Here is a 49762-nt window from a genome sequence, read left to right as displayed (position 1 = left end):
GTCCTCGCCAAGCGCGTCGAACCCGCCCTGACCGAAGGCGCCGACGTGCCCGGTCTCGACCCGTCCACGGCCGCGCTGGTGGCCGCCTACCGTGAACTGAAGGAAGTGCACTGACATGCAGATCGGTCTCGTGGGTCTCGGCAAGATGGGCGGCAACATGCGCGAGCGCCTGCGCAACGCCGGCCACACCGTCGTCGGATACGACACCAATCCGGAGAAGGCCGACGTCGCCAGCCTGGTCGAGCTCGTCGAGCAGCTCGAGCGGCCGCGCGCGGTCTGGGTCATGGTCCCGGCCGGTGCCGCCACGCAGCACGTCATCGACCAGCTGGCGACGCTGCTCAAGCCCGGCGACACCGTCATCGACGGCGGCAACTCCCGCTGGACCGACGACGAGAAGCACGCCGCGGAGCTGGGCAAGCGCGGCATCCACTTCGTCGACGCCGGTGTCTCGGGCGGTGTGTGGGGCCTGAAGAACGGCTACGCGCTGATGGTCGGCGGCGACAAGGAGTGCGTCGACGACCTCATGCCGGTCTTCGACGCGCTCAAGCCGGAGGGCCCGTACGGCTTCGTCCACGCGGGCAAGGTCGGCGCCGGTCACTTCTCGAAGATGGTCCACAACGGCATCGAGTACGCCATGATGCAGGCCTACGCCGAGGGCTGGGAGCTGCTGGAGAAGGTCGACTCCGTGGAGAACGTCCGCGAGGTCTTCCGCTCCTGGCAGGAGGGCACCGTCATCCGCTCCTGGCTGCTCGACCTGGCGGTCAACGCCCTCGACGAGGACCACCACCTGGAGAAGCTGCGCGGCTACGCCGAGGACTCCGGTGAGGGACGCTGGACGGTGGAGGCCGCGATCGACAACGCGGTGCCGCTGCCGGCGATCACGGCGTCGCTGTTCGCGCGGTTCGCGTCCCGGCAGGACGACTCGCCGCAGATGAAGATGATCGCCGCGCTGCGCAACCAGTTCGGCGGGCACGCCGTGGAGTCGGCGAAGAAGTGACACCCCGCTCGCACGCCCCCGTCCGGCCCGTCGGCCGGGCGGGGGCGTCGGCGTGAGGGGCCGCCGTCAGCCGCCGGTGAATCCCCGTACGGCGTGCTGCGCGGCCAGCCGGACCGGGGCGTTCGCGGCGCCGTAGCCGCGGTAGCCGCCGTCGCGCTGGACGAGTTCGAAGAAGACCCGGCCGACGGTGTGCGTGTAGCAGTGCCGGAAGGTGCCGTGGGCGTCGCGGTCGTGGAGGACGCCCAGTTCCCGGTACGTCTCCAGCTCTCCGTCCGCGAACTCGAAGCGGGCCGCGAGGTCGTCGTAGTAGTTGGCCGGGATTGGCGGCAGCGGACCGCCGACGGCGCGGTAGCGGCGGGCGGCGGCGACCACGTCGTCGGTGGCCAGGGCGATGTGCTGGGCGTGTGTCGGCGAGCATCCGCACGGCGTCGGGTTCCCGCCCGGTGAACAGCCGGAACGCGTCGGCGGCCTGGAAGACGGCCATGCCGCCGCCGTCGAGGGTGGCGCAGCCCAGCGCGCGGGCGGTGCGGTGACGATGTTCCTGTACCTGTGGGCGGTCTCGACCGGCTCCTACCCGCTGACGTTCCTGACGGGCGTCGTCGCCTTCGGCGTCGTCTACAGCGCCGCGAACGGCGTGTGGCCGGCCTTCTACGGCGAGATGTTCTCCACCCGGGTCCGGCTGTCCGGCGTGGCGATCGGCACCCAGATCGGCTTCGCGGTGGCCGGGTTCGCGGTGACGTTCGCCGCGCGGATCGCGGGTCCGGACGGCGACGACTGGTTCGCGGTGGCCCTGTTCACGGCGGCGCTGTGCGTGCCGCCGGTGATCGCCGCGCTCTCGGCGCGCGAGACCCACGACGTCCCGACGGAGGACCTGGGCGAGCGCTCCCGCCGCACGGCGTCGCGGCCGGAGAAGGAGACGGTGACGGCCTGACCGGCCGGGGGCGTGCGTCGCCGGGCCGTGATCCGCCGGTGCGGTTCACGGCCCGGTCCCTCACGACGACGCGTTCGCCACCGCGTCCAGGTGGGGCAGGTGGTGGTCCAGGCGCTCCCGTTTGGTGCGCAGGTAGGTGATGTTGCTCTCGCACGGCGGTATCAGCAGCGGCACCTGTTCGGCGACCTGGATGCCGTGCCGCACCAACGCCTCGCGTTTGCGGGGGTTGTTGGACATCAGGCGCACCGACCGCACGCCCAGGTCGTCGAGGATGCGGGCGGCGACGCCGTAGTCCCGGGCGTCCACCGGCAGGCCGAGCGCGAGATTGGCCTCGACCGTGTCGAGTCCCTCCGCCTGCAGCGCCATGGCGCGCAGTTTGGCCAGCAGGCCGATGCCGCGTCCCTCGTGCCCGCGCAGGTAGACGACGACGCCACTGCCCTCGGCGGCCACGGCCCGCAGCGCGGTGGCCAGTTGGTCGCCGCACTCGCAGTGCCGGGAGCCGAACGCGTCCCCGGTGAGGCACTCCGAGTGCAGCCGGGTCAGGACGCGGTCGGCGCCGGGATCGCCGTACACCAGGGCCACCTGTTCGTCACCGCGCTCGTGGTCGAAGTAACCGACCGCCCGGAATTGCCCGTACGCGGTGGGCAGCGGCACACTCACCACCCGTTCCACATCCGTGCATCGGGGTGAATTCTTGCCGAGTACGCCAATGTTTTCTGTCATGATTCTCGAGTTCCTCAGCCGGGGTTCTGAGCGGAGACGAAAGGCCGTGCGGGAATGGACGTTTCACTGGTGCCGGCGGACACGACGGAAGACGTGCGCAGGCGGGGTGCCGGGCTGGCGCGGCAGGTCGCCGTGCTGCCCGTCGGGAGCTTCGAGCAGCACGGGCCGTACCTGCCGCTGGCGACCGACACCCTCGTCGCCTGCGCCATCGCCCGGGAGATCGCCGACGCGTACCCGGTGCACCTCCTGCCGCCGGTGACGATCGGCTGCTCGCACGAGCACGCGGACTGGCCGGGGACGGTCAGCATCTCCTCGGTGACCCTTCACGCGGTGGTACGGGACATCGCGGCCTCGCTGCGCCGCTCGGGCGTCGACGCCCTGGTGCTGGTCAACGGGCACGGCGGGAACTACGTCCTGGGCAACGTCGTCCAGGAGTCCTCCGCGCGCGGCGAGCGGATGGCGCTGTTCCCGGCCCCGGAGGACTGGGAGGCGGCGCGGGAACGGGCGGGCGTGGCCACGTCGCTGCTCACCGACATGCACGCCGGGGAAATCGAGACGTCGATTCTTCTGCACACGCATCCCGAATGTGTCCGGCCCGGTTACGAGACCGCTGATTTCGTCGCCGACGACCGGCGTCATCTGCTCTCCCTCGGCATGTCCGCCTATACCGATTCCGGTGTCATCGGGCGTCCTTCGCTGGCGTCGGCGGAAAAGGGCAGGGAACTGCTGGCCGGGCTCGTGGAGTCCTTCGGCGAGTACGTGGCGCTGCTGACGTCGGTGACGGTGACGGTTCCCCCGCAGGGCGGCGAGCGCGGGTAGTGCCCGCGGGTGCGTGGTGCGGCTCGGGGCCCTCCGGTACGACGGGCCCCGGGGCGGTCCCCGAGGGGGTGCGCCGGCGGACGACGAGGACGACGGCGCCCGGCAGGGCCGCCGCGAGACCGAGCATCCCGTAGACGACGGCCACGCCCAGACCGCTGTCCGCGCCCAGACCGGCCGCGCCGAACGCCCAGACCGTGACGCCCTCCCGGGGACCCCAGCCGCCGACGTTCAGCGGCAGGCCCATGGCGAGCAGCGCCAGGACGGCCAGCGGTGTCAGCACCGCGACGGAGGCGGTGCTCCCGGCGACCCGGGCGGCGAGCACGAACGTGGTCAGGTGCCCGGCGAGGACCACGAGGGACGACAGCGCGACCCCCGGCCCGTCGCGCCGGGACAGCAGCGCCCGGCGCGCCTCGCCGAACGCCGCCCGCAGGGCCCGGCCCCGGTGCGAGGGGGCCCGGTTCATCCGCAGGGCGAGGCCGACGGCGAGCGCGCCCAGCGCGGCCAGGCCGAGCAGGGGGGCGGTCTGCCGGGCCCCGGCCCGCACCGGGGAGGGCATCGTGAGCAGCACGACCGCGCCGACGCCGAGCAACGCGAGCTGTCCGGCGGCGCGTTCCAGGACGACGGCCCGCACGCCCCGGCCGAGGTCACCGGCGTCGCGCCCGTGCCGTACCGCGCGGTGCACGTCGCCGAGGACGCCGCCCGGCAGGGCCGCGTTGAGGAACAGGGCGCTGTAGTAGTCGCCGACGGCCGGGGCGAGCGGCAGCCGGATGTGCAGCGCCCGGGCCACCAGGACCCAGCGCCAGGCGCTGAACACCGTGGTCACCAGCCCGATGCCGAGCGCCGCCAGCAGGGTCGGCCCGTCGATGCGGCGCAGCCCGTCCAGGAGCGCGCCGGTGCCCAGCCGCCACAGCAGCACGGCGAGGATGCCGGTCCCGGCGAGACTGCCCAGGTGGGCGCGCAGGGCGCGGGGGACGCGGGGGGCGGCTCCGCGGCGCGGTGCCAGCGGTGCGGCGGCCGGCGCCCGCACCGCCGGTGCGCTCACGAGGTCCCGCCCGTCGGCCGGCACAGCACCAGCAGGTCGTCGTGGTGGACGACGACCCTCAACCGTCCTTCCGCGCAGGCGGCGAGGCGCTCCGCGAGGTACCGCTCGGCGGGCTCCCGCAGCGCGGGGCGCTGTTCGACGGCCGCGCCGACCCAGCCGCGCAGCCACTGGGCGGTGAGTTCGGCGTCGTCGGGGCCCAGCCGCCAGGGGCTGGGGTGCGCCCGTACGGTCGCGCCGTGCTCGGCGAAGGCGTCCGCGGCGGCGCCGGTCGCGTCCGGGCCGAGGAGGCCGGAGCGCCGCTGGTGGCCGTTGAAGGCGTCGGTGATCCCGGCGTCCAGGGGGTGCGCGGGGGCGAGGTCGACGCGTCCGGCGACGGACAGGGTCAGCAGCGCCGCGCAGCCGGCCCCGGCGCAGGCGGCGGCGAGGGCGCGGACCTCCCGGGCGGTGAGGACGTCGAGCAGCGCGGACGCCGTCACCAGCGAGGCGCCGGCCAGCGCGTCCGGGGTGAGCCGGGCGATCTCGCCGCGCCGTGTCTCCACGGTGACCCGGCTGCCGTCGGCGGCGCGGCTCGGGGCGGCGGCCGCGGCGAAGTGCAGCAGGTAGGGGTCGCGGTCGTGCAGGACCCAGTGCTGGGCGCCGTCGAGCAGCGGGGCGAGCCAGCGGCCCATCGAGCCGGTGCCGCAGCCCAGGTCGTGCACGACCGGCCCGCCGGCCCGTTCCGGCAGGGCGGCGAGGTGGGCGCGCAGGGGGTCGAGCAGTTCGCGTGCCCGCGCGGCGGCGTCGGCGCCCTCGCGGAGCCGGAGCCACTCGGGGGCGTAGCGCGGGGGGTCGGGGGTGGGTCCCGCGCCCGGGACGGCTCCGGGAAGCCCCCGCGGCATGGTGTCGGGGGCGTCCTGCGGGCCGGGCTGGACCGGGATCACGCCCCCCGGTGGGTGCCGTCCTCCTCGTCGTGCCGCCCTCCCCGGTCATGCCGCCCTCTCCGGCCGGGCCGGCAGCCGGCTCAGCACCCCGGCCAGGCCCCGTGCCGTGGCCGCCCAGCCGTTCAGTGCCGCTCGCCGGCCGCGCGCCGCCGCCTTCAGCCGGCGCCGCACGTCCGCCTCGCCGAACCAGCCCCGCAGTTCGGCGGCGAGCGCGACGGGGTCCTCCGGCGGGACGAGGATGCCGGGCACCCCGCCGTCGGGGGCGCGGCCCACTGCCTCCGGGAGGCCGCCGACGTCCGTGGCGAGCACGGGGATGCCGCGCGCGAGGGCCTCCGTCACCGCCATGCCGTACGTCTCGGCGTACGAGGTGAGGACCATCAGGTCGGCGGCCGCGTAACTGGCGTCCAGGCCGGCGCCGGACCGGGGCCCCGCCAGCTCGATCCGGTCCTGGAGGCCGTACCGTCCGATCAGGGCCCGCAACCGGCCGACGTACGCGGGGTCCTGGCCGAGTCCGCCGACGCACACGCACGACCAGGGCAGGTCGGCCACCGCCGCCAGGGCCTCCACCAGCCGGTGCTGCCCCTTGCGGGGCGTGACGGCGGCGACGCACAGGAGCCGGGAGACCCCGTCGGTGCCGGGCGCGAGCGGCGCGATGTCGGCGCCGGGGGCGGCGACGTGGACGCGGGCCGGGTCGAGGCCGTGGTGGGAGACGAGGCGGCGCACCGCCCAGTCGCTGGTGGCGACGACGGCCGGGACGGCCCGGAGCACCGCGCGTTCGCGGGCGTCCAGTGCGGCGGCCACGGCGGGGTCGAGGCCGGTCTCGTCGCCGAGCGGCAGGTGGACGAGGACGGCCATGCGCAGCCGCCCGGCCTCCGGGACGACGACCTCCGGCACGCCGCAGGCGACCAGCCCGTCCAGCAGGACCACGGCTCCGTCGGGCAACCGGCGCAGGAGGCGGGCGAGTTCCGCCCGCGCGGCCTCGTCGGGCCGGGGCCAGTCGCCGTCCACGGGCAGTCGCCGCACCCGCCAGCCGAAGCCGGGCAGGTCCAGTGCCACCCGCCGGTCGTAGGCGTTGCCGCCGCTCGGCGCGGCCGGGTCGTCGACGCCGCCCGGCAGGACGAAGTGCACGGAGCGCAGGGACATGGGGACGATCCCGCCGTTCCTCGGGGCCGGCCTCTGCGCGGGCACGTGGGCGAGCCGGGCGCGGTCGGCCGTCGTTTCGCGGCCGGCCGTCGTTTCGACGGTCGTGTCGGTCACAGCGCACGCTCGTAACTCGCCCAGGCGACGTGCGACTCGTGGAGGGTGACGGTCAGGCCGGCCAGGCCCTTGGCGCCCTCGCCGAGGGCGCCCTTGTGGACGCGCTCGGCGAGCCGGTCGGCGACGACCTTGGCGAGGAACTCCGTGGAGGTGTTGATCCCGGCGAAGTCGGGTTCGTTGTCGAGGTTGCGGTAGTTCAACTCGCCCACGACGGCGGCCAGTTCCTGCCCGGCCAGACCGATGTCGACGACGATGTTGTCCTCGTCCAGCTGCTCGCGCCGGAAGGTGGCGTCCACCAGGAACGTCGCTCCGTGCAGGCGCTGCGCGGGCCCGAAGACGTCGCCGCGGAAGCTGTGGGCGATCATGATGTGATCGCGGACGGTGATGCTGAACAACGGACGACCCTCCAGGTGTGGCGCGTCTGGCCCCCCGCCGGTCACCGCGCGGGGTGCCGTCTATTACGGCCGGGTGACCTCCCTTGTTCAACGGCCCGTCCGTCCGGTGGCCGGTCCTGCCCGGGCAGGCGGCCGTCACGTGCAGGCGGCCGTCACGTGGATCCGGTGCTCGTGCGAGCGGGCGACGACGTCCCGCTCGTCCCGCTGTTGTCGCCCGGAGCCGCGCCGGCCGGTCCGGGCAGCCCGCCGGGACCGCCTCCCGGCAGCGGCCCGAGGGCCGGCTCGGCGCTCTCGCCGAGGAAGCCGCCCGACTGGTGCTGCCACAGTTTGGCGTAGGCACCGTTCGACGCGAGCAGCTCCTCGTGGGTGCCCTGCTCGACGACGCTTCCGCGGTCGAGGACGACGAGACGGTCCATGCCGGCGACGGTGCTCAGCCGGTGGGCGACCACGAGGGCCGTACGTCCGTCCATCAGCCGCCACAGGGCGTCCTGGACGAGGAGCTCGCTCTCCGAGTCCAGCGCGCTGGTCGCCTCGTCGAGCAGCAGGATCGGGGCGTCGCGCAGGATGGCCCTGGCCAGGGCGACGCGCTGGCGTTGGCCGCCCGAGAGCTTGACCCCCCGCTCCCCCACCAGGGTGGCGAAACCGTCGGGGAGGTGGGCGGCGAACTCCGTGACGTGCGCGGCCTCGGCCGCCGCGTGGATCTCGTCGTCGGTGGCGCCGGGCCGGGCGAAGGCGATGTTGTCGCGCAGGCTGCGGTGGAACATGGCGGGTTCCTGGGGGACGTAGGCGATCAGCGAGCGCAGGTCGTGCTGGCGCAGCCGGCTGATGTCCTGGCCGCCGATCAGGATGCGTCCGCCGTCGATGTCCGACATCCGCAGCAGGAGGCGGGTGAGCGTGGTCTTGCCGCCGCCGGACCTGCCGACCAGACCGATCCGCGCGCCCGCGGGCACGTCCAGGTCGAGTCCCCGGAAGATGGGTTTCGCGCCGGCGTGGGCGAAGGTCACCGCCTCGAAGCGGACGCCGGTGTCCCGCGGCAGGAGCGGTTCGGGAACCGGCGGGTCGAGCACGGTGGGCGGATCCAGCAGCAGCTCCGTGAACTGCGCGGCCTCGGTCATCGAGCTTTCCAGGCGCCGGTAGATCTGGTTGAACTCGAACATGATCTGGGTCGCGTTGGAGTAGTAGGTGAAGGCGACGACGACCTCCTCCACCCCCCGGCCCGGGCCGCCGAAGGCGATGGCGACCAGGAGACCCAGCACGTTGGTCAGCACGGACATGGGGGCGATGAGGGTGTCGACGCGCAGATTGCCGTAGTCCCAGGACCTCAGCGTCAGGCGCCGGGAGTCCGCGACACGGCTGCGGTGTTCGTCGGCCTCCCGCCGCTCGGCCGCGAACGCCCGGATGGTCTCCATGTTGGTGAGGCTGTCGGCGACGTGGCCGGAGACCCGGGCGATGGCCGCCTCGCGGTCGTTGACGAGCCGTTGCCGGCGACGGATCAGAGGTGTCGCGGCGAGCACGGTCAGCGTGATCATCACCACGAGGCCGACGACGAGCATCGGTTCGTAGCCCCACAGCACCACGGCACCGAACACCAGGGGCACGAGACTGCCCACGATCCGGTACGTCACCGTGTCCACGAAGTCCTCGAAGCGCTTGCCGAAGCTCAGCACCCGCTTGGTCAGGGAGCCGGAGAAGTTGTCGTGGAAGAACGCCGCGTCCTTGGCGAGGAGTTCGTCCATGCCCTCCACGTACAGGTGCTCCATGCCGAGGGCGTCCACCCGGTTCAGGCAGTGCAGCCCGACCCGCCACACGGCCTCGGCGAGCAGCAGCGTCGCCCCGAAGCCCAGCACGTACGGCAGCGCCGAGGCGAGGGTGAGGCCGCTGTCGTCGGCGGCCTGCCCCGCCAGTTTGGCGATCAGCAGCGGGGCGACGTAGCGGATCCCGATGTTGCCCACGGCCGGCAGCAGCAGCGCGGGCAGGGCCAGCAGGCGTAGGCGCAGCAGTTCCCGGCCGTAGCGGCGCAGTGCCAGCACGACCGCGCTCCTGCCCGGCGCCGGCCCTCGCGTCTGTGTGGTGTCCATCACGCTCCTGGAGGTTCGGAAGTCGGAAGTCTCCCGTCGAGCGAGGTGCTCGATCAAGGCATTTACCGCGGACCGGCGACAACCGGACACCGCTGCTTCCGTCTTCGCGCTCCCCCGGGGACACGGGGCCGGGGCGGGAGGGGACGGTCAGTCGTCGTCGCCGTACCGGATGCGGTGGCACAGGGCGGGGAGGTCCCCCGAGGCCAGCTTCGGCAGGATGTCCGGGAGTTCCGCGAAGGCCGACTCGCCGGTGACGAGGGCGTCCAGCGCGGGGTCGGCGAGCAGGTCGAGGGCGAGGGCGAGCCGGTCGGCGTAGGTGCGGGTGCCGGCGCGCGCCGGGGAGACGGTGCCGACCTGGCTGCCGCGCACGGTCAGGCGCCGGGAGTGGAAGGCCTCGCCGAGCGGCAGTGCGACGCGCCGGTCGCCGTACCAGCTCAGTTCGACGACCGTGCCCTCGGGCCGCAGCAGTTCCAGGGACCGGGCGAGGCCCTCCTCGGTGGCGCTGGCGTGCACGACGAGGTCCCGGTCGCCGAGGGCGTCGGCGGGGGACGCGAAGCCGACGCCGAGTGCCTCGGCGACCTCCGCCCGCGCCGGGTCGGCGTCGACCAACTGGACGCGGACGCCGGGGAAGCGGGCCAGCAGCGCGGCGACGGAGCAGCCGACCATGCCGCCGCCGACGACGGTGACCCGGTCGCCGACCAGCGGCGCGGCGTCCCACAGGGCGTTGACGGCGGTCTCGACGGTGCCGGTGAGCACGGCGCGTCCGGCGGGGACGTCCGGCGGCACCGGGGTCACGGCCGCGGCGGGGACGACGTACCGCGTCTGGTGGGGGTGGAGGCAGAAGACGGTGCGCCCGAGGAGACCTTCGGGTCCCTCCTCCACCACGCCGACGCTGAGGTAGCCGTACTTCACCGGCCCGGGGAAGTCGCCCTCCTGGAACGGCGCGCGCATGGCCGCGTACTGGTTCTCGGGCACCCGGCCGTCGAAGACGAGGGTCTCGGTGCCGCGGCTGACTCCGCTGAAGAGCGAGCGCACCAGCACCTCGTCGGGACCCGGTGCCGGCAGCTCCACCTCGCGGATCGCGCCCCGCCCCGGCGTTTCGAGCCAGAACGCATGTGCCCTGCGTGTCATCGGAAGTCCTCCTGAACGATCGGCGAACCACTCACGTACCGAGGGATGCACGAGCCGCGCACAAGGTAGCGGCGTTGATCGACATCTGTCACACGGCCGGAGGGTGTTCGGTGGCCCTGAACCACACGTACGACGCGAGGTCCCCGCAGCAGGAGACCGCGGTGGGGGCGGGCGCGCAGGTCCTGCTGGTGGTGCTGCTCGGTACGGCGCTCGACATGGGTACGGCGGGCTGGCTGACCGGCCTCGCGTTCGCGTTCGGGACCTGGGCGGTGCTCACCCGGGCCCTGCACCGTTCCCGGCCGCCGTCGTTCGGCCCGGCCAACCGGGTCACCCTCGGCCGAGCCACCCTGGTCGGCGGGGTCACGGCCCTGGTCGCCGACTCCTTCCGCAGCGCGCCGCCCGTCTCCCTCCTCGTCGGCCTGACGGCCGTGGCCCTGGTCCTGGACGGCGTGGACGGCAGGGTCGCCCGCCGCACGGGCACGTCGACGGCCCTGGGCGCGCGCTTCGACATGGAGGTCGACGCGTTCCTCATCCTGGTGCTCAGCGTGTACGTCGCGATGGATCTGGGCCCGTGGGTGCTGCTGATCGGCGGCATGCGGTACGTCTTCGTCGCCGCGGCCCGGGTGTGGCCGTGGCTGACGGCCCCGCTGCCGCCGAGCACGGCCCGCAAGACGGTGGCCGCGTTGCAGGGGGTGCTGCTGCTCCTCGCGGGCGCGGGGCTGTTGCCGGACGCGGCCGGCGTGGGGGTGGTGGGGCTGGCGCTGGCGCTGCTGGTGTGGTCGTTCGGGCGGGACGTGGCGTGGCTGTGGCGGACGTCGCGGACCGGCACGGCGGCACGGGCGGCGGCGTCGGCGCGGGCATCGACGTTGGCAGCGGCACCGGCACCGGCGTCCCTCGAGGCGTCGGTTCAGGCCCCGGAGCCGGATCTGCTGGCCCGCTGACCGCGGGGCAGCAGGGCGAGGGCGGCGAGCGGTACGGCGGCCAGCGCCAGCCACGGCACCGCGACCGGCAGCCCGGCGTCAAGGAGCAAGCCCGTCGCGGAACTGCCGGCCAGCACGATCAGCCCGGAGACCGAGGACAACGCCCCCGTGTACAGTCCGAGCCGCCCGTCCTCGGCGAGGTCCGGCACCCAGGCGCGGGCGACGGGCGCGACCAGCATCTGACCGAGCGTCAGCAGGACGACGAACCCGGCGGCCGGCACCAGCCCGCCCGCCCCCGTCCACCCGGCGGGCCGGGCCAGGGCGACGACGGCGAACCCGCCCGCGATCAGCCCCAGCCCCGCCGCCATCGACCGGCGCGGCGCCAGCCGCTCCCCCGCCCACCGCGTCACCGGCAACTGCGCCGTCACGACCAGCAGCGAGGACAGCGCGAACAGCCAGGCCAGCGGCGCCTGCGAACCGGCGGCCCGCTCCACCTCGGCGGGCAGGGCCAGGTAGAGCTGGTTGTAGGCGAGCAGGTAGGCGCCGTAGGCGCAACACAGGGCGAGGAAGCGTCGGTTGCGCAGCACGAGCCGCGCCCCGCCCTTCATCTCGACCCGGGCCCGTCCGGGAACGCGCTGCGGCAGCAGCCACGCGTGCCCGGCGAGGACCAGCACGAACACCCCGGCCCCGGCGAGGCAGACGGCCCGGAAGTCGACGGCGAGCAGCAACGCGCCCAGCAGCGGCCCGACGAAGGCCCCGGCCTGCCCGGCGACGGTGAACAGCGCGAGCACCCGCGTCCGGTCGCCGCCCCCTTCTTCTTCGAGCAGGACGGCCTGCCGGGCGACCTCGGACTCGACGGCCGGCGAGAACAGCGCGGCGGCGAACCCGATGAGCAGCACCGCGCCGACGACGGCCCAGGTCCGCTCGGCGAACCCGAGCCACGCGAATCCGGCGATCCGCAGCACGCACCCGGCGAGCACGACGGGCCGGATGCCGTAGCGGTCGGTCAGCACCCCGCCGACCACGAACAGCCCCTGCTGGCTGAAGGTCCGCAGCCCGAGCACGAACCCGACCAGCCATCCCGCCATGCCGACGGACTGCCCCAGGTGCTCGGCGAGGAAGGGCAGGACAGCGAAGAAGCCGATGTTGAAGGCGAGTTGGGTGAGGATGAGTAGCCGGAGCAGGGGCGAGAGAGACGCGAGCGGGGCGGTGCGGTGGCGGCCGGAGGCCGGCGCGGAACGCCCGCTGGAGGCGGGTACGGAGGTCATGTCAGCACACGTTCCTTCTCCGCCCCCGCGACGGACCGCCGCCCGCCACCGTCGGCCGTGTCGGCCCCGTCCCCGACCCGGGTGGGCCGTCGCCGGAACGGCAGCGACGGCCGGCGCAGTCCGCCCGCCGCGGTGACCGCGAGCGCGCCGAGCAGGGCGAGTACGGCGGCGGGTGCGAGGACGGCCCAGGGGGCGCGTTCGGCGTAGGGCTGGTTCTCGGCGAGGAGCAACCCCCACTCGGGGGACGGCGGCTGGGCGCCGAGGCCGAGGAAGCCGAGCGAGGCGAGCGCGAGGGCGACGCCGGGCAGCCGCAGCAGGGTGTGCCGCAGGACCGGCGGCAGCACGGCGGGCAGCAACTCGTAGCGCAGCAGATGGATGCGCCCCGCGCCCAGCCCCTTGGTGGCGGTGATGTGCAGCGTGGCCCGTTCCTGCCGCAGCAGGGAGGAGGTGTGCGCGGCGAGCGGCGCCCAGGCGAGGGCGCCCACGGCGAGCGCGGGGGTGGCCGTTCCGCTCCCGGCGACGGCGGTGACGAGCAGCGCGACGAGCACCGGCGGTACGGCGTTGACGGTGTCGACGAGCGGCCCGGAGACGCGGGGCACGAGACCGAGCAGTACGCCCACGAGCAGGGAGGCGGCGCTGATGGCGGCGGCGAGGAGCAGCGTGTCCAGCGCCCCGTGGCCGACGCGGGCGAGCAGGTCACGCCCGAGGGCGTCGGTGCCGAAGGGATGGTCGAGGGAGGGCGCCCGCAGCCGTTGCCCCGTGTCGAGGGCGAGCGGATCGCGGGCCAGCCCGAAGCCGACGACGGCGAGCAGGAGGGCGCCGTGGAGGAGCGGGAGCAGTCCGCCGGCGGGCGGGGTGGGTCGGTGCAGCGAGGACAGGGCGCCGTCGCGTACCGCGGGCCCGGTGAGCAGCCGGGCGGCGAGACGGGTGGCGCCGGTGGCGAGCGCGGCGAGCAGGACGAGGGCGAGGGTGCCGGCCTGGAGGACGGGGAGGTCCTGCGCGAGGGCGGCCTGGAGGGTGCTGCGCCCCAGCCCGGGGATGTCGAAGACCTGCTCGACGGCGACGGCCCCGCCGGTCAGCCCCACGACGAACAGCCCGAGGTTGGGCAGCAGCGCGGGCACACACCGCCGTACGGCCTGGCGGGCGATGGACCGCCCGGTCAGTCCGCGGGCCGCGGCGGCCAGCGCCCAGGGCTCACCGAAGGCGCCGGGCAGCAGGTCGTCGAGCAGCCGCCCCAGGACGGCCCCGGCGGGCAGCCCGAGGGCGAGCGCGGGCAGCACGGTCCACTGGGGCCCGTACCACCCCAGCGCGGGCAGCCACCCGAGCTGCACCCCGACGACGGTGGCGAGCACGGAGGCGACGAGGAACTCGGGCAGTGCGGCGAGTACGGCGGACCCGCTGCCGCCACGACGCCGCTCGTCGAGCTGCCGCCGGGCGCCCAGCCGCAGGGTGCGCGTGCAGACCGCCGCCGCGGTGAGGGCGGCGACGAGCAGCGCGACGCCCATGAGCAGGAGCGAGGCGCCGAGGGCCTGGAGCAGGCCGGGCAGCACCTCGCTCCCGGAGATCCACGACCGCCCGGCGTCCCCGCGCAGGAGTCCGCCGAGCCAGCCGGTGAGGACGTGCAGGGGCCCGCCGTCGATGCCGAGTTGCCGCCGGATGTCGGCGAGCACCTCGGGGGTGGGTTCGCGTTCGGCGGACCGTGCCTTGAGGACGGTGTACGCCGGGTCGGTGCGGGTGAGCCAGGGCAACAGCCCGATGCCGCACACCAGTCCACCCGCGAGCAGGAACCGCCACGCCGGAGTGGCCACCCGCTGCCGCACGGTCAGCGCCGGGTGCCGGTGCCGACGAGGGTGCGCTCGTACGGGTCGAGGATCACGCCCCGCACGGAGTCGGCGACGCCGGTGATGATGCGCTGGTGCACGAGCGGTACGACGGTGTCGCTGCCGAGGATGCGGGCCTCGGCGGCCATGGCGGCGTCCTGTCGCTTCGCGCTGTCGGCGGTCTTCTCGGCGGCGGCGACGGCGCGGTCGACGTCCTTGTCGCACAGTTGGGCGATGTTGAAGCCGCCGTCGCAGGTGTAGTCGCTGGCGAGGACTGCGACGGGGTCGCCGGTGTCGAGGAACGTGTTCCGGGCGAGCACGAAGGCGTCGAACTTCCCGTCGAGGGCGTCGCCTTCGAGCCGCGAGTACTCGCGCACGGTGAGCTTGACGGTGAACCCGGCCTTCTCCAGTTGCTGCTTGACGACCTGGGCGACCTCGGGCAGTTCGGGCCGGTTGTCGTAGGTGGCGAGGGTGATGGTGTCGCCGTCGGCCTTTCCGGCCACCGCCCGCCCGACGGGCGCGGTCCGCTTCCCTTCCGCCCAGGTGACGGCGGGCCCGTAGACGCCTGCGCCGGGGTCGCCGTAGCCCTCGTAGACGTCCTTGGCGAAGACGGAGGTGTCGAGCGCACCGCGGGCGGCGGCCCGCAGCGCCGGGTCCTTGAAGGGACCGGTGGAGGCGTTGAGCAGGAGGCTGGTGGTCCGGGTGGTGGCGGTGTCGCGCCGGCTCTTCTCGTCGAGCGACGCGGCCTGGGAGACGGGAACGGCCTCGGCGATGTCCAGTTCGCCGGTGCGCAGGGCGTTGGCGCGGGCGGTGCCGTCGGCGATGAAACGGGCGTCGATCCCGGAGGCCTGGGCGCGTCCGCCCCAGTAGTCGTCGAAGCGGTCGAGGGAGGCGGAGGTGGCGCCGTTCACCTTCGTGATCTCGAAGGGCCCGGTGGCGGTGCCGACCGGGTCGACGCGGCCGGTCTTCTCGTAGGCCTTCGCGGAGAGGACGGCGAGGCTCGGGCTGGACAGCCGCAGCGGGAGGACGGGGTCGGGCGCGGCGGTGGTGATCCTGAGGGTCCGGTCGCCGTCGGCCTTCGCGGTGAGGGTGACGCCGGCGAGGGCGGCGGGCGCGGGCTCGGCGGCGGTGGCGCGGGCGAGGGAGCCGGCCACGGCGGCGGGGGTGACCTCGGTGCCGTCCTGGAAGGTGGCGTCGCGGAGGGTGAACTCCCACGCCCTGTCCCCGTCCCTGCGCCAGGACTCGGCGAGCGCGGGGGCGGCGGACCCGTTGGCGTCCAGCGCGGTGAGGCCCTCGGTGACGCCGAGCCGGCTGAGGAGGGTGGCGTCGGCGCCGTAGGGCGACAGGTTCTCGGCGGGCGGGAAGGCGAGACCGACCCGGAGCCGGTAACCGCCGTCGCCGTCACCGCCCTTGGCCTGGTCGTCGCCGCCGGACGCGAAACAGCCGGCCGTCAGCGGGAGCAGCAGGAAGGGGGCGAGCAGCCGGGAGCGGCGATGGGAGCGCATGGTCCTCGGATCGGTCGGGGTGGAGGAGGTGGTCGGGACGACGCGGGGAAACTCTACATGAAAATGATTTCCATGAAACCTCCGGGCGCCGCCCTCGCGACAGGGCTACGGCAGGGCTACGACTGGGCTGCGGCAGAGCTACGGCAGGGGCACGTCGAAGTGCACGACGTTCTGCCCGCCCCCGGCGTCCTCCCGCTCGTCGTGCACGACCTTGGCGAGCGACCGCCAGAACGGCTCCGCCCCGGTGACGGACGGGTCGGTGTGCAGGTACACGGCCCGGTACCCGCCGTCGGCGGCGGCGAAGGCCAGCAACTCGTCGACGAGCCGCCGCGCCAGCCCGCGCCGACGGTGCTCGGGCCGCACGTACACGCGACGCAGCTGCGCGGTGACGCCGGAGGGATAACGCTCGGCGACGTGGCGGGGGTTCGGCGGGTGCGCGGGACCGCGGGAGTCCAGGGCCCCGGTGGCGACGACCTCGCCGTCCCGCCCGTCCACGGCGACGAGGAGGGTGTGCCGGGCGGGCGTCAGGTACGCGCCGGCCGGGTCGATGACGTCCCGGTGCCAGCGGGGCACGTACCCGGTGCCGAAGTCGCGGTAGACGGTGTCGAGCATGACGGCCCGGGCGGCGTCGAGGTCGGCGGGGGTGGCGGGCCGGATGGTGTAGTCGGTGGTGCGCACTTGCACATCATATGCAACAAGCCTGGTGGGTCATGACCGGCACGATCGGGGCGCTACCGCGGCGAGGGAGCGGTCACCCTCCCAACTGCACCAGGATGTTCGTGAGTTCGCGGACGCGCGGGTGGTCCGGCCCGTGTGTGCTCCGGTAGCCGTCGATCGCGTCCCGCAGCAAGGGAACCGCCTCCTGTGCGCGGCCCTGGTTGGCCTTCGTCGCCGCCAGGTCGACCTGCACGCCGAGGGTCGTGGAGTGCCGCGGCCCGAAGACCCGTCGGCAGCCCTCGAGGGCTTCGGTGAGCCGCTGCTCGGCCTCGGCGAGGCGGCCGAGCCTGGTGAGCACGGAGGCGTAGTTGCGCCTGGCCCGCCATGTGCTCCGGTGGTCGTCGCCCTGTCGCTGCGAGCGGGCGTCGACCAGGTGACCGTACATCTCGAGTGCCTCGGCGTGCTTGCCCTGGTGGGTGAGTACGGCGGCCAGGTTGTGCTGCACGGTCAGGCTCATGTCGGTCGTGCCGTCGATGTCGGCCAGCATCGCCCGGTACATGCCTTCCGCCTCGGCGAGCCGGGCGGGTGACCCGCGCAACGTTCCCGCCAGGGTGTTCCTGCTGCTCAAGGTGTCCGGATGGGCTGCGCCGAACGCGCGGGTACGGCGGAAGACCGTGTCCCGCATCAGCCCTTCCGCCTCCTCCCTGCGGCCGAGGTCGAGCAGGACTTTCGCCAGGTTGGACGCGATCTGCAGCGTCTGTTCGTCGTCCTGGCCGCGCAGTCGCTCCCAGCCCGCCAGGGCCTCGCGCAACCACTCCTCGGCGCGGGCGGGGTTGCCGCCGTCCTGCAGGATCCTGGTCAGGTCGTTCAACGTCAGCAGTCTGTTCTCCTGGTCGTCCGCGCGGGCGGCGGCCAGCCACTCCAGCAGGGCGACGGCCTCGTCCTGTCTGCCGGGTTCCTCCCCCAGCGTGACCGCGTACACGTGCAGGGCGTGCAGCGTCTCCGGGTGGTGCAGGCCGAGTTCCTCGCGTTTCTGCTGGAAGTCGAGCCCGCGGGCGTACTCCTCCGTCACGGACAGCTTGATCTCGACCAGGGGCGGCTCGCCCCGCCGCTCGGTCACATCGACCTCGACGCTGCCGAAGTCCCCGACGTAATGGTCGGTGGTCTTCGGCTTCTTCCTCCAGAACGGCATGTCCCTCCCTGTCTCGGTCACATCCCGCCGCGGGCACGTCGCCGGTCACCGGCCGGAGTGGAGATACGCGGCCCACAGTGTCGGGGTCTTGTCGAAACGCTCGCGGCAGCGGTGTACCGCGTGGTGCAGCGCCGTCGCGACGTCCTCGCCCGCCGAGACGCCCTCGTGCAGGTCGACGGCGACCGTCCGGGCGACGAGGTCGTTGACCTGCCACAGCGTGCCGACGACCTGCGGGTAGCCGGCGAGCTGGAACGCCGACACCAGGTGCAGGCTCTCGTCCGGGACCCGGTGGGCGCCCAGGGACGTCTCGCACGCCGACAGCACCGCGAGCCGGACACCGGTCAGGTCGAGCGCGGACACGTCCAGCACCGAGAGCGGCCCGTCGTGCAGCAGCAGGTGCCCGGCCGACGGATCGTCGGGGTCGCTCGCCGCGTGACAGGCGAAGTGCGCCGACGTGTGGGACGTCAGTGCGGCGCGGACCGCGTCGGCCGTCGCCTGCGCGCCGTCCAGCCGCGTGGCCCGGGTCAGTGCCGCGATCCTGCTCGCCTCCCGGCCCACACCGCGCAGGGGTCGCGCTCCCCGCGCGTCCTCCACCGCCACGACCACCAGGTCGTCGTCCGCTCGCGTGTGCCGCGCCCTGGCGTGCCGCAACGCCCGCACCGTCGGCGTGTACGACGACATCACCCGGTCGAGGACGGACGCGCCGTCGGGGAAGCGGCCGGCCGCGTGGATCGGGAGCAGCGCCAGCCGCCCCACCGGCGACCACCAGACCCGCGGCCAGGCGTCCGCCGGCCGGGAGGTGTACCCGAGTCGCCTCAGCACGGGTTCGGTGACGAAGTCCCACAGCCACCCGAGCACCTCCGCCGCGGTGGTCTGGGCACCGGTCTCGCCCGCGCCCGGCCGGGCCGACGCGGCCAGCGCGGTGCCGAAGGCGGCGGCCCGGTCCGCCACGGAGTCCGGCGTCACGCCCGGCAGTTCGACCACGGTGACCCCGGACGGGCGGATGACCAACGCGTCACTGCGGTACCCGCTCACGTTGATCAGCACCACCGGCCCGTCCGCGGCGGTTTCCAGCAGCTCGTCGAGGTCCGGCGGGGCGAGGAAGTCCGCGAACCCCGGCAGCGCCCGTGCTTCGTCGAGCAGGTGCCGCAACCGGATGTCCAGGTCGTGCCGTTCGTCCGCCGCGGCACCCACGAGGTGCCCGGCCGGGGACAACCGGTCGAACGCGGCACCCAGTCGTTCCGCGAGCTCGGGCGCCACCGCGTGCAGGCGGGACAGATCGCCGCGGCTCTGCAGCACCTGCCCGCCGAGCACGCCGCGGCCGAGTTCGAGCAGACGTACCGCCGTCTCCGGGTCGTTCGCCTGCACGGCGCACGCGGCCGCGTCGGCGGCGAGGCCGTCGAGTTCCGCCAGCAGCCGCTGCTGGTCCACACGGGCGAGGCGTCGTGGCACCACGAACGGCAGCAGACCGACCGCCACCGCGTAGGCGTCCCGGGCCCGGTCCCACCGTCCCGCCTCGGCCTCGGTGCGTGCCCACCGGCGTGCGGCCTTGGCCCGCGTCAGGGGCTGCAGCGCCTCGGTCTCCGCCGCCTCGCGGAGGGCGCGGCCCGCGGCGGCCAGAACCCCGGGGTCCCGGGTGAGTTCGTACTGGGCGTACAGAGCGCCACCGTGGTTGAACTGGGTCTCGGCGCGCTCCGTCGTACCGGGAGCACTCGCCCGGGCCGCGCTGCCCAGCGCCGTGACGGACCGGCGCAGCGCCTCGGGGCTGCCGTTGGCGTCGTACGCGGAGAACCAGACCCGGCCCAGGTTGCCCAGTGCCACCGCGTGGGTCCGTTCGCCGTACGGCACCGTCTCGACGACCTCGGTGTACGCGGCGATCGCCTGCCCCAGGTCGCCTTCCAGCCCCGTGTGCAGGAACCGTTCGTGGTGCAGCAGTCCGAGCAGCAGAGGGATCATGCCCGGCCCGCCGCCCACGCCACGCGCCGACCGGCCCGTCTCCACGGCCCGGTCGAGCACGTCGATCTCGCCGGTCTGTTCGACGAGGTCCTGCACGGCGATCAGGTAGTTCTCGCAGCGGTTGTCCCACGCGTGGTCGTCCGGCCGGGTCGCCTCGAGCACCTCCCGCAGCAGGGCCACGCCCTCCCGCAACGCGGCGACGTCACCGGTCCTCCTGCCGCGGTCCCGCAACGCGGCGGCGAGGTCCACCTTGTGGGACAACCGTGCGGGAGAGGTGCTCGGCGTACGCGCCACCGCCTCCCGCAGGTACCGGACGGCCCTCTCCCGCACGGACTCGTCGCCGGTGTGTTCCGCGGACCGCTGCAGCACGTCGCCCAGCTGGTTGAGCCGCAGCGCGTGGTCCAGGTCGTCCACGGGCGTCGCGCGGACGCTCTCCTCCAGCACGCGGGCCGCGGTGACGAGGACGGCGTGGTCCCGGGTCAGCTCGTACTGGATGTACAGGGCCTTGCCCAGCACGTACCGGGCAGCCGGTACGCGCGGCAGCCGTGACGCCCACTCGACGGCCTCCGCCGCGTACGCGGGATCGCGGCCGTGCTCGGCCAGCAGGATCAGCGTCTCCCCCCGCACCATCGCCGCCACCAACCGGTTCTCCCCGTCCAGCAGGGGGAGCGACGCGTCGCACCCGGCCAGGGACTCGTGCAACGCGGACACGTCGCCGAAGGACAGGAAGTGGTCCTGCAGCAAGGAGCACAGGCCGACCTGCAGGACGTGCCTGACCGGGTGGTCCGGCACGTACCCGATGGCGGTCCTCAACTGGGCGATCCCGTCCAGCAGGTCGGCCGGATCGCCCAGGAGCCGGTAGCGGTCGTACAGCCCCATGGCCAGGTCGTACATCGCGTTCACCGAACCCTGCGCCGCCCGGCGCCTGTTCCTTTCGATCATGCTGTCGAAGGATGTCGGGTTCGTCACTCCGCAAGTATCCTCACTGAGATGACCGCTGACCAACTGGCCGTGTTGTGCCGCCGTTTGGCCGACGATACCGACGCGGTACGGGCCTCGCCAGAGGTCGGGGCGCTCGCCGAGTCGATCCTCGCCCGGGTGCGTGAGGGCACCCCGCTCGAGGAACTCGCCGACGAGTTCGACGAGTTGGAGATGCTGCTCCTGAGGGCGGGGCACGCGGCGGGGCTGAGCCCGGCCCGTTCGTACGAGCGGTTCTTGGGCGCGGGCGACGGTCACCGCGTGCTCGAGGTGCTGGCGTGCCCCGCCGGTGTCTGCACGCGGGTCGAGGCGCCGGGCGCCGAGCCGGTGCTCTGCGTGGCGCTCCGGCAGCGGATGAGGGTCACGAGGCTGCGGTCGTGACCAGGTTCCTCGAGGCACTGGGCGGGAAGCTGGCCGAGCGCTGGATCGCCCTGATGCTGGGGCCCAGTGTGCTGTTGCTGAGCGTGGCCGCCGTCGGCGTGACGCTCGGGCACCGGCGCTGGTACGACATCGGCCTGCTGCTCACCCGGCTCAACGAGTTGTCGGCCGAGCCCGCGTTGCGCAACACCGGGACGCTCGTCCTCCTCCTGGCCGGCCTGCTGGCCGCTTCGGCGGCTCTGGGCCTGGCCGCCACCGGGCTGGGCGTGGCGGTGGAACGGCTGTGGCTCGCGACCCGGCCCCGCCGGCTCGCCGACCGGCGCCGACAGCGCTGGGACGAGGCCCACGCGGCGTTCAACCACGCCCTGCTGGCGGCCGCCAGGGCCGAGGGCACCCCCGGCGCGGCGGCGGCCGCGGCACGGGCCCGGGAGCTCAACGCCCGGCGCAACCGGATCGGTCTCGCCGCGCCGGACCACCCGTTCTGGCTCGGCGACCGTGTCGCCGCCGTCGACACACGCGTCTGGCAGACCTACCGGCTCGACCTCACCTCCGCGTGGCCCCGCATCTGGCTCGTCCTGGCCGAGGACGTGCGCGCCGAGATCGTCGCGTCGCGCACCAGGTTCGCCGCCGCGGCCCGGCTGACGGCGTGGGCCGTCGGCTATCTCGCCGTGGGCGTCGTGTGGTGGCCGTCGGCGGTGGCCGGTGCCGTCACGGCCGTCACCGCGTGGCGCCGGGCGCGGATCGCGGGCGTGGCGTTCGCGGAGCTCTGCGAGGCGGCCGTCGACCTGCACGGCCGCCGGCTCGCGGAAAGCCTCGGCATCGCCTGCGAGGGGCCGCTCACCGAGGACGTGGGTGCCGAGATCACGACGGTGTTGAGGAAACAGACATGAGCTTGTTCCGTCGCACGTCCGAGCCCACGCCGGCCGACGAGGTGGTCCTGGTGATCGACCAGCACGCGCTGCCCTACCGGTCCCCGGACTGGTACGGCCACGCGAACTACCACGTCCGGGTCTTCCGCCCCGAGAACCTACGGAAGCCGGTCGTCGTCATGGGCGACCTGGGCAACGCCCCCGTCGCCTCGATCACCAACAAGTGCCCGGAGGTCACGGCCATCGTGACGACCCTGGTCCTCGGCCGGCCCGGGGTCCACCCCAGCCGGCTGGACGACCAGGCCCGCTGGATCACCTACTTCCCCGCCGCCGCGTCCAACGAGTCGTTCACCGAGGTGCACGGTTTCGACGTGGTGCCCGGCTACGAGCCGCAGCTCGTCACCAACAGGTACAGACACCTGCGCCGCGAGGAGGCCGAGGAGCTGGTCGGCGGGCCCCTCCGCGCCTGGCAGCAACGCCACTACACGGTCGCGAAGCTCCAGCGCCGTGGCGTCCGCGTGATGCGGGTGCACGGGGCCGGGTAGCACCGGCCGGTCCTCGTTGCGGCGGAGCGGCACGCGGCGCCTCCGCCGGTGCCGCCTCCAGGGCCCGTGAGGTGGCGTGGCCCTCGGCGTCCGCGTACCGACCGAGCAGGTCCTTCACCGGGCGCAGCCTCGGGTTCACATCGTTTCCACGGGTCCGTACAACCTTTTCACCTGGTGGGCGGTCGCCTTCTGTGTGCACACGTACGTCTCGCACGGGCAGCCCGATCCGGGTCGGCTCGTGGCGCAACCGCTCCTGCTCGTCACCTCCGAGCGCGAGCGCCCGCACGTTCCCGTCGAAGACGTGGTGCGGGACGACGCCGTCCGCGGCCGCACTCCGAAACCGCGCCAGCAGGTCCGCGACCGCCGCACGCAGGCCGGACGACCCGCTACCGGCGGTAACCGGCTGAGTCATCGCGCCCACCCCCAAACTTTCCACCCCGACCGCCAGAGATGACGCGTTGATGCTGTCAACAGATGAGCATCTGTCAGGTCACGGTTACTTCGTGTACGGTAAGGCTGGCGCGTCCGACTCTCTGCCACAGTGAACGGGGGCGTCGCCAGGTCAGGGGGCGTTCCGGCGAGTCGGCGCGAGGACACGACGCGGGAACGCGGGCGAGGGGCGAAGGAGCGGCAGTGAGCCACGAGCTGGTCGACGGCAGGTTCCGCGTCGGGCGCGTCATCGGCAGGGGCAACATGGGGGAGGTCCACCAGGCCGAGGACCTGCACGCCGCGGAGGGGTCGCCGGAGCGCACCGTCGCCGTCAAGACGGTCCTGCGCAGGCGCACCGGCACCCGGATCGACACCGGCGGGGACACCAAGGCCGTGCAGCGGTTCGACCGCGAGGTGCGGATCATGCGCCGGCTGCGGCATCCGAACCTCACGCGCCTCGTGGCCGGCGGCATCGCCGAGCACACCGGCGTCCCCGGGGGCCTGCCCTACCTGGCGATGGAGTTCCTGGACGGCGAGACGCTGCGCGACCTCGTCGAGGAGGAGTCCCAGCTGCCCGTCTCCTGGGCCGCCGCGATCGGCGCCCAGATCGCCGCCGGACTCGCCGCCGCGCACGCCGCCGGCGTCGTGCACCGCGACCTGAAGCCGGCGAACGTGATGCTCACGCAGGGCGGCACGGTCAAGGTGCTGGACTTCGGCATGGGCAGCATCGCCGACGACCCGGACCAGACCCGGCTGACCAGCACCGGCGTGAGCGTGGGCACCGCCCGCTACATGGCCCCGGAGCAGTGCCAGGCCAAGCAGGTGACCCAGGCCGCCGACCTCTACGCGCTGGGCTGCGTGCTGTACGAGATGCTGGTCGGCGTTCCCCCCTTCACCAGCGAGTCCGCGTACGAGCTCGCCGACCGGCACGTGAACCAGCAGCCGGCCCCGGTCCGGGCGATCCGCGGCGAGGTCCCCGTCGAGCTGGCCCGGCTGGTGGAGCGTCTGCTGGCCAAGGACCCGGCGGACCGCCCCGCCGACGCGGTGACCGTCCGGGAGGCGCTGCTGCCGCTCGCCGTGCTCGACGCCGGGGCGTCACTGCTGCCGCACTGGGCCGCGCTCGACCCGACCGTGCCCGTGCGCGAGGCGGCGCCCGCCCCGGCCTCCGCCCCCACCACCGCCGACGACGACGCAGAGGAGCCCGCCGCCAGGCAGGATCCTGCCGCCGGAGCCGGCATGGACGTCTTCGGCGTCCACCGCGCCCTCATCAAGGACTACCGTTCCTTCACCGAGGGCGGCACCGTCATCCGTGACGACCGTATCGCCGCCTTCGTGGAGAAGGACCTCGACGACAAGTCGCAGTGGCCGGACCCCTGGCTGTCGCTCAACCCGTTCTTCCAGGGCGGCGGCACCGTCGTCGAACTCGCCCAGGAGAAGGTGCTGCACCCCGAGTGCGCCCGCATCTTCCAGGCGAAGAAGACCGAGGGCGGCACCGTGTGCGACGGCCGTCCGCTCACCCTGCACCGCCACCAGCGCGACGCCATCGACGCCGCCGCCTCCGGCGCCTCGTACGTGCTGACGACCGGTACCGGATCCGGCAAGTCGCTGTCGTACATCGTGCCGATCGTCAACAAGGTGCTGCACGAGCGCGACCAGGAGGGCCCCGACGCCCCCAAGCGGGTACGGGCGATCATCGTCTACCCGATGAACGCGCTCGCCAACAGCCAGCTGCGCGAGCTGGAGAAGTACCTGCGCGACGGATACGGCACCGGCAAGGAGCCGGTCACCTTCGCCCGCTACACGGGCCAGGAGGACGACGAGAAGCGCAGGGAGATCCGCGACAACCCGCCGGACATCCTGCTCACCAACTACGTGATGCTGGAGCTGATGCTCACCCGCCCGGCCGACCGGGCGAGCCTGATCCGGATGGCGCGGGGCCTGGAGTTCCTGGTCTTCGACGAACTCCACACCTACCGCGGCCGTCAGGGCGCCGACGTGGCCCTGCTCATCCGCCGCGTCCGTGAGGCCTGCCAGGCCGGGGACCTGCAGTGCATCGGCACCTCGGCGACCATGTCGACCGAGGGCGCCTGGGAGGACCAGCGCCGCGTGGTCGCCCAGGTCGCGAGCACCCTGTTCGGCACGAAGGTGCGGCCCGAGCACGTGATCGGCGAGACCCTGGTCCGTGCGACCCGTGAGGCACCGGACGCCGTCCCGGCCGAGCGCCTCACCTCCCCCGCCGCCCCGCGCGCCTACGACGACCTCGTCCGCGACCCGCTGGCCCGCTGGATCGAGAGCCGTTTCGGCCTGGTCGAGGACGCGGCGTCGGGCCGTCTGGTCCGGCAGCGGCCGGCGAAGATCGAGATCGCCGCGAAGGAGCTCAGCGAGCGGTCCGGCGTGCCCGAGAAGGACTGCGTCGCCGCCATCCGCGCCACCCTGGAGGCGGGTTCGCAGGCCCGCCACCCGCTGACCGAGCGCCCCCTGTTCGCGTTCCGGCTGCACCAGTTCCTCTCCAAGGGTGACACCGTGTACGTCACCCTGGAGGACAAGCTCTCCCGCCACCTCACCCGCTCCTACCAGCTGGAACAGCCGGGCAGTGGCGGCAAGTTGCTGATGCCGCTGGCGTTCTGCCGGGAGTGCGGCCAGGAGTACCTGACGGTGTGGCGCACCGAGAAGGACGGCGAGGTGCGCTACGAGGCCCGCCGCGACACCTCGGCGACCGGCGGCCGGCAGGGCGACGGCTACCTGTACGTCGACCACGAGCGGGAGTGGCCGTCGAACGTGCAGTACGCCGTCGACGACCGCCGGCTGCCGGAGTCCTGGCTGGAGGTGGACGACCGGGGCCAGGAGGTCGTCAAGCGCGCCTACCGCGACCGGGTGCCCCGCGCGGTCACCGTCGACCCGTACGGACAGGAGGGCCAGGGCGAGCTGAAGGCCGCCTTCATCCCGTCCCCGTTCCTCTTCTGCCTGCACTGCGGGGTGGCGTACGAGCAGACGCGCGGCCGCGACTTCGCCAAGCTGGCCACGCTGGACCAGGAGGGCCGCTCGTCGGCGACCTCGCTCGTCTCGGCCTCCATCGTGCGGTCGCTGAAGTCGGTGCCGGAGGAGGCCCTGGACAAGGAGGCACGCAAGCTCCTCACCTTCGTCGACAACCGGCAGGACGCCTCCCTCCAGGCGGGCCACTTCAACGACTTCGTGCAGATCACCCAGTTGCGCGGGGCCCTGTACCGGGCGGCGCTGGACGCCGGCGAGGACGGCCTGCACCACGAGGAGCTGGCCTCGGCGGTCACCAACGCCCTCGCGCTCGCCCCCGCCGACTACACCGGCGACACCGACCTCTCCCCCGGTCTGGCCCGCAACGCGGCCCGCACGCTGCGCGACATGGTCGCCTTCCGGCTCTACCTCGACCTGGAGCGCGGCTGGCGCATCACCATGCCGAACCTGGAGCAGACGGGCCTGCTGGAGATCGACTACGAGGACCTGCACTGGGTGGCCGGCAAGCAGGACCGCTGGGAGACCACGCACCCCGCGCTGCGGGACGCCGACCCGGCACTGCGCGCGGAGATCGTCAAGGCGCTCCTCGACGAGATGCGCCGCTCGCTGGCGATCGACGTGTCCTACTTCCGCGACGACACCTTCGAGTCGCTGCAACGGGCCACCGAGGAACGGCTGGTGGACCCGTGGGTGCTGTCCTCCGGCGACAAGCCGAAGGTCGGCACGGCGTACCCGCACCCGTCCCGTCCGGGCGCCGACCGGGCCAGCCTGTTCCTGTCGGCGCGCGGCAAGTACGGCAAGTACCTGAGGCGCACGGACACTTCCTTCGCCGGGCTGGACCAGGACGACCTCCAGCTGATCATCGCCCAGCTGCTGACGGTGCTCGCCAAGGCGGGCCTGGTGAAGGAGGTCGAGACCGCACCGCAGCGCCCCGGCCGCTTCCGCCGCCCGTCCGGCCCGACGACGACCGGCTACCGGGTCGCGGCCCAGTCGCTGGTCTGGCGGGCGGGCAAGGGCGAGTCCGGCGCGCACGACCCGCTCACCCGCACCTACCAGAGCGGCGACGGCCCGCGCATCAACACCTTCTTCCTCAAGCTGTACCGGGAGACCGCCGACGCGCTCGCGGGCCTGTTCGCCCGCGAACACACCGCGCAGGTGGCGCCGGAGGACCGGGAGAAGCGCGAGGAGGCCTTCCGCAAGGCGGAGCTGAAGCTGCTGTACTGCTCCCCCACGATGGAGCTGGGCGTCGACATCTCCTCCCTCAACGCGGTGATGATGCGCAACGTGCCGCCCACACCCGCCAACTACGCCCAGCGGTCCGGCCGTGCGGGCCGCAGCGGCCAGCCCGCACTGGTGACGACGTACTGCGCGACGGGCAACAGCCACGACCAGTACTACTTCCACAAGTCCCACCGCATGGTCGCGGGCGCGGTCGCCCCGCCCCGCCTGGACCTCGCCAACGAGGACCTGGTCCTCTCCCACCTCCAGGGCATCTGGATCGCCGAGGCGGGCCTGCGCCTGGGCCGCTCCATCCCGGACGTGCTGGACGTGTCCCACCCGGACACCGGCGACCGCCCCGACCCGGCGCTGGAGCTGCTGCCCGACATCCTGGACGCCTCGCACGACGACGGCGCGCAGCGCCGCACGGTGGACGCGGCCCTGGCCGTCCTGGGCCCGCTGCTGAAGGAGTTCGCCGACACCACCTGGTGGCACGACGACTGGATCCAGGACAAGGTGCGCACGGTCCCGGAACGCTTCGACCGCGCCTTCGACCGCTGGCGCAGCCTGTTCCGCGCCGCACTGGACGACCAGTACGTGCAGAACAAGCGCCGTCTCGACTACAGCCTCACGGAGACTGACCGCAACCGCGCCAACGCCCGCCGCCGCGAGGCGGAGACCCAGCTCAACCTGCTGATGAACGAGAGCGTCGACAGCAAGTCGGTCCTCTCGGACTTCAACCCGTACCGCTACCTGGCCTCCGAGGGCTTCCTGCCCGGCTACAGCTTCCCGCGCCTGCCGCTGGCCGCGTACATCCCGACGATCGGGCGCCGCCGCGGGGACGGCGACTACCTCCAGCGGCCCCGCTTCCTCGCCATCCGCGAGTTCGGCCCCGGCTCGCTCATCTACCACGAGGGCGCCCGCTACCAGGTGACCCGCATCCAGCTCCCGCCGGACTCCTCCGGCGAGCTGACCACGGGCGAGGCCCGCCGCTGCGCGTACTGCGGCTACCACCACGACCCGAAGGACCGCGAGGACCGCTGCGGCTTCTGCGACGAGCCGCTGAGCTCGGCGACGTACGGGCTGCTGCACCTGCACACCGTGTACACCACGCGCCGCGAGCGGATCTCCTCGGACGAGGAGGAGCGGCGCCGGGCCGGCTTCAGGCTGGAGACGTCGTACCGCTTCCACGACCACGGCGCCCGCCGGGGCCGCCTGAACGCGACGGTCGCCGACGCGGCGGGCGGGCAGCTCGCCGAGATCGCGTACGGGGACTCCGCGACCATCCGGATCACCAACACGGGCCGGGTGCGGGCCAAGAAGGACGAGCCGCCGGGCTACTGGCTCGACCTGGCGGACGGCCGCTGGATGAACGACAAGGACGCCTCCGAGGCATCGGGCGATTCCAGCGAGCTTCCGGTGATCGACGCGGACGGCAACGAGCGGCGCCGCAAGAAGCGGGTCATCCCGTTCGTGGAGGACCGCCGGAACATCCTCGTCGTCACCCTCGACGAGGCGCTGCCCGAGCCGGTCGCGCTGACGCTGATGTACGCGCTGGAGCGGGGCATCGAGGCGGCGTTCGAGCTGGAGGACGCCGAGCTGACGGCGGAGCTGCTGCCGCCGGACGACGGTCCGCGCCGCCGCATCCTGTTCATGGAGGCCGCGGAGGGCGGCGCGGGCGTCCTGCGCCGTTTGCAGGCGGAGGAGGACGCTCTGGCCAAGGCGGCCCACCGGGCCCTGGACATCTGTCACTTCGGCTCCGACGGCACGGACAAGGGCGGCAAGGAGCACCGCGGCGACCGCGCCTGCGCGCTCGGTTGCTACGAATGCCTGCTGACGTACGGCAACCAGCTCGACCACGCGCGGATCAACCGTCACACGGTGGCGGCGCTGCTGGTGCGCTTCGCGTCGGCGACGGCCACGCGGGAGGCGCGCGGGGAGTCGCGGTCGGAGCAGTACCGGCGGCTGGTCGCCGAGACCTCCGTCCCGGCCCCGGCGGAGCCGACGGTGGTGGAGGCCGCCGCGGCGGCGGAGCTGGTGGAGCAGGGCGACTTCCTGGGCTGGGTGAAGGCGAAGGGCCTGCACCTGCCCACGGAGACCGCCACCCTCCTCACCGAGGCCAACGCGATGCCCGACTACGTGTACCGGCAGCCGGGCACGCGCCTGGCCGTCTTCGTCGACCTGCCGGACACGGAGCAGACCGCCCTTCGCGACGAGGACGCCGAGGAACGCCTCTTCGACGCCGGCTGGGAGGCCGTCCGCTTCCGCCCCGGCGACGACTGGGACGCGCTCGCCGGCCGCTACGCCGACTGCTTCGGCTCCCCGACCACCAACTGACCGCCCGCACCTCTCCTTTCCGAGGATCTGACGACTGACATGGCACTCACGTACTCCGCAGGCTCCCTGGTCACCGCACGCGGCCGGGAATGGGTCGTACTCCCCGAGAGCGAGCCCGACCTGCTGGTGCTGCGCCCGCTGGGCGGTTCGGACGACGACATCGCGGCGGTGTTCCCGGCCTTCGAGACGGTGAAGGGCGCCGAGTTCGCCCCGCCGGTCCCCGGCGATCTCGGTGACCAGCGGGCGGCCGGTCTGCTGCGGACGGCGCTGCGCGTCGGCTTCCGCTCGGGCGCGGGCCCGTTCCGCTCGCTGGCCGGGATCGCGGTGGAGCCGCGCGCATACCAGCTCGTCCCGCTGCTGATGGCGTTGCGCCAGAAGACGGTCCGCATGCTGATCTCCGACGACGTCGGCATCGGCAAGACGGTGGAGGCGGGCCTGATCGCGGGCGAGTTGCTGGCGCAGGGCGAGGCGACGGGCCTGGCGGTGCTGTGCTCGCCCGCGCTGGCGGAGCAGTGGCAGCAGGAACTGCGGTCGAAGTTCGGCATCGACGCGGAACTGGTGCTGTCGTCGACGGTCTCGCGTTTGGAACGGGGCCTGGACCTGGGCCAGTCGCTGTTCGACAAGTACCCGCACGTGATCGTCTCCACGGACTTCATCAAGTCCACCCGCCACCGTGACGACTTCGTACGGCACTGCCCCGACCTGGTGATCGTCGACGAGGCGCACACCTGCGTGACCTCCGACGACTCGAAGGTGAGCACGCAGAACCAGCTGCGTTACGAGCTGCTGCGCCGTGTCGCGGAGGACGCCGAACGGCACCTGCTGCTGGTGACGGCGACCCCGCACAGCGGTAAGGAGTCCGCGTTCCGCAACCTGCTGGGCCTGGTCAGGCCGGAGCTGGCGCACGTGGACCTGGACTCGGAAAAGGGCCGCAAGCTCCTCGCCCAGCACTTCGTGGCCCGCAAGCGGGCGGACGTACGCCAGTACCTGACGAAGGAGGACGGCCTGGCGGACGACTCGCTGGCCGAGCGCACGGCGTTCCCGTCCGACCGCTACTTCAAGGACGAGACGTACAAGCTGTCCCCCGAGTACCGGGCGCTGCTCGACGACGCGATCGCGTACGCGAGCGAGCGCGTGGAGGAGGCGGACGGCCAGGGCCGGCGCGAGGCCCGGATCGCCTGGTGGTCGGCGATCGCGCTGCTGCGCTCCATGGTGTCGTCGCCGAGGGCCGCGGCGCAGACCCTGCGCACCAGGTCCGCGGCGGCGGTGGCCGCGTCGGCGGAGGAGGCCGATCGGCTCGGCGCCCCGCTGACCAGCGACTCGGCGGACAGTGACGCGCTGGAGGGCATGGACGTGGCCCCGGGCGCGGAGACGGAGGAGAACGCGGGCTCGCGCCTCGCCGAACTCGCGAAGCGGGCGCAGGAGTTGGAGGGCCCGGCGCAGGACCTGAAGCTGAAGGCGCTCATCAAGCACCTCAAGGCCCTGCTGGCCGACGGCTACAACCCGATCGTCTTCTGCCGCTACATCCCGACCGCCGAGTACCTGGCCGAGCAGCTCGGCAACGACCCGGAGACGAAGAAGCGCAGCCCGCTCGGCGCGAAGACGGTCGTCAAGGCGGTCACCGGCACGCTCTCCCCGCAGCAGCGCATCGACCGCATCGAGGAACTGGCGGCGGAGGCCGGCGAGGACGCCGCCGCGCGCCGCGTCCTGATCGCCACCGACTGCCTGTCGGAGGGCGTGAACCTCCAGCACCACTTCGACGCCGTCCTCCACTACGACCTGGCGTGGAACCCCACCCGCCACGACCAGCGCGAGGGCCGCGTCGACCGGTACGGCCAGAAGCGCGACGAGGTCCGCGTCATCACGCTGTACGGCGACGACAACGGCATCGACGGCAAGGTCCTGGAGGTGCTGATCAAGAAGCACCGCCAGATCAAGAAGGACCTCGGCATCTCGGTGTCGGTGCCGGACGAGATGTCGACGGGTGTCACGGACGCGATCGTGGAGTGGCTGCTGCTGCGCGGCCGGCAGGGCGAGCAGGAGGCGCTGTTCGAGTCGGACTCCTTCCAGCAGAGCTTCGCGGACCTGGAGCAGGACTGGAACTCGGCGGCCGACCGTGAGAAGGCGTCCCGGTCGCGGTTCGCGCAGCGTTCCATCCACCCGGAGGAGGTGGCCCGCGAGGTCGCCGCCGTGCGGGAGGCGCTGGGCGGTGCGGGCGAGATCGACACGTTCGTACGGGAGTCGCTGAACGCGCTGGGCGCGGTGCTGCGCGACTCCGGCGACGCCGGCGCCTCCGGTGCGGACTTCACGGCGCAGGTCGGCGGCACGCCGGTGGGTCTGCGGGATGCGCTGGCGCCGGTGGTGGGGGCGGAGACGGTCGAGCGTGACCGTCCGATCCCGTTCCGGTCGAGTCCGGCGGTGGCGCGGGGCGAGGCGGCTCTGGTCCGCACGGACCCGGTGGTGGGCGCGCTGGCCTCGCACGTCCTGAACGCGGCGCTGGACACGCAGGCGGACGGCGCCCGTCCGGCCCGCCGGTGCGGCGTGGTGACGACGGACGCGGTGACGACGCGGACGACGCTGCTGCTGGTCCGCTACCGCTTCCACCTGACCCTGCCGTCCCGGAACGGCGAGAAGCAGGTGGTGGCGGAGGACGCCCGCCTGCTGGCCTTCGAGGGCGCGCCGAAGAACGCGGTGTGGCTGCCGCAGGAGCGGGCGGTGGAACTGCTGGAGGCGCGGGCGACGGAGAACACGGCCGCGGCGTCCGGCGAGCGCACGATGACCCGCATCCTGGACCAACTGGGCGAGGTGACGCCGTACCTGGAGTCGTACGGCGACGAACTGGCCGCCGAGCTGGACGCCTCCCACCGCCGGGTGCGCGCCGCGTCCGGCGAGATCGTCCGCGGCCTGTCCGTCACCGCCCAGAAGCCCGCCGACGTCCTCGGCACGTACGTCTACCTGCCCGCGACCGCCTCTGTTCCCGCTGGAGTGTCCGCCTGATGTCCGCCACCACCCGCAACCAGGTGTTCACCGCCGTCCACACCGTCGGCGGCCTGCTGCCGGCCGACATGCTGGTCCGCATCTCCGAGGGCAGGGACGTACCCGGCTCCAAGCCCGCCGACTACGGCCTGCCGTCCTCGCGCTCGGTCCGGGACGAGGCCGAGCGCAGCTGGGAGTACCTGAAGCCGCTCTGGCGCGACCTGCGCAAGCACCTGCCCGAGGACACGGAGACGGGTGTCCCGGCCGGCGACCCGACCGGCCGCGCCGGCACCGACTGGCTGGCGCCGCTCTGGCGGGAGCTGGGCTTCGGCCGGCTGACGCCGGTGGGCCCGGCGGGCATCGCGGCCGACTCGGACGCGGAGAAGAAGTTCCCGGTCTCCCACCGCTGGGGCCACGCCCTGATCCACCAGACTGCCTGGAACGCCGAGCTGGACAAGCGCCCGGCCGGCGCGGGCACGGTCCCGCCCCAGTCGATGCTCCAGGAGTGCCTGAACCGGACGGAGGCCCACCTGTGGGGCGTTCTGACGAACGGGCGCCAGGTGCGGCTGCTGCGCGACTCCAGCGCGCTGGCCACGGCGTCGTACGTCGAGTTCGACCTGGAGGCGATCTTCGACGGGGAGCTGTTCAGCGAGTTCGTGCTGCTGTACCGGCTGCTGCACGTGTCGCGGGTCGAGGTGGCGGAAGGGGCGGCACCGTCTTCGTGCTGGCTGGAGAAGTGGCGCACGGAGGCCATCGCGTCGGGCACGCGGGCGCTGGACCAGCTCCGGAAGGGCGTGCAGGAAGCGATCACCGCACTGGGCACGGGCTTCCTGCGGCACCCGGAGAACGGGGCGCTGCGCGAGGACGTCCGCCCGAAGGCCTTGCAGGCAGCGCTGCTGCGCATGGTGTACCGGCTCCTGTTCGTCTTCGTGGCAGAGGACCGCGACGCGTTGCTGTCGCCGGACGCGGATCCGGTGGCACGCGAGCGGTACGAGACGTACTTCTCGTCGGCCCGGCTGCGCGCCCACGCCCGGAAGCGCCGGGGTACGGCCCACGGCGACCTGTACGAGGCCCTGCGCATCGTCCTGACTGCCCTGGGCGACGAGAAGGGTCGCCCCGAACTGGGCCTGCCCGGCCTCGGCGGCCTCTTCAACGACACGGACGCGGACGCCCCGCTGCGCGGCCTGAAGCTCTCCAACGAGGCACTGCTGACGGCCGTACGGCACCTGTCCCAGGTACGGGACGGCAGCTCGGGCCGCTGGCGCGCGGTGGACTACCGGCACCTCGACGCCGAGGAGCTGGGGTCGGTGTACGAGTCCCTGCTGGAGCTGGAACCGAAGTACAGCGCGGCTGAGCGGACTTTCACACTCATCGAGGTCGCGGGCAATACCCGTAAGACCACGGGTAGTTACTACACTCCGTCCTCACTCATCGAGTGCCTGCTGAACTCCAGCCTGGATCCGGTGATCAACGATGCGGTGAAGCGCGGCGAGGAGGTAGCTGCGCGCTCGGGGGCGGCCGACCCGGCGGACGCGATCGTAAACGAGCTGCTCTCACTGACCGTCTGCGATCCGGCGTGCGGCTCCGGACACTTCCTGGTGGCAGCGGGCCGCCGTATCGCCAAGCAGGTCGCGGCGGTCCGTGAGCGCAACCCGGAGCCCACGCTGAACGCGGTCCGCCACGCGCTGCACGAGGTCGTGGCCCGCTGCATCTACGGCGTCGACCTCAACCCGATGGCCGTGGACCTGGCCAAGGTGTCCCTGTGGCTGGAGGCTCTGGAGCCGGGCAAGCCGCTGAGCTTCCTGGACGCGCACGTGAAGCAGGGCAACGGTCTGATCGGGGCCACGCCCAAGTTGCTCCAGGACGGCATCCCGGACGAGGCATTCATCGCGACCGAGGGTGACGACAAGAAGCACGCGAAGGCCCTGGAGAAGATCAACCAGCAGGAGCGGGTCGGACAGGGCAGCCTATTCGACCTGGGTGGGGAGGCGGTCAACGTCGCTAACACCGTCTTCGCCAGCGGACTGCGGTCCATCACGCTCGTCCAGGCCGAGGAACTGACCGACGTACGCCGGCAGGAGGACGCGTACGAGCGGTGGGCGGCGTCCTCCGAATACCGACGTGCCCAGTTGGTGGCCGACGCCTGGTGCGCGGCGTTCGTGTGGCTGAAGACGCCGGAGGCGCCGCGACCGGTGACGCATGCCGTTTTCAAGGCTCTGGAGGATCCGAGCGGCCAAGAGGTGGCTGCGGAGACCGAAACTGAGATCCGGAGGCTGCGGAAGCAGTTCTCGTTCTTCCACTGGCACTTGGAGTTCCCTGAGGTGTTCTCGGTGCCGGAGGACGCGCGGGGTGTGTCGTCGGCAACCGGGTGGGCCGGGGGCTTCGACTGTGTGGTGGGGAATCCGCCGTGGGACAGCGTGGACTTCCGGGAGCAGGAGTTCTTCGCACAGCGGGCTCCGGAGATCGCGGAGGCGTCCCGTACTGCCGTACGCAAGAAGATGATCGAGGCGCTCAAGGACTCGCCGGACACGCTCTCTCTGTACAAGGAGTTCGAGGCGGGCAAGCGGAAGGTGTACGCGGAGAGCCATTTCCTGCGACGGTCGGGGCGGGTACCGCTCACAGGACAGGGGAACCTCAACACCTACGCGGTCTTCACTGAGACCGATCGGATACTGCTCGGGCCGAAGGGGCGGGCAGGTGTGATCGTTCCGACGGGAATTGTCACGGATGCGCGGACGCAGCACTTCTCTGGGGATCTGGTGCGGGGCGGGGCTATTGCAGCACTGTACGACTTCGAGAACACCGCACCCCTCTTCCCGGGGGTACACCGTTCGTTCAAGTTCAGCATCCTGTCCATGGTTGGCCGATCCCTGCATGAACCGGCGGCTCGATTCGCTTTCTTCCTGCAAGATCCGACAGAACTCGACGACGCGAACAAGACGTTTACTCTAACACCGGACGCAATCACACTACTTAATCCTAACACCGGTACGTTTCCCGTATTCAGGTCCAAGCGGGACGCTGAGATCACAATGGGCATTTACCATCGCATCCCCATTCTGGTCAAAGAGAGCTCCCCCGACAGCAACCCATGGCGCGTTTCGTTCTCACGCATGTTCGACATGGGGCATAATTCCGACCTCTTTCACACTCGCGAGGAGCTCGAATCGGACGGCTGGCAACCGAAGGGTAACGCCTTCGTGAAGAATCACACACGAATGGTGCCGTTGTACGAGGCCAAGATGGTCGACTTCTACAATCACCGTGCTGCTGACATCGTGAAAAGTGAGACTGCCGCCAAGCGGCAGAGCCAGCCAAGATACCTTTCAGGCACCGAAGTAGACGCACCGGACAGGTACGTCACTCCGATGTTCTGGGTGGACGAAAACAAGATTCCCGACGATTCCAGCTGGTATATGGGGTTCTGCGATGTTACTAGCGCCACTAACGAGCGAACGGTCATCGCAGCAGCCATTCCCCGAGCAGCCGTCGGTCACACGTTTCCGACAATGTCTACAGACTCGACCCCTGAACTCCTCCTCGCTAATTTCAATACCTTTGTGCTAGATTTTGTGGCACGCCAGAAGGTTGCAGGGCTCCACCTGACTTACGGCTACGTTCGGCAATTTCCGATCGCATCTCCCAGGACACTGTCCAAACATGCCGATTTCATTCGCCCTCGAGTTCTAGAACTCACCTACACGTCCAACGACATGCAGCCTTTCGCCGCCGATCTGGACGACCTCGGCGCCCCCTTCCGCTGGGATGAAACCCGCCGTCGATACATCCGCGCCGAACTCGACGCACTCTTCTTCCACCTCTACGGCGTGTCCCGCGAAGACGTCGACTACATCCTCGACACCTTCCCCATCGTCCGCCGTAAGGACGAGGCCAAGTACGGCACGTACCGCACCAAGGAACTGATCCTCGCCGAGTACGACCGCATGACCGCCGCCGGTCTCACCCTGGAGAACCCTCTCGTGGACGGCGAGAACTACACCTCCACCCTCACCCCACCCCCGGGCCACGGCCCTCGCCACCCGGCCTGACCGCACCCCACACCACCCGCGCGCGCTCACCATCGACATCCCAGGGGGGACCATGAGCAACCCGCACCAGCCCGATCCGAAGCCCTCGCCGTACGAACTCGAAGTATGGGAATCCATCCAGCGGTATAAGGGCCGCCCGCTGTCACAGGCGATGCAGAACGCCGGCGAGCACGTGGCCAACGGCGTCGCCCAACTCGGCAAGCGCGCCGCGAAGCAGTTGGAGAAGCACCCTAGAGCCGCGTCTGCGGTCTCGCGGGGACAGGAGTTCGTCGCCAAGGGCGCGGCCAAGGCCGGGGAAAAGGCACGCAACGCCGCCGAGCACATGCCGGAATGGGGCGGCACTGCCGTGCAGTCCGTCCGGAAGACCGTGGGAAAGGTCTCGCGCGCGGGACTCTCCCCCAAGCGGGTCGTAACGCTCCACAACAAACGCGGACACGAGATCGCCTCACTCTCCGACGTGCGCCGCTTGGACCTCGAACAGGTCGAGAAGGTCCGCGGCCGGGGGGCGAGCTGGTATTACCCCATTGCGGCGGCGCTCTCGGGCGCGGGTGCCGGGCTCGCCATCACCGGAGGACAGCTCGCCATCACCGCCTCCGCCGGCGCCGCGGCAGCGCCTTCGGCCGGTGCGATCGCGGGCGCGTTCACGGCGGACACCGCGGTCGTCCTCGGACTCTCTTCCCGGGCTGTCGGCCAGATCTCGCTCTTCTACGGCTACGACCCCGAAGAGCCGTCCGAGAAGCTCTTCATCATGTCTGTCGTCAACCTCGGAACTGCGAGTTCGGCCACCGCCAAGAATGCTGCGATGGCCGACATTTCGAAGCTCACGCAGGCGCTTTTCAAGGGCAAGTCCTGGGACATCCTGAACAACGCGTTCGTCACCAAGGTCTACTCGAAGTTCACCGAGGCGTTCGGCGTCCGCCTTACCAAGAAGGGGCTCGGCAAGGTCGTACCCGCCTTCGGCATCGTCGTCGGCTCCACCCTGAACTGGGCGACGCTTGAGGGGATCGTCGACGCGGCCGAGATGGCGTACCGGCGCCGGTTCCTCCTGGAGAAGTACCCCTATCTCGCCGAGGAGGAGGTGCCCGTGACGTTCACCGACACGGACGTTCCGGACGGCAGCGACGAGAAGATCAGCGTGCTCGACGAGATCGTCGAAGAGGGCGGCCCGGACCTCCGCTGATGTGACGCCCCTGCGGTGCGCGCGTCCTCGTGCCCACCGCAGGGACGACGTAGCTCACGCCCCAGCTGCGAACCGCACGAAGCGGGACCACTCCTCACGCCCGCAGGTAAAGTGAGGATGCGTCACGTCCTTGGAGTCCCGGACGTGGATGGCCTGTTCGGTGACAGCAACCTCCACACAGCTGTCCCCCTGCGCGCTGCTGTAGCTGGACTTGAACCAGTCGAGTTCGGACATGCTCACAGCTCTCCTTGCATCCGCTCCAACAGGCCCACGGAGTCTTTCGGGGAGAGGGCCTGCGAGCGCAGTCTCGCATAGCGCATGTGCAGACGGCTGACCTGTTTCGGGTCAGCGATCAGGCGACCGTTCTCCTGCCCTTCGGAGTATCCACGCCAGCTCCCGTCAGGAGTCTCCAGCAGCTGGATGGGGCCAGCCATGCATGCGTGGTACTCGGTGTCGGCAGGCATGATCTGCAACGTGACGTTCCTCGGTGCAACTGCCTGGAGAACGTGGTCGATCAAGTCACGAGTCACATCAGCACCGCCGAGTCGACGCACAAACAGTGATTCCTCGACGATGAAGTCGAAGGCGGTGTTGGGACGCTCCACAAGCAGGCGCTGTCGTTCCAGACGCGCCTGCACCGTGGCCTCCAGGTCCTCGTCCGACAGGGGCGGGATGTCGTTGTCGCAGAGGGCCCGCATGTACCCCACCGACTGCAACAGGCCCGGCACCAACCGGCACTCGTACGTGCACAGGCTTACCGCCTCCCGCTCCAGCCGAGCCCACCGCCGGAACCAAGCCGCCAGCCCCGCCTCCCCCCGCGTCAGAAACCGCGCCGAGTGCCGCAGCGCCCCCGTGTTCCCCAGCGCCTCCTCCGCCCGCTCCACGAAGGACGCGTCCGGCATCCGCCGGCCCAACTCCACCGACTCCACCGTGTGCTTGGAGTACCGCACCAGCTCCCCGAACTGCACCCGGCTCAGCCCCGCGTGCTCCCGCAGCGCCTGCACGACCGCCCCGAACGTCCGCAGGCTGTCCGACGGATCCGGTTCCCGCTCGCACTCCCCGCCCGACACCGCCGGTTCCACGTGATCGGTCGTCATCCGAGGCCCACCTCCAGGTTCGCGCACGCCAGGTCTCTCCTTGAGAACGCCCAGAGTGGCCGGAAGACATTCGTACGTTTCACCGAATGCACCCGTACGCTGACGCAGCGTACGAGCGCACCTTCTTGAACCTGCAACCCGCCCCCTCGTCACGCCTCATGAACACGTCCACGTTCGGACTACTCGACCTCGCACCCAATGCGCGAAGTGAGGCGTCACACCTCAAAGGGCGTTGACATCGCCAACAGAGCAACCGCATAATCTTTTTGCGCACACTGCTGTCCGGCCATCCGCGAGCGCCCTACTGAGCGCCGCTCCACCCGTTTCCGGAGACCAGTCATGTATCTCGACCACCTCCACCTGCGCGGGTTCCGGTCCGCGGCGGACACCAAGGTCGCCTTTCTCCCGGATGTCACCGTCCTGACGGGGGAGAACAACGCAGGCAAGTCCAACGTGCTGGATGGCATCAGGCTTCTCACTCTCCCGCTCGACGGCAAGGGAAGCGGCTTATATCCCGACCGCGACGACCTTCACCGTGACGGCTGCAAGGAGGGGACGCACGGCGAGAACTGTCGCACGACGATTGAGCTGTCCGCCCGTTACCGGTCTCTCGTCCCCGGCGACCTGGACAGGCTCAATCAGGCCTTCGCCGAAGACGGCCAGACCGCGAGCTACCACCTCACCGTCACTCCCCCGCCGGCCGGCTTTCGACGCCCCACGCTGTCCTGGCGCGCAGGCGACGGCACGACCACCGACCTCGACCCCGAGCCGAAAGCCCGTGAGGGAATCCGGCACCTTTACCTCCCCCCACTGCGAGACGCACAACGAGAACTCGCCTCCAGCAGTGGCGGGCGTATCCAGCTCGTCATTGAGCGGCTGCTGCGCGACGACGACGTACGCGAGGACTTCCTCGAGAAGGTCGGCAAGCAGTTCGAGGCCGTGGAGGCGATCGATCCGCTTCCCCAGGCTGTCACGGCAGTGCGCACCCGGCTCACCCGGCTCACAGAAGGCGTGCATCCGCAGACCGCCGACCTGGGGTTCGCTGATGCATCCGTCAGTTCCATCGCCCGCGGACTCCGGTTACGCATGGAGCAGGCAGGTCTGGACCCGCGTGACCTCGCCGAATCAGGTCTCGGCTACGCCAATCTCCTGTACATGGCTACCGTGCTCACCCAGCTCCAGGACGCGGCCGAAGCCGACCTCACCTTGCTGCTGGTGGAGGAACCTGAAGCCCACCTGCATCCTCAGCTCCAAACCATCCTTCTTAACCATCTCGTGGAGGAAGCCCGGGCGAGTCGCCAACGGCAGCCCAAGCCTGGGGTCCCGTGGCACGGCAGAATTCAGGTGATCGTCACCACGCACTCCCCGCACGTCGCCACAGCCGTCGGTCCCAGGAATCTGGTCGTGTTGCAGCGGCGCCTGCGGCAGCCCCAGCCGGTCACAGCCGAAGCGAAGACGACCGTGTCCAAGACCTCCCTGACGTCCCGGCCGTCCTACCAGACCACAGCAGTCGCCGTGGACCGTCTCGGGTTGGAGAAACGCGATCTCTACAAGGTTCGCAGCTATCTCAACGCGACACGTAACACGCTCCTGTTCGGACAGCGGGTCCTCCTCGTGGAAGGCATCGCAGAGGCGATCCTGCTGCCCGAATTCGCCCGGCTTACCCTCACACCTGAAGGCGTCCAACGGTTCCATGGAACAGCGCTTGTCCCCATCGATGGCGTCGACTTCGAGCCCTACCTGAATGTCCTGCTTCAGCAGGACACCGTAAGCGGGCACCGAATCGCCCGGCGTGTAGCCGTGATCACGGACGGAGACGCGGGCACGGCCGAAAAGACCGCCCGAACCAGAATCCAGAAGCTTCACGCGCTCATCACGTCCACTGGCACAAGTGACATGGCCCGCGTGTTCCACAACGAGTTCACCTTGGAACCCGAAATCCTCCGGGCAGGCGGCCCCAATCGAAGTCTGCTCATCGAGGCGTGGCGGGAGCAGCGGCCTCAGGCATGGACCACAGACTGGCAGGCCGTGGGAGACAGGTCCCCGGACGAGCAGGCAAAGGCACTGAGCGAGCTGTTGCACAAGGTGGACAAGATCCGCAAGGGTGACCTTGCCCAGGCATTCCTCGCTGGAGCCGCCGCGCGACCGGACGAAGCTCCTCCTGTGGCCGTCCCCGCCTACCTTCGCGACGCCCTGGAGTGGATCACCGAGGAGACCGCCCTGTGACACACTCCGACGCACCGAGTACGAGAGAGATCACCGCTCTGCGCGCCGAAGCCGAAGCCGCTCAGCGTGCGCTCGTGGATCTGGAAACCAGTCCTGGACGCGTACTGAGGACACAGGCTTGTCCGGGCGCGGGCAAGACCCGCACCGTGGTGGAACGCCACCTCGGCCGCCCGGTGCCGCCACGGCAGGGGCGAGCCGTCCTCTCGTTCACCAAGGTGGCCGGCTCCGAGGTTCGCAAGCGGTGTGTGCAGGCAGGGCACCCGGAACTCACCCAGTTCCCGCACTACATCGGCACGTTCGACACCTTCGTCTGGCGCCACCTCGTCCGGCCGTACCTGCGCCCGGTCAACGGAAGAACATGGCATCGTCTGGAGTCCTGGGGAGATCACCCCAAGGCACGCCGCGAGGGCGTGACCCTGGACGACTTCCGCTTCGCCTACGCGGAGCGGGATGCGGTGCGCGTTGTGAAGCCCGAACTGAGACCTGGTGCACTGCCGCACAAACTTCGCCGGGACAAGGAAGCGGTGGGTCGTCTGACCACATGGGCGAGCCGCACCATGCGGGAACTGTGGGAGGCCGGCTACCTGTCCGGCGACCAATTGCGCGACATGGCGCTGTACCTGCTGACCAAGAGCAATCGTCGTGACCGCATCATCAGGGTCCTGCGTACGCGGTTCGCCGAGATCGTCGTCGACGAGGCGCAGGACTGCTCGCGAGAGGACCTCCAGCTCGTGGACCTGATCCGTGATGCGGGAGTCCCCCTGTTGCTCGTCGGTGATCCCGATCAGAGCATCTATGGGTTCCGCGACAGTCACGTACTGGAAGGCATCGGCCGCTCTCCACTCAGCTTCAGCGGCGCACCGGACCACCGGCTGAGCCACAACTGGCGCAGTACGCAAATCATCTGCGACCTGGCCCACACTCTGCGCACCTCTGACGCACCTCCCGACATCGCGACCGGCCCCTTCCACACCGAAACGACACCGGTCGTGCTCGTTCCCACCACTCTCCGCAGGGAAACCGAGTGGATTGGTGATTTCAGTCTGGAGGCGGAAAGGCTTGGCATCCCCGGACGGCAGCGTCTGGTCGTGGGACACGCCAACTCCGTTTTACCCAAGGGTATGACCGGAACACGGAACGTACCCACGGCCAAGCTCGACCGGCTCGTCTGGGCGACAGCCGTACTGCGGTCCCCGGGCGCGTCCACCCGGCAGCAGGAACTTGCGGAGAGGTCGTTGCGTGAGGCCGTACTGGACCACTGGTACGGTGCGCCACCCGACGAACCGGGGCTCATCGGCTTCGCCCGTCACCACCTCACCGACCTCGAACTACAACTCGTTCAAAGGTCGCTGGTCAGAAAACTCCCGTCCCTGAGTATTCCGCCCCGTGTCTGGAGCCGCTCGGCGTGTGAACTGCTCCGGGACGAGGCCGCTCGACTCGGCATCGAGCCGAAAACCAAGCGCGCGTACCCGTGCAGACGTTCCAAGGACGCGGCTTGGGAGCTCGTCGGATTCGGCGATCCCGAATCCGCCCGAACCGCCATCGGCCGAGCCGGCACAGTGCACGGTGTGAAGGGCCAAGAGGCCGACGCTGTCCTGGTCGTCATCCCACCCACCGGCAAAGGCAAGGAGGACGAACGCTCGAATCGGCTGATCGAGGCATGGACGACAGACGTCAAGGCCGGGAACGACTCCCAGACCGCCGAAGCGCTGCGCGTGCTGTACGTCGGTGTCACACGAGCCCGACGGCTCGTCGCTCTGGCGTTGAGTGACAAACATCTGACCGTGGTGAGCTCCTTCCTTGCAGAACGAGGAGTCCCGCACCGCACCGCGCACGACAACAACAGGGAACAGATCATGCTGCCGTTGTGACGTCCGGCCGCGATCGCTACCAGCGCCGCAACGAAGTCGAGCGGACCATCAACCGGCTGCGGTCGCCACTCGTTACGACAAGCTGGGCCTACGTCTTCCACAGCACCGTCACCAGCTCAGCGATCCGGCTTCAAATTGCGCCGTGATCCGCCGGACGGAACCTCAAGTCGGTGCCGGTGGACGATCGTGCCGACGTTCTCACCGGGCAGAACCCTCTGCGCGGGGCGACGGCGTCGATAGGGTCAGCCTGTGACGTACATAGTGACCCTCACCTCGCTTCAAATGGCCGAGAACGAAGGCGACTGGCTCATCACGGAGCGCTTCACAAAAGGGCTGCCCACAGGGCTCGACACGTCCGACACCGGCACCCGGTTAGCTTTGCTGGTGTGCGACAACAGGGCGCATCCCTCCAACAACAACCGCCGGGAGTTCTCCGAACACGGCCGCTTCATCACCTGGATCGGATCGGTACAGCGCTTCAACACCGTGGGGCCGGTCGACAGCAGCATCACCATTGAACCCATGCGTAGATGCCCAGAGCCGGTAGCTTTGGACGGCCCCGGCGGAATCCTCGCCTCCCTTTCCTCGCCGTACCGAGCACACGTGGAGCAGGCCCTCACCGGAAGCGCAGGACACATCGGCGTAAGAACCTGGCAGGCCCTCCAGGAAGCCCTCCTTCGGAGCCACCCCGAGTTGGCCCGGTACATCGAGTGGCTGCTCGCCAATCTCAACCCGGTCATCTTCGACGTAGACGATGCAGCGGACCGGGCATGGCAGGAACAGCGGGACGCCGCCCAGTCCCTAACTCGGGTGACCGACTTCCCTCACTCCGCGCTGTCTGCCTGGAGACGCCCCGACTCACGGGATGCGCCGTACCTCGCGGGCCTTGTCCCGGACCCGGTGGAGAACAGCCTGATCGACCACGATGTGCGCGCCGGCCTGGGCAGCGGGGCCCCTCTTCTCTTCGATGACTGGCCAGGACTCGATGGCGTGCGATGTGACATCCACGTGCTGGAGGACACCGCCGGACGCCGCCTCGAGGTCGTCAACGTCAATGCCACTCCGGTCGAGAGCCGACTGGGCACGGACATGATCTACTACCATCACCCCACCCATAGCTTCGTCCTCGTCCAGTACAAACGCCTGGGCTCCCGGGACAAGGAGTACCGGGTGAACAAGCAACTCCTGGACCAGATGGACCGTTTGGAAGGGGTTGCAAAACTCAGCTCGAAGCCTGTGCATCCCCACGAGTGGCGCCTCTCACAGGACGCGTGCTTCCTGAAGTTCGCACACTGGCGGGACGGAGCAGTCCCTACCTCCGAGTTGGCGCGCGGCATGTACATCCCCCTCTCCTACGCCCGCGTCCTTCTGGAAGACGACTGCACGCTCGGGAGGAGGGGTGGGCGCCTCTTCAGCTACGAAAGGGTGGGCCGCTATCTCGTCGCCTCAGAGTTCGCGGAGTTGGTGAAGCTCGGCCTGGTCGGGACCGTGGGAACCAGCGTCGAACAGTTGCGGGACTTCGGTCTGGAGCGTGCCCGCGAGGGATACAGCGTCGTACTGGGGGTCGAGACGAGCGAGGAGACGCCTCGTGACCGGTCCGTACGTGTCCGTCAGCGCACCGCGAAGAAGAGGCCGAAGGTGATCTCCTACTCCCCACAGACCGCACAGCAGCAGTCGCCCGATACTCCAAGCTTCTGATCTGCGGAAGGACTACAGCGTCCACCCGTGCCCCCGCTCCACCCCAGCATCCCTGGCGGAGGGGCATGGCTGATAACCACAGGTGTTCTTGAAACCCCCCTTGCATCCGCAGATGATGCTCACGCTTCCTCGTGCACCAACCGATATGCGGGCAGGGGCATCGCCCCGGTGCACGAAGGAGCACTGACTGCTAAACGGAACGGGGGCGTGACAGTGCCGCGCAGGTATCGAGCCGGTCGGCAGGGGGCCGGTGTCGTATGAGGCAGCGCCTCCAAATCGTGCTGCAGATCCTGCTGGCGCTGGTCGCCTGCCTGCTCGGCATCGTCACCAACTACGCCACCAGCAAGGACGACGCGCCCTGGGCGCTGGAGATGATCCAGCAGTGGTCCGTTCCGGCCATCGGGCTGCTGGTCGTGGCCATGGTGGTCGGGCAGGTCGTCGTGTACCGGTTGGAGAACCCGGCGCCCGCGCCGTCGGAGTGGCCGCGTGACCGGATTCCGTACCCGGGGCTGGACGCGTTCGGCGAGGACGAGGCGGCCGTCTACTTCGGCCGGGAGGCGCAGGCCGCCGATCTGACGCGCCGGTTGCACGCCTCCGCGACCCGCCCCGCCGACCGCTTCCTGATGCTGACGGGGGCGTCCGGCAGCGGCAAGTCGTCGCTCGTCCGGGCCGGGGTCATGCCCCGGCTGCGCCGGCGCCGGTGGACGATCGTGCCGACGTTCTCACCGGGAGCGAACCCCCTGCACGCGCTGGCCGCGTCTCTGGCCGCGGCCGGTGGCGGCCGGGAGACACCCGACGCGGTACTGCGGCGGCTGCGGCAGGGGCCGGAGAGCCTCGCGGCCGAGTTGTCGCGGTTACGGGCCGGGCAGTTCCAGCGGGTGCTGCTCGTCATCGACCAGTTCGAGGAGCTGGTCACCCTCGCGGGTGAGCGGGAACAGGCACAGTTCCTGGAAGCGCTGCACGCGTGTCTGCGACAGGAACCCTCCGTCCGGGTCCTGGCCACGTGCCGGGTGGACCTGCTGGGACGGCTGCTCGGGACCGGTCACGCGCCGTTCCTGCAACACCCGGCCGCCATCGGCACGTTGAGCCGGGCACAGCTCGCCCAGGTGGTGGAGCGACCGGGTGCGCTGGTGGGCATCTCGTTCGAGCCCGGCCTCGTCGAGACCATCGTGGACGACACCGGTACGGACGACGCACTGCCCCTGCTCGCCTATCTCCTCCAGGAACTGTACTTCGCCTGTGGTCCGGGCGGCACGGTCACCGAGGAGACGTACCGACAACTCGGAGGCGTGGCGGGGGCGCTGGCCCGGCAGGCCGACAACACGGTCGCCGCCCTCGGCACTCCGGGCGGCATCGACTTCGCGCTGCGGGTGCTGCTGAAGTTCGTCACCGTCGAGGAACGGGACCTCGCCCGCCGTCCGGTGCGGCTGTCCGAGCTGACCGACCGGGAGCGGTACGTGGTGGACGCCTTCATCGAGGCGCGCCTGATCCGGTCCTACGCCGCCGAGGGAACCGCGGGGAACGCGGACGGCCACCGGGACGCGTGCGCGGAGGTGACGCACGAGGCGCTGTTCCGGCAGTGGGCGCCCTTGCGCCAGGAGGCGGAAGCGCGGGCGGAGCGGCTCCGGGAGCGGGCCGAGTTGGAGCGGTGGGCCGCCGACTGGGAACGGTCCGGGCGCAGTGCGGACTACCTCCTCACCGGTGAGCGCCTCACCGTCGCCCAGCGGTGGCTGGCCGCGTTGGAGGAGGCCGGGCAGGCGTCGGCTCCCGCCCGTGCGCTCGTCGACGCCTCGCAGAGCCGGGACCTGGCCTTCCTCAGCCGTGTCTCGGAGAGCATCGGTCGGCAGGTGCTCGCCAGTGCGGAGACCGAGCCGGAGCGGGCGCTGTTGCTCTCCCTGGCCGCGCTCGGCGAGTGCGCGCCGACTGCAGCCGCGCGGCGGGGGCTGATGACGGCGCTGGCCGCGAGTCATCTGCGGATCCGGTTGGACGGTCACACGGACACGGTCCGGGACGTCGCCTGGTCCGCTGACGGACGACTGCTGGCGACCGCGTCCAGGGACGGGACGGCCCGCGTGTACGACGCGGAGTCGGGGCGTTCGCTGCGGGTGCTGCCGTGTGACGGCGCTATGGTCGAGTCGGTGTCCTTCTCCCCCGACGCGACACGGCTGGCCACCGCCGGGCGCGACCAGGTCGTACGCGTCTGGGACGCCGTGTCCGGTGAACCGGTCCGGCAGCTCGCCGGCGCCGGGGACATCGGTCGGCAGGTGGCGTGGTCGCCGGACGGGGCACGGATCGCCGCCACGTTCAAGGACCAGGTGGCCCGGGTGTGGGAGGCCGACAGCGGTCGACTCGTGCACGAACTGCACGGCCACACCGGTGACGTCTGGGGCGTGGCCTGGGCGCCGGACGGCTCGCGTCTGGCCACCGCGTCGCACGACCGGACGGTGATCGTCTGGGACGCGGTGACAGGAGCGGCCACGACGGCCCTGACCGGGCACACCGAGTTCGTCGAGGGCGTCGCGTGGTCGCCGGACGGAGAGTCACTGGCCACCGGGTCCGGCGATCACACCGCCCGGATCTGGGACGCTCGCACGGGCGCCCTGCGGCTGCTGCTGCGCGGCCACGCGGACTACGTGTGGAACCCGGCCTTCTCACCGGACGGCCGGCTGCTCGCCTCCCCGTCGTCCGACCGGACGGTGCGCGTCGTCAGCACCGAGGACGCGAAGGAGGTCGCGGTGCTGCGCGGCCACACCGACACGGTGTGGGCCGTCGCATGGTCGCCGTCGGGCACCCAGCTCGCCACCGCGTCGACGGACGGCAGCGGCCGGGTGTGGGACCTCCGGCCGCGGGGAGCCGAGTCCGTTCTGGTCCAGGGGCACGACGGGCCGGTGAACCAGGCGGTGTGGTCCGGCGACAGTACGCGTCTCGCCACCGCCTCGGACGACGGGACGGCACGGATCTGGAGCGCGGACTCCGGCGCGCCCGCCGGAGCGGTGACGGCGCCGGGCGAGCGGGTGTGGAGTGTGGCGTGGGCACCACACGGCGACCGTCTGGCCCTCAGCACCGCGGACGGACTGGTGCGTGTGGTGGACGGCTCCGGCGACACGGTGTTCGACCTGCACGGTGAGCCCGTCGAGGGCTGCTCGTGGTCCCCCGACGCCCGGCGGATCGCGACCGGCGGCCACGACGGCACCGTACGCCTCGTGTCCGCCGTCGACGGCGCCGAGCTGCGGAAGCTGACCGGGCATCAGGACTGGGTGGGACGCGTGGCGTGGTCACCGAGCGGGCGGAGGCTGGCCAGTTGCTCCGACGACCGCACCTGCCGCCTGTGGGACACCGCCGACGGCACCCAACTGACCGTGCTGCGCGGACACGGCAACTACGTGGAGGACGCGGCCTGGTCCCCGGACGAGGAGCGGGTGGCCACGGCCTCCGGTGACTGGACGGCCGCCGTATGGGACGCGGTGACCGGCCGGCGTATCGACGTGCTGAAGGGCCACGAGGGGCGGGTCCGGGCCGTCGCCTGGTCGCCGGACGGCCGCCGCGTCGCGACCGGTTCCGACGACCGGACGGTACGGCTCTGGTCCGCCGCCACGTTCGAGGAACTCGCCGTCGTCGGTGTCCACCGGGACAAGGTGCTGTCGGTGGCGTGGTCCGGGGACGGTACGCGGCTGCTCACCGCCTCCGCCGACGGCACCACGCGGGTGTGGCCGGCGGATCCCGACTACGACCAGTTGGAGGCGCGGGCGCGCGGGCGGGTGTTCCGCACGCTGGACGCGGAGGAGCGGCGGCAGCACCTGCTGCCGCCGGACCCCGCCTGAATCAGTAACGCTGCTCGACCGTGCGGTCGTCGGTGTGCAGGAGGTAGTCGTCCGGGTCGAGGCCCATTGCCTCGCGCTCGGGCGACGCCCAGTACATCGCGTTGCGCTCCGCGAAGGTCTCCGGGCCCTCGTAGGAGATCAGCCAGACGAACTGGTTGCGTTCCCGGTCCACCCAGGCTCCGCCGATCTCGAAGCCCAGTTTCAGCCGCAGCGGCACGATGTCGTTGCGCCACCGCTCCACCCACTCGTCGAGCAGCCCTTCACGAACGGTGTACGTACGCAGCTGCGTGGTCCTGGGCATGGGTCAGTTGTCCTCGAGGAAGGCGACGAACTGCGACCAGCCGTTCCGGCTCACGGTGAAAGGATGACGCGTCACGTCCTTGGAGTCACGGACGTGGACGGTCTGTTCAGTGACGGCGACCTCGACGCAGTTGTCACCAGCCGTGCCGCTGTAACTGGACTTGAACCAGGTCAGTTGCATGCCGCTCATAGTTCTCCTCTGATCCGCTCCAGCAGGCCCACGGAGTCGTGAGGGGTGAGGGCCTGTGCGCGGAGTGTCGCATACCTCCGGTGGAGGACGGCAGCCTGCTTCGGATCAGCGATCAGTCGGCCGCTCTCCTGCCCTTCGGAATACGCCAAGGATCTCCCCTCCGGGGTCTCCAGCAACGCCAGGGGGCCGTCCAGACCCGCGTGGGACACCGTGCGGGTAGGCATGACCTGCACGGACACGTTGCGGAGCCTGGCGAGATCCAAGATGTGGTCCAACTGGTCGCGCAGCACGTGCTCTGAACCGCTCCGGGTCTGATGGAGGCTCGATTCCCTGAGAGGATCGAGCCTCCATCAGACCCGGAGCGGTTCAATGTCCATCCCCACGATGAACGTGTACGTGGCCGGCGAGGTCACCAAGACCCATCGTCGGGGCCAAGCCCAAGGGAGCCATCGAGCGCGAACTGGAAGGCATCCTCGGCGGACAGTGGCGGAAACGGCGGGGAGTAACTGTCCGTCCTCCCGCCTTGCCGCAACACCTTCGCCGTCAGTCCGCCCGACGAGTCGACGCCTCCAGGTGCGAATCGTGGAGACTACGGTTCAGGCTGGTCCACGAGCACGCCGCCAGCCCGGCAGATGGCTTGCAATGCGCCCTCGTCCAGACCACACACACGCGAGAAGCGCGTACCTCGCAGGCGACTGCCCAGCGCTGTACGGGACTTGACTTCGCCCGTACGGAAGTCGCATAGCCACAATTCACCCATCCTCGTCATGACAGCAAGGAGATCGCCCTCTACGGGGGACCAGAGCGCCTGAACCCCACTGGGCACCCCCGGTATCTGCCACATCATCGCTTGGGAGGACGTCCCCATAGACCACCCATACAGGCTATTGTCAGCCGCCACTGCCGCCATGCCTGACCTGGCGCGGAATACGAAGGCATCGACCTTGGTCAATGCCGGAACAGGAAAGGGCAATCCCTGATCATCGAGTCGACCCTCT

General features: G+C 71.3%; 31 protein-coding genes and 5 pseudogenes (1 of these 36 cut by a window edge). 15 read left to right on the top strand and 21 right to left on the bottom strand.

What is annotated here, in order from left to right; translation table 11 throughout:
- Window positions 1-115: 115 nt before the first annotated feature.
- Window positions 116-997, top strand: coding sequence for a phosphogluconate dehydrogenase (NAD(+)-dependent, decarboxylating) (gene gnd / locus JHAT_RS15075; protein WP_077798679.1), 882 nt, complete (start codon window positions 116-118; stop codon window positions 995-997).
- A 66-nt stretch (window positions 998-1063) separates the two neighbouring features.
- Here gnd and JHAT_RS15070 read toward each other — a convergent pair.
- Both JHAT_RS15070 and JHAT_RS33895 read right to left on the bottom strand, forming a co-directional pair.
- Window positions 1064-1405: pseudogene (locus tag JHAT_RS15070) on the bottom strand (sugar phosphate isomerase/epimerase and 4-hydroxyphenylpyruvate domain-containing protein); the annotation flags it as partial.
- Window positions 1404-1526: pseudogene (locus tag JHAT_RS33895) on the bottom strand (shikimate dehydrogenase); the annotation flags it as partial. The pseudogenes JHAT_RS15070 and JHAT_RS33895, both read right to left, overlap by 2 nt.
- Here JHAT_RS33895 and JHAT_RS15065 point away from each other — a divergent pair.
- Window positions 1515-1928 (top strand): annotated as a pseudogene (locus tag JHAT_RS15065) (MFS transporter); the annotation flags it as partial. The pseudogenes JHAT_RS33895 and JHAT_RS15065 overlap by 12 nt on opposite strands.
- Before the next feature lie 60 nt (window positions 1929-1988).
- On the opposite strand, the gene ribA reads toward JHAT_RS15065, so the two are convergent.
- A complete protein-coding gene (ribA, locus tag JHAT_RS15060) occupies window positions 1989-2651 on the bottom strand; it encodes a GTP cyclohydrolase II (protein WP_077798678.1) in 663 nt (220 codons plus the stop codon).
- A 54-nt stretch (window positions 2652-2705) separates the two neighbouring features.
- On the opposite strand from ribA, the gene JHAT_RS15055 reads away from it, so the two are divergent.
- The gene (locus JHAT_RS15055; protein ID WP_077798677.1) at window positions 2706-3470 is read left to right on the top strand and encodes a creatininase family protein; all 765 of its coding nucleotides are present in this window, start codon (window positions 2706-2708) and stop codon (window positions 3468-3470) included.
- Between the two features lie 175 nt (window positions 3471-3645).
- On the opposite strand, the pseudogene JHAT_RS35285 reads toward JHAT_RS15055, so the two are convergent.
- The 6 genes and pseudogenes from JHAT_RS35285 to JHAT_RS15030 all read right to left on the bottom strand — a co-directional run.
- Window positions 3646-4386, bottom strand: a pseudogene (locus tag JHAT_RS35285) (YbhN family protein); the annotation flags it as partial.
- A gap of 122 nt (window positions 4387-4508) precedes the next feature.
- The gene (locus tag JHAT_RS35280) at window positions 4509-5390 is read right to left on the bottom strand and encodes an SAM-dependent methyltransferase (protein WP_253195501.1); all 882 of its coding nucleotides are present in this window, start codon (window positions 5388-5390) and stop codon (window positions 4509-4511) included.
- A gap of 87 nt (window positions 5391-5477) precedes the next feature.
- Window positions 5478-6689: a glycosyltransferase family 4 protein gene (locus JHAT_RS15045; RefSeq protein ID WP_077798676.1), complete on the bottom strand. Its 1212-nt coding sequence runs from the start codon at window positions 6687-6689 to the stop codon at window positions 5478-5480.
- The gene (locus JHAT_RS15040; protein WP_077798675.1) at window positions 6686-7084 is read right to left on the bottom strand and encodes a 6-carboxytetrahydropterin synthase; all 399 of its coding nucleotides are present in this window, start codon (window positions 7082-7084) and stop codon (window positions 6686-6688) included. Before JHAT_RS15040 ends, JHAT_RS15045 begins: the two co-directional genes overlap by 4 nt.
- A gap of 152 nt (window positions 7085-7236) precedes the next feature.
- Window positions 7237-9162 (bottom strand): ABC transporter ATP-binding protein, encoded by a 1926-nt coding sequence (locus JHAT_RS15035; protein WP_077798674.1) that lies wholly within the window; start codon window positions 9160-9162, stop codon window positions 7237-7239.
- Between the two features lie 147 nt (window positions 9163-9309).
- The gene (locus JHAT_RS15030; protein WP_171990901.1) at window positions 9310-10293 is read right to left on the bottom strand and encodes a zinc-binding alcohol dehydrogenase; all 984 of its coding nucleotides are present in this window, start codon (window positions 10291-10293) and stop codon (window positions 9310-9312) included.
- A gap of 110 nt (window positions 10294-10403) precedes the next feature.
- Here JHAT_RS15030 and JHAT_RS15020 point away from each other — a divergent pair, with 110 nt between their 5' ends.
- Window positions 10404-11234, top strand: coding sequence for a CDP-alcohol phosphatidyltransferase family protein (locus JHAT_RS15020; RefSeq protein WP_077798672.1), 831 nt, complete (start codon window positions 10404-10406; stop codon window positions 11232-11234).
- On the opposite strand, the gene JHAT_RS15015 is transcribed toward JHAT_RS15020, so the two are convergent.
- The 6 genes from JHAT_RS15015 to JHAT_RS14990 form a co-directional block, all read right to left on the bottom strand.
- Window positions 11201-12481, bottom strand: a complete 1281-nt coding sequence (locus tag JHAT_RS15015; RefSeq protein ID WP_077798671.1) for an MFS transporter — start codon at window positions 12479-12481, stop codon at window positions 11201-11203. The two genes, JHAT_RS15020 and JHAT_RS15015, sit on opposite strands and share 34 nt — an antisense overlap.
- Window positions 12478-14301, bottom strand: coding sequence for an ABC transporter permease subunit (locus tag JHAT_RS15010; protein WP_077798670.1), 1824 nt, complete (start codon window positions 14299-14301; stop codon window positions 12478-12480). The genes JHAT_RS15015 and JHAT_RS15010 overlap by 4 nt, the downstream gene beginning before the upstream one ends.
- Before the next feature lie 2 nt (window positions 14302-14303).
- On the bottom strand, window positions 14304-15806 hold the full coding sequence (locus JHAT_RS15005) for an ABC transporter substrate-binding protein (protein ID WP_077798669.1): 1503 nt from the start codon (window positions 15804-15806) through the stop codon (window positions 14304-14306).
- Between the two features lie 138 nt (window positions 15807-15944).
- Window positions 15945-16484: a GNAT family N-acetyltransferase gene (locus JHAT_RS15000; protein WP_077798668.1), complete on the bottom strand. Its 540-nt coding sequence runs from the start codon at window positions 16482-16484 to the stop codon at window positions 15945-15947.
- 73 nt (window positions 16485-16557) lie between these two features.
- On the bottom strand, window positions 16558-17655 hold the full coding sequence (locus JHAT_RS14995) for a tetratricopeptide repeat protein (protein WP_077798667.1): 1098 nt from the start codon (window positions 17653-17655) through the stop codon (window positions 16558-16560).
- A gap of 45 nt (window positions 17656-17700) precedes the next feature.
- A complete protein-coding gene (locus JHAT_RS14990; RefSeq protein WP_143660436.1) occupies window positions 17701-20553 on the bottom strand; it encodes a CHAT domain-containing protein in 2853 nt (950 codons plus the stop codon).
- A gap of 48 nt (window positions 20554-20601) precedes the next feature.
- On the opposite strand from JHAT_RS14990, the gene JHAT_RS14985 reads away from it, so the two are divergent.
- The 7 genes from JHAT_RS14985 to JHAT_RS14950 all read left to right on the top strand — a co-directional run bounded on the left by JHAT_RS14985 (window position 20602) and on the right by JHAT_RS14950 (window position 37561).
- Window positions 20602-20970, top strand: coding sequence for a hypothetical protein (locus JHAT_RS14985; protein WP_077798665.1), 369 nt, complete (start codon window positions 20602-20604; stop codon window positions 20968-20970).
- The gene (locus JHAT_RS14980; RefSeq protein WP_107481932.1) at window positions 20967-21857 is read left to right on the top strand and encodes a hypothetical protein; all 891 of its coding nucleotides are present in this window, start codon (window positions 20967-20969) and stop codon (window positions 21855-21857) included. The genes JHAT_RS14985 and JHAT_RS14980 overlap by 4 nt, the downstream gene beginning before the upstream one ends.
- Entirely contained in the window at window positions 21854-22381 is a 528-nt protein-coding gene (locus JHAT_RS14975; protein WP_077798664.1) for a hypothetical protein, read from the top strand. Before JHAT_RS14980 ends, JHAT_RS14975 begins: the two co-directional genes overlap by 4 nt.
- Window positions 22382-23014: 633 nt before the next feature.
- On the top strand, window positions 23015-29356 hold the full coding sequence (locus JHAT_RS14965) for a protein kinase (RefSeq protein ID WP_077798662.1): 6342 nt from the start codon (window positions 23015-23017) through the stop codon (window positions 29354-29356).
- A gap of 39 nt (window positions 29357-29395) precedes the next feature.
- The gene (locus JHAT_RS14960; RefSeq protein ID WP_077798661.1) at window positions 29396-32353 is read left to right on the top strand and encodes a DEAD/DEAH box helicase; all 2958 of its coding nucleotides are present in this window, start codon (window positions 29396-29398) and stop codon (window positions 32351-32353) included.
- Window positions 32353-36381 carry an Eco57I restriction-modification methylase domain-containing protein gene (locus tag JHAT_RS14955; protein ID WP_077798660.1) on the top strand — a complete coding sequence of 1343 codons (4029 nt, stop codon included), beginning with the start codon at window positions 32353-32355 and terminating at the stop codon, window positions 36379-36381. The genes JHAT_RS14960 and JHAT_RS14955 overlap by 1 nt, the downstream gene beginning before the upstream one ends.
- Window positions 36382-36433: 52 nt before the next feature.
- Entirely contained in the window at window positions 36434-37561 is a 1128-nt protein-coding gene (locus JHAT_RS14950; RefSeq protein WP_077798659.1) for an EcsC family protein, read from the top strand.
- A 54-nt stretch (window positions 37562-37615) separates the two neighbouring features.
- On the opposite strand, the gene JHAT_RS14945 is transcribed toward JHAT_RS14950, so the two are convergent.
- Window positions 37616-37795: a DUF397 domain-containing protein gene (locus JHAT_RS14945; RefSeq protein ID WP_077798658.1), complete on the bottom strand. Its 180-nt coding sequence runs from the start codon at window positions 37793-37795 to the stop codon at window positions 37616-37618.
- Between the two features lie 2 nt (window positions 37796-37797).
- Window positions 37798-38658, bottom strand: coding sequence for a helix-turn-helix transcriptional regulator (locus JHAT_RS14940; RefSeq protein WP_077798657.1), 861 nt, complete (start codon window positions 38656-38658; stop codon window positions 37798-37800).
- Between the two features lie 339 nt (window positions 38659-38997).
- Between JHAT_RS14940 and JHAT_RS14935 the strand changes: the two genes are divergently transcribed.
- The 4 genes from JHAT_RS14935 (at window position 38998) to JHAT_RS14920 (ending at window position 48274) form a co-directional block, all read left to right on the top strand.
- Window positions 38998-40884: an ATP-dependent endonuclease gene (locus tag JHAT_RS14935; protein WP_077798656.1), complete on the top strand. Its 1887-nt coding sequence runs from the start codon at window positions 38998-39000 to the stop codon at window positions 40882-40884.
- Entirely contained in the window at window positions 40881-42755 is a 1875-nt protein-coding gene (locus tag JHAT_RS14930) for a UvrD-helicase domain-containing protein (RefSeq protein ID WP_171990900.1), read from the top strand. Before JHAT_RS14935 ends, JHAT_RS14930 begins: the two co-directional genes overlap by 4 nt.
- 249 nt (window positions 42756-43004) lie before the next feature.
- Window positions 43005-44453, top strand: coding sequence for a hypothetical protein (locus JHAT_RS14925; protein ID WP_077798654.1), 1449 nt, complete (start codon window positions 43005-43007; stop codon window positions 44451-44453).
- A gap of 257 nt (window positions 44454-44710) precedes the next feature.
- A complete protein-coding gene (locus JHAT_RS14920; protein ID WP_077798653.1) occupies window positions 44711-48274 on the top strand; it encodes a WD40 repeat domain-containing protein in 3564 nt (1187 codons plus the stop codon).
- Window position 48275: 1 nt separating this feature from the next.
- Here the strand turns inward: JHAT_RS14920 and JHAT_RS14915 are convergent, their stop codons facing one another.
- From JHAT_RS14915 to JHAT_RS14900, 4 genes and pseudogenes are all read right to left on the bottom strand, one after another.
- Complete coding sequence (locus JHAT_RS14915) at window positions 48276-48575, bottom strand: NIPSNAP family protein (protein ID WP_077798652.1); 300 nt, start codon at window positions 48573-48575, stop codon at window positions 48276-48278.
- Window positions 48576-48578: 3 nt separating this feature from the next.
- Complete coding sequence (locus JHAT_RS14910) at window positions 48579-48764, bottom strand: DUF397 domain-containing protein (RefSeq protein WP_077798651.1); 186 nt, start codon at window positions 48762-48764, stop codon at window positions 48579-48581.
- Window positions 48761-49087: pseudogene (locus JHAT_RS35270) on the bottom strand (Scr1 family TA system antitoxin-like transcriptional regulator); the annotation flags it as partial. The pseudogene JHAT_RS35270 and the gene JHAT_RS14910, both read right to left, overlap by 4 nt.
- Before the next feature lie 266 nt (window positions 49088-49353).
- On the bottom strand, window positions 49354-49762 hold the end of the coding sequence (locus tag JHAT_RS14900; RefSeq protein WP_077798650.1) for an NACHT domain-containing NTPase. Its footprint extends 3203 nt past the window's final position; 409 of the gene's 3612 nt are visible here — the last part of the coding sequence; the start codon falls outside the window, past its right edge — the gene reads right to left on this strand; the stop codon is at window positions 49354-49356.

It is taken from the genome of Streptomyces sp. JHA26, from assembly GCF_002005565.1.
In the GTDB taxonomy this organism is placed as follows: Bacteria; Actinomycetota; Actinomycetes; order Streptomycetales; family Streptomycetaceae; genus Streptomyces.
This window is presented reverse-complemented; position numbering and strand designations above follow the sequence as displayed.

Coding starts and splice junctions, on each gene's coding strand:
- JHAT_RS14935 (WP_077798656.1), top strand. CDS start 38,998: ATGTATCTCGACCACCTCCACCTGCGCGGGTTCCGGTCCGCGGCGGAC.
- JHAT_RS15015 (WP_077798671.1), bottom strand. CDS start 12,481: ATGACCTCCGTACCCGCCTCCAGCGGGCGTTCCGCGCCGGCCTCCGGC.
- JHAT_RS14950 (WP_077798659.1), top strand. CDS start 36,434: ATGAGCAACCCGCACCAGCCCGATCCGAAGCCCTCGCCGTACGAACTC.
- JHAT_RS14955 (WP_077798660.1), top strand. CDS start 32,353: ATGTCCGCCACCACCCGCAACCAGGTGTTCACCGCCGTCCACACCGTC.
- JHAT_RS14960 (WP_077798661.1), top strand. CDS start 29,396: ATGGCACTCACGTACTCCGCAGGCTCCCTGGTCACCGCACGCGGCCGG.
- JHAT_RS15005 (WP_077798669.1), bottom strand. CDS start 15,806: ATGCGCTCCCATCGCCGCTCCCGGCTGCTCGCCCCCTTCCTGCTGCTC.
- JHAT_RS14920 (WP_077798653.1), top strand. CDS start 44,711: ATGAGGCAGCGCCTCCAAATCGTGCTGCAGATCCTGCTGGCGCTGGTC.
- JHAT_RS14975 (WP_077798664.1), top strand. CDS start 21,854: ATGAGCTTGTTCCGTCGCACGTCCGAGCCCACGCCGGCCGACGAGGTG.
- gnd (WP_077798679.1), top strand. CDS start 116: ATGCAGATCGGTCTCGTGGGTCTCGGCAAGATGGGCGGCAACATGCGC.
- JHAT_RS14995 (WP_077798667.1), bottom strand. CDS start 17,655: ATGCCGTTCTGGAGGAAGAAGCCGAAGACCACCGACCATTACGTCGGG.
- JHAT_RS15055 (WP_077798677.1), top strand. CDS start 2,706: ATGGACGTTTCACTGGTGCCGGCGGACACGACGGAAGACGTGCGCAGG.
- ribA (WP_077798678.1), bottom strand. CDS start 2,651: ATGACAGAAAACATTGGCGTACTCGGCAAGAATTCACCCCGATGCACG.
- JHAT_RS14985 (WP_077798665.1), top strand. CDS start 20,602: ATGACCGCTGACCAACTGGCCGTGTTGTGCCGCCGTTTGGCCGACGAT.
- JHAT_RS35280 (WP_253195501.1), bottom strand. CDS start 5,390: ATGCCGCGGGGGCTTCCCGGAGCCGTCCCGGGCGCGGGACCCACCCCC.
- JHAT_RS15030 (WP_171990901.1), bottom strand. CDS start 10,293: ATGACACGCAGGGCACATGCGTTCTGGCTCGAAACGCCGGGGCGGGGC.
- JHAT_RS15035 (WP_077798674.1), bottom strand. CDS start 9,162: ATGGACACCACACAGACGCGAGGGCCGGCGCCGGGCAGGAGCGCGGTC.
- JHAT_RS14940 (WP_077798657.1), bottom strand. CDS start 38,658: ATGACGACCGATCACGTGGAACCGGCGGTGTCGGGCGGGGAGTGCGAG.
- JHAT_RS14915 (WP_077798652.1), bottom strand. CDS start 48,575: ATGCCCAGGACCACGCAGCTGCGTACGTACACCGTTCGTGAAGGGCTG.
- JHAT_RS14990 (WP_143660436.1), bottom strand. CDS start 20,553: ATGATCGAAAGGAACAGGCGCCGGGCGGCGCAGGGTTCGGTGAACGCG.
- JHAT_RS14945 (WP_077798658.1), bottom strand. CDS start 37,795: ATGTCCGAACTCGACTGGTTCAAGTCCAGCTACAGCAGCGCGCAGGGG.
- JHAT_RS14910 (WP_077798651.1), bottom strand. CDS start 48,764: ATGAGCGGCATGCAACTGACCTGGTTCAAGTCCAGTTACAGCGGCACG.